Origin of the sequence: Psychromonas saccharinae (assembly GCF_051201515.1) — a bacterium.
GTDB lineage: Bacteria > Pseudomonadota > Gammaproteobacteria > Enterobacterales > Psychromonadaceae > Psychromonas.
Window position 1 is genome coordinate 1,095,759 of the sequence record NZ_CP195153.1, and the last position, 57,671, is coordinate 1,153,429.

The 57,671-nt window shown below is 37.8% G+C and carries 35 protein-coding genes, 1 tRNA gene and 3 rRNA genes (2 of these 39 cut by a window edge); 22 read left to right on the forward strand and 17 right to left on the reverse strand.

Annotated features, from left to right (window positions below; genetic code table 11):
* Together dnaJ and ACR30L_RS04945 are read left to right on the forward strand one after the other, a co-directional pair.
* Positions 1 to 62 carry the 3' portion of a molecular chaperone DnaJ gene (gene dnaJ / locus ACR30L_RS04940; RefSeq protein ID WP_435236925.1) on the forward strand. The gene continues 1,072 nt to the left of window position 1, outside the view, so the window shows 62 of its 1,134 coding nt (coding positions 1,073-1,134); the start codon falls outside the window, past its left edge; the stop codon is at positions 60 to 62.
* 193 nt (positions 63 to 255) lie between these two features.
* Positions 256 to 1,272, forward strand: a complete 1,017-nt coding sequence (locus tag ACR30L_RS04945) for a lipoate--protein ligase (protein WP_435236926.1) — start codon at positions 256 to 258, stop codon at positions 1,270 to 1,272.
* 54 nt (positions 1,273 to 1,326) lie between these two features.
* Here ACR30L_RS04945 and ACR30L_RS04950 read toward each other — a convergent pair whose 3' ends face one another.
* Positions 1,327 to 2,934 (reverse strand): methyl-accepting chemotaxis protein, encoded by a 1,608-nt coding sequence (locus tag ACR30L_RS04950; RefSeq protein WP_435236927.1) that lies wholly within the window; start codon positions 2,932 to 2,934, stop codon positions 1,327 to 1,329.
* Positions 2,935 to 3,249: 315 nt separating this feature from the next.
* Between ACR30L_RS04950 and ACR30L_RS04955 the strand changes: the two genes are divergently transcribed.
* Positions 3,250 to 3,870 (forward strand): FKBP-type peptidyl-prolyl cis-trans isomerase, encoded by a 621-nt coding sequence (locus tag ACR30L_RS04955; RefSeq protein ID WP_435236928.1) that lies wholly within the window; start codon positions 3,250 to 3,252, stop codon positions 3,868 to 3,870.
* Positions 3,871 to 3,939: 69 nt separating this feature from the next.
* Here the strand turns inward: ACR30L_RS04955 and ACR30L_RS04960 are convergent, their stop codons facing one another.
* Both ACR30L_RS04960 and mtnN read right to left on the reverse strand, forming a co-directional pair.
* Complete coding sequence (locus tag ACR30L_RS04960; RefSeq protein ID WP_435236929.1) at positions 3,940 to 4,926, reverse strand: cobalamin biosynthesis protein; 987 nt, start codon at positions 4,924 to 4,926, stop codon at positions 3,940 to 3,942.
* Positions 4,927 to 5,622: a 5'-methylthioadenosine/S-adenosylhomocysteine nucleosidase gene (gene mtnN / locus ACR30L_RS04965; protein ID WP_435236930.1), complete on the reverse strand. Its 696-nt coding sequence runs from the start codon at positions 5,620 to 5,622 to the stop codon at positions 4,927 to 4,929.
* Positions 5,623 to 5,770: 148 nt separating this feature from the next.
* Between mtnN and tyrS the strand changes: the two genes are divergently transcribed.
* From tyrS to arcB, 6 genes are all read left to right on the forward strand, one after another.
* Entirely contained in the window at positions 5,771 to 7,042 is a 1,272-nt protein-coding gene (tyrS, locus tag ACR30L_RS04970; RefSeq protein ID WP_435236931.1) for a tyrosine--tRNA ligase, read from the forward strand.
* 15 nt (positions 7,043 to 7,057) lie between these two features.
* A complete protein-coding gene (locus tag ACR30L_RS04975; RefSeq protein ID WP_435236932.1) occupies positions 7,058 to 7,753 on the forward strand; it encodes a hypothetical protein in 696 nt (231 codons plus the stop codon).
* A 61-nt stretch (positions 7,754 to 7,814) separates the two neighbouring features.
* Positions 7,815 to 8,720, forward strand: a complete 906-nt coding sequence (locus tag ACR30L_RS04980) for a TIGR01212 family radical SAM protein (protein ID WP_435236933.1) — start codon at positions 7,815 to 7,817, stop codon at positions 8,718 to 8,720.
* A 156-nt stretch (positions 8,721 to 8,876) separates the two neighbouring features.
* Complete coding sequence (locus ACR30L_RS04985; RefSeq protein WP_435236934.1) at positions 8,877 to 11,381, forward strand: transporter substrate-binding domain-containing diguanylate cyclase; 2,505 nt, start codon at positions 8,877 to 8,879, stop codon at positions 11,379 to 11,381.
* A 509-nt stretch (positions 11,382 to 11,890) separates the two neighbouring features.
* Entirely contained in the window at positions 11,891 to 13,129 is a 1,239-nt protein-coding gene (locus ACR30L_RS04990; protein WP_435236935.1) for a diguanylate cyclase domain-containing protein, read from the forward strand.
* A gap of 248 nt (positions 13,130 to 13,377) precedes the next feature.
* Positions 13,378 to 15,630 (forward strand): aerobic respiration two-component sensor histidine kinase ArcB, encoded by a 2,253-nt coding sequence (gene arcB, locus ACR30L_RS04995; RefSeq protein ID WP_435236936.1) that lies wholly within the window; start codon positions 13,378 to 13,380, stop codon positions 15,628 to 15,630.
* A gap of 1 nt (position 15,631) precedes the next feature.
* On the opposite strand, the gene ACR30L_RS05000 is transcribed toward arcB, so the two are convergent.
* The gene (locus tag ACR30L_RS05000) at positions 15,632 to 17,077 is read right to left on the reverse strand and encodes a M48 family metalloprotease (protein WP_435236937.1); all 1,446 of its coding nucleotides are present in this window, start codon (positions 17,075 to 17,077) and stop codon (positions 15,632 to 15,634) included.
* 164 nt (positions 17,078 to 17,241) lie between these two features.
* Here ACR30L_RS05000 and ACR30L_RS05005 point away from each other — a divergent pair, with 164 nt between their 5' ends.
* Positions 17,242 to 18,327: an AI-2E family transporter gene (locus ACR30L_RS05005; protein ID WP_435236938.1), complete on the forward strand. Its 1,086-nt coding sequence runs from the start codon at positions 17,242 to 17,244 to the stop codon at positions 18,325 to 18,327.
* 62 nt (positions 18,328 to 18,389) lie between these two features.
* On the opposite strand, the gene bcp is transcribed toward ACR30L_RS05005, so the two are convergent.
* The 7 genes from bcp to rapA form a co-directional block, all read right to left on the reverse strand.
* Positions 18,390 to 18,857, reverse strand: coding sequence for a thioredoxin-dependent thiol peroxidase (gene bcp / locus ACR30L_RS05010; RefSeq protein ID WP_435236939.1), 468 nt, complete (start codon positions 18,855 to 18,857; stop codon positions 18,390 to 18,392).
* Between the two features lie 9 nt (positions 18,858 to 18,866).
* Positions 18,867 to 19,802 carry a universal stress protein UspE gene (gene uspE, locus ACR30L_RS05015; RefSeq protein WP_435236940.1) on the reverse strand — a complete coding sequence of 312 codons (936 nt, stop codon included), beginning with the start codon at positions 19,800 to 19,802 and terminating at the stop codon, positions 18,867 to 18,869.
* Between the two features lie 122 nt (positions 19,803 to 19,924).
* Complete coding sequence (locus ACR30L_RS05020; protein WP_435236941.1) at positions 19,925 to 20,668, reverse strand: FNR family transcription factor; 744 nt, start codon at positions 20,666 to 20,668, stop codon at positions 19,925 to 19,927.
* A gap of 242 nt (positions 20,669 to 20,910) precedes the next feature.
* On the reverse strand, positions 20,911 to 22,284 hold the full coding sequence (gene pntB, locus ACR30L_RS05025; protein WP_435236942.1) for a Re/Si-specific NAD(P)(+) transhydrogenase subunit beta: 1,374 nt from the start codon (positions 22,282 to 22,284) through the stop codon (positions 20,911 to 20,913).
* Between the two features lie 2 nt (positions 22,285 to 22,286).
* The gene (locus ACR30L_RS05030; protein ID WP_435236943.1) at positions 22,287 to 23,831 is read right to left on the reverse strand and encodes a Re/Si-specific NAD(P)(+) transhydrogenase subunit alpha; all 1,545 of its coding nucleotides are present in this window, start codon (positions 23,829 to 23,831) and stop codon (positions 22,287 to 22,289) included.
* A 463-nt stretch (positions 23,832 to 24,294) separates the two neighbouring features.
* Positions 24,295 to 24,963, reverse strand: a complete 669-nt coding sequence (locus ACR30L_RS05035) for an RluA family pseudouridine synthase (protein ID WP_435236944.1) — start codon at positions 24,961 to 24,963, stop codon at positions 24,295 to 24,297.
* Between the two features lie 96 nt (positions 24,964 to 25,059).
* Positions 25,060 to 27,972 (reverse strand): RNA polymerase-associated protein RapA, encoded by a 2,913-nt coding sequence (gene rapA, locus ACR30L_RS05040; RefSeq protein WP_435236945.1) that lies wholly within the window; start codon positions 27,970 to 27,972, stop codon positions 25,060 to 25,062.
* An 834-nt stretch (positions 27,973 to 28,806) separates the two neighbouring features.
* Between rapA and ACR30L_RS05045 the strand changes: the two genes are divergently transcribed.
* From ACR30L_RS05045 to rrf, 4 genes are all read left to right on the forward strand, one after another.
* Positions 28,807 to 30,349 (forward strand): 16S ribosomal RNA (locus ACR30L_RS05045).
* 68 nt (positions 30,350 to 30,417) lie between these two features.
* Positions 30,418 to 30,493 (forward strand) — tRNA-Glu (locus ACR30L_RS05050).
* A 398-nt stretch (positions 30,494 to 30,891) separates the two neighbouring features.
* Positions 30,892 to 33,779, forward strand: a 23S ribosomal RNA gene (locus ACR30L_RS05055).
* A gap of 128 nt (positions 33,780 to 33,907) precedes the next feature.
* Positions 33,908 to 34,023: ribosomal RNA gene (gene rrf / locus ACR30L_RS05060) — 5S ribosomal RNA — on the forward strand.
* The 16S, 23S and 5S rRNA genes sit together here with 1 tRNA gene alongside, the layout of an rRNA operon.
* A gap of 290 nt (positions 34,024 to 34,313) precedes the next feature.
* Here rrf and ACR30L_RS05065 read toward each other — a convergent pair.
* Entirely contained in the window at positions 34,314 to 35,081 is a 768-nt protein-coding gene (locus ACR30L_RS05065) for an AraC family transcriptional regulator (protein ID WP_435236946.1), read from the reverse strand.
* Between the two features lie 703 nt (positions 35,082 to 35,784).
* On the opposite strand from ACR30L_RS05065, the gene putA reads away from it, so the two are divergent.
* Both putA and ACR30L_RS05075 read left to right on the forward strand, forming a co-directional pair.
* Complete coding sequence (gene putA / locus ACR30L_RS05070) at positions 35,785 to 38,946, forward strand: bifunctional proline dehydrogenase/L-glutamate gamma-semialdehyde dehydrogenase PutA (RefSeq protein ID WP_435236947.1); 3,162 nt, start codon at positions 35,785 to 35,787, stop codon at positions 38,944 to 38,946.
* An 11-nt stretch (positions 38,947 to 38,957) separates the two neighbouring features.
* The gene (locus ACR30L_RS05075; RefSeq protein WP_435236948.1) at positions 38,958 to 39,668 is read left to right on the forward strand and encodes a hypothetical protein; all 711 of its coding nucleotides are present in this window, start codon (positions 38,958 to 38,960) and stop codon (positions 39,666 to 39,668) included.
* Positions 39,669 to 39,874: 206 nt separating this feature from the next.
* Here the strand turns inward: ACR30L_RS05075 and ACR30L_RS05080 are convergent, their stop codons facing one another.
* Genes ACR30L_RS05080 through ACR30L_RS05090 form a run of 3 tightly spaced genes read right to left on the reverse strand, consistent with a single transcriptional unit; the run spans position 39,875 to position 42,593 of the window.
* Positions 39,875 to 40,591, reverse strand: a complete 717-nt coding sequence (locus tag ACR30L_RS05080) for a hypothetical protein (RefSeq protein WP_435236949.1) — start codon at positions 40,589 to 40,591, stop codon at positions 39,875 to 39,877.
* 41 nt (positions 40,592 to 40,632) lie between these two features.
* Positions 40,633 to 41,823 (reverse strand): flagellar assembly protein T N-terminal domain-containing protein, encoded by a 1,191-nt coding sequence (locus ACR30L_RS05085; protein ID WP_435236950.1) that lies wholly within the window; start codon positions 41,821 to 41,823, stop codon positions 40,633 to 40,635.
* Positions 41,824 to 41,831: 8 nt separating this feature from the next.
* Complete coding sequence (locus ACR30L_RS05090; RefSeq protein WP_435236951.1) at positions 41,832 to 42,593, reverse strand: flagellar basal body L-ring protein FlgH; 762 nt, start codon at positions 42,591 to 42,593, stop codon at positions 41,832 to 41,834.
* A gap of 440 nt (positions 42,594 to 43,033) precedes the next feature.
* Here ACR30L_RS05090 and ACR30L_RS05095 point away from each other — a divergent pair, with 440 nt between their 5' ends.
* Together ACR30L_RS05095 and ACR30L_RS05100 are read left to right on the forward strand one after the other, a co-directional pair.
* Positions 43,034 to 46,270 carry a mechanosensitive ion channel domain-containing protein gene (locus tag ACR30L_RS05095; RefSeq protein WP_435236952.1) on the forward strand — a complete coding sequence of 1,079 codons (3,237 nt, stop codon included), beginning with the start codon at positions 43,034 to 43,036 and terminating at the stop codon, positions 46,268 to 46,270.
* 195 nt (positions 46,271 to 46,465) lie between these two features.
* Positions 46,466 to 51,250 carry an NAD-glutamate dehydrogenase gene (locus tag ACR30L_RS05100; RefSeq protein WP_435236953.1) on the forward strand — a complete coding sequence of 1,595 codons (4,785 nt, stop codon included), beginning with the start codon at positions 46,466 to 46,468 and terminating at the stop codon, positions 51,248 to 51,250.
* Positions 51,251 to 51,307: 57 nt separating this feature from the next.
* On the opposite strand, the gene tcdA is transcribed toward ACR30L_RS05100, so the two are convergent.
* Positions 51,308 to 52,081 (reverse strand): tRNA cyclic N6-threonylcarbamoyladenosine(37) synthase TcdA, encoded by a 774-nt coding sequence (gene tcdA, locus ACR30L_RS05105; protein WP_435236954.1) that lies wholly within the window; start codon positions 52,079 to 52,081, stop codon positions 51,308 to 51,310.
* Positions 52,082 to 52,240: 159 nt separating this feature from the next.
* On the opposite strand from tcdA, the gene ACR30L_RS05110 reads away from it, so the two are divergent.
* Complete coding sequence (locus ACR30L_RS05110) at positions 52,241 to 52,864, forward strand: MarC family protein (protein WP_435236955.1); 624 nt, start codon at positions 52,241 to 52,243, stop codon at positions 52,862 to 52,864.
* A 294-nt stretch (positions 52,865 to 53,158) separates the two neighbouring features.
* Here the strand turns inward: ACR30L_RS05110 and ilvC are convergent, their stop codons facing one another.
* A complete protein-coding gene (gene ilvC / locus ACR30L_RS05115; RefSeq protein WP_435236956.1) occupies positions 53,159 to 54,640 on the reverse strand; it encodes a ketol-acid reductoisomerase in 1,482 nt (493 codons plus the stop codon).
* Between the two features lie 219 nt (positions 54,641 to 54,859).
* Between ilvC and sseA the strand changes: the two genes are divergently transcribed.
* From sseA to ACR30L_RS05130, 3 genes are all read left to right on the forward strand, one after another.
* The gene (sseA, locus tag ACR30L_RS05120) at positions 54,860 to 55,720 is read left to right on the forward strand and encodes a 3-mercaptopyruvate sulfurtransferase (protein ID WP_435236957.1); all 861 of its coding nucleotides are present in this window, start codon (positions 54,860 to 54,862) and stop codon (positions 55,718 to 55,720) included.
* A 1-nt stretch (position 55,721) separates the two neighbouring features.
* Complete coding sequence (gene ilvY / locus ACR30L_RS05125) at positions 55,722 to 56,603, forward strand: HTH-type transcriptional activator IlvY (RefSeq protein WP_435236958.1); 882 nt, start codon at positions 55,722 to 55,724, stop codon at positions 56,601 to 56,603.
* Positions 56,604 to 56,821: 218 nt separating this feature from the next.
* Positions 56,822 to 57,671, forward strand: partial view of an HD domain-containing phosphohydrolase gene (locus ACR30L_RS05130; protein ID WP_435236959.1) — the 5' portion only. It continues 692 nt past the right edge of the window; 850 of the gene's 1,542 nt are visible here — the first part of the coding sequence; its start codon is at positions 56,822 to 56,824; its stop codon lies beyond the right edge, outside the window.

Consider the following 57,671-nt stretch of genomic DNA (forward strand, 5'->3'; position numbering starts at 1 on the left):
AACCAAAGTCTGAAGGTTTTTTAGACAGTGTTAAAACATTTTTTGGAGATTTAAGTAGCTAAAAAGTTACTTAAAATCGTTCTAAAAAACCACCTTCGGGTGGTTTTTTTATGGTAAAAGTATTATTCAACGTCAATTCTGAATTAGCTAAACGATACAGCACGGTATGATATTAAGTGATTGATACTGAGCTTTACTTCGCTTCCATTATCCAGAACTGAGATTATTTGCGACAAATATTCAATAGGACTTGTGATGAATAAAACAAGAATACTGGTATCGACATCTACTAATCCCTGGTTTAACTTAGCCGTTGAGGAAGTCATATTTCGAAAAATGGATCCTTTTCACCGTGTTTTGTTTGTTTGGCGTAATGCTGAAACGGTCGTGATAGGTCGAGCTCAAAATCCTTGGCGAGAATGTAATATTGAGCGAATGAAAAAAGATAATATTAAATTAGCAAGGAGGCAAAGTGGTGGCGGCGCTGTCTTTCATGATCTTGGGAACACTAATTTTACTTTTATGGCTGGAAAGCCTGAATATGATAAAACAGTCTCAACTCAAGTTGTGATTGATGCCTTAAAACAACTTGATATTAATGCAATTGCAAATGGTCGTAACGATTTAGTAGTTGAAGAGGGAGAGATAATTAGAAAATTCTCTGGATCAGCTTATCGAGAAGCAAAAGATCGTGGTTTTCATCATGGGACTTTGTTACTAAGTGCCGACTTAAGTCGTTTGGCTAATTACTTAACACCCAATCCTAAAAAACTTGCTGCGAAGGGAATTACTTCAGTTAAATCTCGCGTGACAAATCTTAATACGCTTAAACCAGATATTGATCATGATAGAGTAAGCGATGCGTTAATTAATGCTTACTTGGAATATTATCAAGATCAGGTTGATATCGAATATATTTCACCTGAGAGTGTCTCTAATTTACCTAGTTTAGAGGATACATTTAAGCTTTATAGCAGTTGGGAGTGGAATTATGGCTATACGCCTGAATTTACTCATTCGATGGATGAACGATTTGATTGGGGGAGCGTCGAAGTCTGTTTAAATGTGTTAAAAGGTCAAATTGTTGAAGCCAATATTTATACGGATAGCCTTGATCCTGCTCCCTTTGAAAGCTTGGCTTTCTTATTAAATAAATGTGAATATAATCAGCTGGAGATAACAGATAAAATGCAACAAACCATCTCAGAATTTCCTAATAATAGCGATCAATTAGTGGAATTTAGTCATTGGTTTTTAAAAGAAATTGAATAGAAAATAGGAGAGGCTTGATGATTGAGATAGCATCAATCCCTTTGTTTATATTTATTAAAACTTAAATTTAGATAATAATGCATTAAGTTGAATTACATTTTCTTTCATCGATGTTCCCGTTGTATAAACGGTCTCAATATCATGGGAATTCGCATTAGCTGCATCAGACACATTAATAATATTTTGCTCAATTTCAACTGCAACATGACTTTGTTCTTCTGCTGCAGTCGAAATTTGAATATTCATATGATTAACTTCGGTAATGTTTATCAGTACATCTTCAAGCGATTGTTTTACTTGCTCAACGGACTGCATCGAATCGTTTGCAAATTCACTGCTCACTTTAATTACAGATACAGCTTCTCCTACATTTTGACGTAAACGATTAACGATAGTTTGAATGTCCTGCGTTGATTGTTGAGATCGACCTGCTAGTGAACGAACTTCATCGGCAACAACGGCAAAGCCCCTTCCTAACTCGCCCGCTCGTGCGGCTTCTATGGCTGCATTTAGTGCAAGTAGATTGGTTTGTTCTGAAATACTAATAATCACATCGAGCATTTCACCAATACTGGCACTGTCTTCACCTAAACGGTCAATCACATTTTCAGCTGTGTGCATTTTATTGACAAGGTCAGACATATGTTGAGCTGTACTTTCGCTGTCTTTTTTACCGTTTTCAACTAGTTCTGATACGGATTTTGTACTGATTGCTGCATTGGTTGTATATTCTGCCACTTCACGTGAAGAAGCGGCCATTTCACTCATTGCACTTGCCGCTTGATCAGCTTCTCGAAGTTGAACTGACATGCCTTCTTTAGTGGTTGACGCTGATTTTTGCAGTATATCTGCCGTGTTATTTAATTGGTTAATTGAATCATTAACAGTGCTGATCGTATGTTGGGTTTTTTCAATAAAACTATTAATGTAACCTGAAGTGGTACCAAATTCATCCGTTCTTGATTGATCCAATCTTTTGGTTAAGTCACCCTCGCCATGCGCTAGATCTTCCGCTAGCTCTGACATATTGTTAAGGGGTTTAAGTAAGCCTGTTACGACGATAATATAGAGTGCTAAAAAGATCAGTAAAAATAACCCTGAAATAATATAAATGGTTAATTTCATTGTACCAATATAATCACTTTGTTGATTAAATACCTTTTTAGAGTGTTGTGTTGCAAGTGTTAGTATTTCTTCAACTTGTTCTGTGATCGCAGCTGCTGCATCGTCGAATTCAGGCATGATTTTATTACCGCCAGCGGGACCTTCAGAAATGTAGGCATTAGCCATTTTTTTACCTGTATTGAAGTATTGGTCTAAGGTAGATCCCATATTCCTATAAAAATTTGCATTATTGTTATCTAATAATGTTAGTTCACTCAGTAATTTTTTAGCAATAAGGTAGTTTTCTTCGGCAACTTCAATACCGTCATTCAAGCCATCTTGAGCACGCGTTGCACTGATGTCGCTTAACCATTGTTGCACTTGGATAACTGCAATTTTTAATTGATAATTTTTCTCTAAAATAGGCTCATTTACATCTTTTTGGCTTAAAGATAAATCGTTTATACGATTACTTTCATAATTCATCACGAGAGATTGAACAATAATGCCCAAAAGTAGTGTGAATAAAGCAATGTATAGTTTATTTTTTATATTCATTTATTTTAGTCCGATTAATTAATGAGTTTTTAGGGGCGTTTTAATAAATAGTGTAAAATACAGCGCGATGAATTTTTATTATCAATTCAATCATAGTGTTAATTAATAAAAGCTATCGGCTTGATATTAATTAACTTTATAGCAATGTTCTTATATTTGATTAAGATCGCGTTTTTGATAATATTCAAAAAAAACATTATTTACCCTTTAAAATCAAATTAGTCTCCCCATGTATATAGAGTATAATTATAAATTATTGCCTAAAAAGGGTATCCCTGAGAGATACGCTTTCCATTTCTAATATAGAGAATTAATATGTCTGAATTACAACTAACTACACAAGAACAACAAGCAAGCTACGGTATCGGTCTGCAAATGGGTGAACAACTTGCTTCTAATCCTTTTGATGGATTAGATATTACTGCAGTTTCTCAAGGTATCGCAGATGCTTTTGCTGGTGTTGAAAGCAAAGTTGCACATGCAGACTTACAAGCGGCTTTTCAAGTTATTTCTGAGCGTATGCAAGCGACTGCTGCAGAACAAGCAAAAGTTTTAGGTGCTGCAGGTGCGGAGTTTCTTGCTGAAAATGCTAAAAAAGAAGGTGTTGTTGTTACTGAATCTGGTCTTCAGTATGAAGTTATTTCAACGGGTGAAGGTGAAAAACCGACTGCTGAATCAACTGTAAGTGTTCATTACCATGGCATGTTAACTGATGGAAGTGTATTTGACAGTTCTGTTGAACGTGGTCAACCAGCTGAATTCCCAGTGGGTGGCGTTATTGCTGGTTGGACTGAAGCATTACAACTAATGACTGTTGGTTCTAAATATAAACTGACTATCCCATCTGAATTAGCATACGGTGAACGTGGTGCTGGTGCTGCAATCGCTCCGCATTCAGTATTGGTATTTGAAGTTGAATTATTAGCGATTAAATAATTTAAAACGCTAAACTAAAAAGCCCCTAACTTGTTAACGAGTGAGGGGCTTTTTTATATGAATAAATTATTATCTATGTTGTGTTATAAACTCAAAAAGTAATGGAAAAAAAGTATAACTAGAGATACAAATTAACCAAAACCAAGCACTTAAACTTAGGCGTTGAAGAGATTGCTGTACCTGCTCGATACTAGGTGCTCCATCACTGCCTAGCGTAGCATAGGTTATCTTTTGTTCTTGATAAAGACGAATCCCGCCGAGTTCAACTTGCATACTCAATGCAAAACTAGAAAGCATTAAGCCTGAAGAAAAGTGGTGCCAATGAATGCTTTGTTTACAGTTTTTAATAATATTAGCTAAAGGTTTATCGTATAAAGCGAAGGTCATTGTCATTATTAAATGTACTGGAAATAGCATTGCCGCATAAAAAAATGAAGGAATACTTGTTAATGCATTAAACTCTTCTTTTTTAGCATTCCATTGCTGAGCACAAATTTGGACGGTTCGATATAACAATGCCCCATAGATCCCTGTCAATAGATACCAAAATATAACCGCAAACCAGGACGCAGTTAATTGCAATACCATTGATTCAATACATGCTTTATTTACCCCCATTAATGACAGTGGTTTTGTTTCTCGCTGCGTTAATGTCGATAATTTATATTTTGCCTGTGCGAGATTATTGCGCTTTATGGCATTAATCACTTGATCATAAATTAACTTTTTATCATGCCAAGAGAGAATTAAAAAAAGTAGTAACGTTTCTAATAGTGCAGGTTTGAAAACAATATTATAAAGCTGACTAATAATTAAAATGCAAGGGAAATAGACTAGCGAAAGGGAAAGTAGGCTCGCAATTCGTTTGTAGCTATCACTTCGGTTATCTAAATTCACTTTTACCGCAATTTGTTGAAAAATTAATTCAACCACTGATAACGGGTTAAGATCTTTTGGTAAAGAAACTAAAAATGAAAATAAAGCGACAGACAATAAACTAAAGTAGCCGCTATATTGTTCAACAAAGGTGATTATATAATCGAAGTAATTTTCCATTTAGTCCAATTTGCTTATTATGTTTTCAACGAGTATAGATGCATTTTTAGCAGCAATAGGTAAATATTGTTCAAAAGAGAGTTCTGATTTTTTACCGGCAATATCGGATAATGAGCGAATAATCAGAAAGGGGACGTTAAATTGATAACAAACTTGAGCAATTGCAGCGGCTTCCATTTCACAGGCTGCCATTGTTGGGAAGTTATTAAGTGCTATTTCTGCTTTTTTGGGATCTGCCATAAAAGTATCACCGGTGCAGATTAATCCCGTTATTATTTTTAGTGATGACAATGATTGTGCAGCTTGTTGTGCAATCGTGATTAATTCTTTTTGTGCTGGAAAAGCGGCTGGCAACTGTGCCATTTGGCCAATTTCATAACCAAATGCGGTGACATCAACATCGTGAAAACGTACCTCTGTTGAAATAACAATATCACCCACATTGAGTGCATTATTATATCCGCCGGCTGAACCAGTATTAATAATGGTATCTGGGCCGAATTTTTCAAGTAATAAGGTGGTTGCAACTGCTGCGGCTACTTTACCAATGCCCGATTTGGTTAACACTACTTGCTTGTTATTTAATTCCCCTTGATGGAATTCACATCCTGCAATAACCGTTGTTTCTATATTATTCATTTTTTCTTTTAAAATACGGATTTCTTCATCCATCGCACCAATAATGCCAATTTTCATCTGTTTATTTCTCTATTATTCCTATTAAAGTAGTAATGCTAGCATAATCTTGGTCAGATCTTCACACAATGGTTTTTTTGTTTGGTTTATCTGTGTAAAATCGTTGATTATTAAAAATAGTTTAAACAATGATCAGGAATCAAAGCAAATGAATGCCTTACTTGAAGATTTAAAAGCGCGAGGGTTAATTGCGCAAACGACAGCAGATGAAGAATTCCATACACATTTATCAAGTGGGTGCCAAACACTGTATTGTGGTTTTGATCCAACAGCCGACAGTTTGCATATTGGTAGTTTAGTTCCATTATTGACCCTAAAACGTTTTCAATTAGCAGGGCACAAACCGCTTGCATTAGTTGGTGGCGCAACGGGACTAATTGGCGATCCAAGTTTTAAAGCAACAGAACGTAAACTTAATACCGATGATGTTGTCGAAAATTGGGTCTCAAAAATTAAGAAACAGGTCAGTGCGTTTATTGAATTTGGAGACCAAGAAAATTCAGCCGAAGTTGTTAATAATTTAGACTGGATTGGGAAAATGGATAGCATTTCATTTTTGAGAGATGTTGGTAAACATTTTAGTGTTAATGCCATGATTCAAAAAGAATCTGTTAAGCAACGTATTGATCGTGAGGGAGCCGGTATTTCTTTTACCGAGTTTAGCTATATGCTTTTGCAATCCTATGATTTTGCAGCGCTAAATAAATCGACAGGTTGTTCAATTCAGATCGGTGGATCAGACCAATGGGGAAATATTACCGGTGGTATTGAGTTGACGCGTCGTATGAATCAAGAAAAAGTGTTTGGTTTAACTTTGCCTTTAGTCACTAAAGCCGATGGGACTAAGTTTGGTAAAACAGAATCAGGTACTATTTGGCTTGATCCATTGAAGACATCACCCTATGCATTTTATCAATTTTGGATAACCACATTAGATGCCGATGTGTATAAATTCTTACGTTACTTTACTTTCTTATCGTTAGAAGAAATTGATGAAATTGAAGAAAAAGATAAAACAATTCAAGGTCGCCCTGAAGGTCAAGGTATACTAGCGCGTGAAGTGACTCGTATTGTTCATGGGGAAGATGGGCTCGCTTCAGCTGAACGCATTACTCAAGCTTTGTTTTCGGGAGATTTAAGTTTACTTAGTGAATCAGATTTGGCTCAATTGGCACAGGATGGTTTACCAACAACGGAAGTTGAAGGCGAAGAAAAATCGCTGATCGAATTATTAACTAGCTGTGAATTAGCGAAATCCAATAAAATGGCACGTGAATTTACAACTAATGGTGCGGTTAGCATTAATGGTGAAAAACAATCGGATAGTGAAATAATATTGCTAAAATCTGATGCGTTATATGGTAAATATACACTCATCAAACGTGGCAAACGTTTATTTAATCTATTTATTTGGCAATAAAAGTTGAGGTTTATAATGTTTAAATATGACACAGTTAAGTTCGCATTAGTTTCAGTCTTAGCAGCTTCAACATTTCAAGCTGTTGCGGAAGACTTTCCTGTTACAGAAAATAACGCGGTTTATACTGACGAATCACAAAGTAATTGGGTAGATTTTAGTGATCCTACTGCTATTTTTTCCAAGATCGGGCTAGGAACAGGTACTGAAGGTGTTGATGTATATGCTGCTTTAGGCGGTTACTTGGGTGGGCAGTATGAGCAAAAGCTAACCATTGAAGGTAAGCATGACATGGATTTCTTTAATGTTAACTATCTTGCTTTTAACACTGCCAACGATACCGGCTTTACGTTAGATACGCGCTGGGACAGTGATTACAATCAAATCGCAGCCGGTGTAGTTAAAAAGCTGTATTTTGACCAAAATCAGAATATTGTTGTGTATCCTGCAATGAAATTCGGTGGAATGTGGGATTGGGATAATGACTTTGAAAGTACTAGCTTTGTTCAGATTGATTTAACGCTACGCTATGTCTTTAATCGCAATTTCTGGGTAGGGGCTACACCAACTTATAAATATGCATTAGGTGGTGAAGATATTAACGATTGGGATGGCACTATTGATGCTGGTTATCAATTAGCAGAAGAAATTGCCGCTTCAATTCATGCAAATAATGATGATGAAGTATGGGCTGATTTCACTTTCGCTTTTTAAATATCATTGTAATGGCTTCGTTAAGGTCACTTAATTGTGGCCTTTTTTGTTTGAGGTGATAATGCAAATAACAGATTATGTTAATACGCTCGGCTTAGATTTAAAGCAACGTTATGGTGAAAAAGTTCATAAACTGACGTTGCACGGCAATTTTAGTTGTCCTAATCGAGATGGAACATTAGGTCGCGGCGGATGTACCTTTTGTAATGTTGCTGCTTTTGCCGATGAAAGCCAAGCACATCAAAGCATACAAAGCCAATTGGCGCTTCGTGCTCAGGAAGTGTCTCACAAAGCAAAAAAATATCTTGCTTACTTCCAAGCCTATACAACAACCTATGCTGAAATAGAACAATTATCTCATCTCTATAAACAAGCAACTGAGGCGAATAATATTGTTGGAATTTGTGTCGGTACTCGTCCAGACTGTGTTTCAGATGAGGTGTTGAATTTATTGAGTAGTTACCTTTTTCAAGGCTATGAAGTTTGGTTAGAGCTCGGTTTACAATCTGCTAATGATAAAACGCTTAAACGTATTAATCGTGGGCATGGCTTTAATGAATATCATCAAATTTGCATTAAGGCGCGCGCATTGGGGATTAAAGTTTGCACGCACTTGATTCTTGGATTGCCTAAGGAAGATGACCTTGATTATCAGCAGACATTAGAAAAAGTGATTGATACAGGGACAGATGGATTGAAACTTCACCCACTTCATGTTGTACGTGGCGCGACGATGGAAAAATCATGGCGAGCAGGTCGGTTGTGTACTTTATCCTTAGAAGAATATAGTCAAGCCGCTGTTTCTTTAATTCGTCATACTCCGATGGATATTGTATTTCATCGAATCTCAGCGACTGCAAAAGCAGATGAATTACTTTCTCCTTTATGGTGTGAAAAACGTTGGCCGGTGCAAAATAGAATGGGCAAGTTGATGTCTATATTAGGTGGTCAAGAAAGCGCATTATAAGTGTTAATTCAAGGTGAACTGTTGAGAACAATTCAGTTTGGATTAGATAGAAAATAATAATAATCTATAGAAACTCTATTAGAATCATCTAATAATTGTCTTTCAAGTTGCAGTTAGTTTAGAATAGTACTCATAAATTTATTTAATTAGATGTTTATGCTGAAATTATTATTATCTTTGATTTTGTTATTTAGTTTAGGGCCTGCTTATGGCGTACTTAATGAATCAACGAAACCAATTAAAATTAATGTTTATCTTGAGCGAAATCCTCCTTTTTCTGATGTTAATAATAATGAAATAGCAAGTGGTCTTTTAGTCGATTATTGGCATGAATGGGCGAATTTAACTGGGATTGACGTAGCCTTACATTTTTATTCTGAAAACGATTTTTCTTTTTCGAGAAGTGTCATGGATCCTGCTATTTATAATGGATTACAAGCCTCTTCAACATTACGCAAACAATCAGTAAAAGAAAAGTTATTTACAATTTATGGACACTTTTACTTTTTTGATGAGGGCCTACTGGATAAAAATCGACCTTTGCGTGTTGGTGGGTTATTACCAGAAGGACAACAACTTTCTTTTTTATCTGAAGGAAAAGATCGCCAATATTCAGTATACCCTGGCATTTTTGAATTAATTAAAGCGTTATATGAACAAAAAATAGATGCGATAGTATTATTAACGAGTGATCCTGAAAACAAATCTGTTTTACATAAACTTTTAACGCTCTTTTTACATGAAAAGAAACTAGCCGATGATAACCAATCTATTTTTGCTTATGGGGAAAGTCAACACACAAATACATTAGAGTGGGTTAATTGGGGTAGGCAATTTGTTAATGATTCAAATAGTGTCAATCAAGCTTTATTAGACTCGGCTAATTCCATTTTTGCTGCTTCAGATAAAGTTCAAAAGAATGTATTGATTATTGTTATCCTAATTGTTGTCTTTATCCTTTATCAACGGCATAAACGTAAAAAAGATCTTCAATTTAAGAATTTATTAGACGACTCTCCTTATCCCTTAGCTATTTTTTCATTAGATGGTAGTACTATCTATTACCTCAATAATGAAGCATTGACATTACTCCCCACCAAGAAAATAAATGATAGATACGTTTTCAAAGACGTTGGAAACCAGACCGTATTTACAGAGTTTATGAAAACAGCCAATCATAAAGTTGTTATTGAAATGGAAACCATTCAATTACTCATTAATGATGCTTTTTTTGATATAGAAATCTCAGGAAAAAAAGTGTATTTCCGCAAAAAAACAGCTTGGCTATGCCATTTAAAAGATATCAATGCATTATTACAAACTACATCGCAGTTAACTGAAGAACGTGAATTATTAAATACTGTATTGAACTCTATTCCAGAACAAGTTTTATTTACTTCGCCAAAGGGGATTATTCTGAGCTGTAATGAGGCTTGGGCAAATGCTAATGGCACAACGGTTTTAGATGCAACTGGTAATGATATTAGTAATGTTATCTCTCCAGACTTAATCGATAAACAAAAGAAACAAGAAACATCGGTTTGGAATGGTAAGAAACTTAGCTCTCAGGAATGGACTCAGAAAAATAATAATGAATTGAATTTGATTAATTCAACTAAATTACCTTTATATAATAATAATCATGGTGTGTTCGGATTATTAAGTATTGAAAGCGATATTACTGATGTCTATAACTTGAATAGAAAACTGATTGATGAAAATGTTGAACGTAAAAAAGCTGAAATTGCGTTAGCTAAACAAAATACATTACTGACCACTGTTTTTGCCGTTAGTATTGATCCCATTGGCTTATTAGACCAGGAAGGGCGAGTTATTGGGGCCAATGATGCCTTTGCTGTTTTAATGGGATACAGTAATTCGGATGATATTGTTGGTAAATTACAAAGTGAATTTTTATCGGCTGAGCGGAGTGATTGGGTCGATATACAAAATAAAAATGTGCTTGAATCTGAAAAACCATTAATTTTCGATGAATTGATCTTTTTTGAAGGCAAGAAAATTTGGTATGAAGTGTCTAAAATGCCCTTTAAAGACGAAGACAATGACTTTAAAGGTATTGTTATTATGGCGCGTGATATTTCATTACATAAACAAACCGAAGAAAAACTCACTTCTGCTGCTTCTGATTATGAAGTTAAAATGCTGAATGACCAGCTTACCGGTATTGCCAATCGACGCGCCTTTGATATTCAATTTGAAATGCTTTGGAAAGAAGCAAGGGATGAACAAGAGTTATTATCTGTTGTTATGTGTGATATCGACTTCTTTAAACTTTATAATGACAATTATGGCCATCAACAAGGTGATAGAGCCTTAAAGCAAGTGGCTCAGACTTTAGAGAAAACCGCTCATCAATTAGGTGTTTTTGTTGCGCGTTACGGCGGTGAAGAATTTGTTGTTTTAAGTAAAGGCGGTAATGCGACAAAAGCATTAAAACAAGCTGAAGTATTGCGAGAAGCGGTAGCAAATGAACAAATTGAGCATCTTTATTCTGTAACAAGTAAGACCATTACAATGAGTATGGGATTATCGAGTATGCTTCCAAGTAACTTAAATACAATGGCGATGTTATTAGCAGAAGCCGATAGTGCGCTTTATGAATCGAAGAAGCATGGCCGTAATCAAGTTGGTGTTCATTAAGTATTATTATCAAAGGATGTTTATTAATTGTCTTTTAAGTAAATATTAAATCATAGTTTTGACTTTTCTGTGTTTTATTTTCTTATTAATCTCATAAGTAGCTGTTTTTATATTGAATTTTTTAATAAAAAATGGCAAATTGTTTATTCTATAAACAGATTTACTGGTTACTTTTTTTTAAAATAAAAAAGGAAGAAATGAGCACGTAGTTTAAACTGTGAACAATAGCAAATAACTAACCTATAAAAAATAATATTGTGTGAACCTAATATTATTAACGTTTATACTACTTTATGTGAGTTGTATAAAACCAAATACATAATTATTTGATAAATAATCAGCAACGCAGATCGGTTCTTAAGTAATTTCTTCCAGTAAATAAAAGAAAATATCAAACCGTTTATAGCTTGCTGTTGAATTTCTATGAAGCGCTCGCTTTGATTAGAAATGAAAGTGAATCTTTCAAATTAGATGGCCGCTGAGAAATTAAAAATATTAAGGAATGATTTATGGCGCAACATAATAAAACTGAAGAAAATGGCTCGATAAGTACGTCAAATTCTGAACAGGGACGTAAAGATGTTGTCAATATAGCTGAATTTAAACAGCCAGAAGAAAATAAAAGCCTAGCAACGTCAGCTTTTGAGCAAGTGATGTCACAAATGAACATTGCAGACCGCGCCGCTTTTGATGCACGTTATGACCAGATGTGGAAAGAAGCAAGTGACGAAAATGAACTGCTGTCTGTGTTTATGTGTGAAATTGATTTATTTAAAGCTTACCATGATAACTACGGACAACAGGGCGCTTCATTTATGCTGCTCGTTGTTGGCCTTGCATTAAAAAACATGTGTGAAAAATACAATTGTTTCTTAGCGCATTATCAAAAAGAAGAATTTGGTATTTTGATGAAAGGTGGCGATCCAGATAAAGCATTAGAGATTGCTGAAAATCTTCGTCAAGCTGTGGAAGATTCCCGTACTGAACATAAATTCTCTAGTGTGAGTCGTGTCGTTACATTAAGTATTGGTGTTTCTAGTATTTATCCTAATTCGATGCAAGTGCTTATGGCGCAAGTTGATAATGCTCTAGGTAAAGCTAAAGTATTAGGTCGTAATCAAGTTAGTTACGATTTTGTTAAACTTGAAGATCAAGTGGCCTTAACGCAGCCAAAAGTCTCTGATAACGTTGAAATCGCAGAAAGCGTAGCAGAGCCTGAAGTTGTTGAAGAAGAATCACATTTCAAGCAATTCTTAATGGATATGGAAATTGCAGATCGTCAATCTTTCAATACTAATTCAGTGAAACTTTGGCAAGAATGTAAAGCTGAAAATGAATTTTTATCGATGATAATTTGTGAAATTGATTTTCTACAACCTTACATTGAAAATTGTGGTAAACAGGCAGGGGAAGATCTTCTGCTTATTACTGCGTGTGCATTACAACAAACCTGTGAAAAATTTGGTGGATTTGTATACTACATGGGTGAAGATCGATACATCGTCTTACTTAAAGGTGGGAATGCAACAAACGCATTACGTGTTGCTAAGTATTTACATACTTTTGTTGAAGAATCTCAAACAGAACATCCACATTCAGAAGTGTCTGAATATTTAACCGTTAGTGTTGGTTTATCAAGCTTGTTCCCTAATGATACGAACTCTATTCGTATGTTAATGGGAGAAGCAAATAAAGCACTTAACTTAGCGATAAAATCAGGTAGAAATCAAACCAACGTTGTTGGTTAATTTTTATTTCTAAATAAATAAGGAGCTTTGATAGCTCCTTTTTTTATGGCAGAAAAATATATATTGCAGTATAAAATATTATCAATTTCTATTTTGTTTATTTTATTATTTAAACACTACGCTTAACTGATATCGCCTTTTGCTGAATATCTGATTAAAAGGTAATATACTCCATTTATCCTTTTCTAAACGCCCAATCGAATATCAACCAATTTATATTGTAATAATCGCTAAATATTGGAGCCTGCATGAGCATATTTAATCTTAAAACATGGGTGCATTATTATGTTTCTTTACTGAAAAGGTTAGGGGCATTACGTTTTAGCTTAATTCTTGCGGTCGCTATTATTTGTGCTGATTCTGTTTTACAGGTTTTTCTTGCTCATTATTTTGATGAGCCACTTGATATAGTCGATGTAGCCCGTTCATTTATACTTGGTGGGCTTATTACTCCATGGGCCGTTTACTTTTTGACCGTTGTGGTGGGGGATTTAGAAGAGGCGCGTGAAGTACTGGATCATACGGTTAATAAGCTTCAGGTTATTGTTAAAAATGATCAGCAAAAAACCATTGCCCTAGAAAGTGAAATCATTGAACGACAAAATAGCCAACTGCAGGTTGAGCAATCTGCGATATTATTACGCTCCTTTCTTGATACATCGCCCGATTTATTCTTTCACCGAGACTTAGATGGTAATTTTGTTGGTTGTAATAAATCAATGGAATTATTGATAGGTAAAACTGAAAAACAGCTAATTGGTGCAAATTTATTTGAAGTGTTTCCTGAAGGTTATGCAAATGAAGCAAACTTGCGTGATCAACGAGTCAAAGACACGCTACAAGAGCAAATTCAAGAGCATTGGATGCATTATCCTAATGGGCGCAAAGCTTACTTTGAGGTACGTGTACTGCCTTTATTCAACAGTCTTAAAGAGTTTGTTGGTATTATTGGTTTTGGTCGCGATATTACTGAGTATAAGAAAAACCAAGATATTCTTGAAAAGGCGAGTAAAGAAAAAACGACATTTATTTCAACGATTAGTCATGAATTAAGAACGCCTTTAAATGGAATTGTTGGACTCAGTCGTATGTTGTTAGATGAAAAGCTGACACCACAACAAGTGCAATATCTTAAAACAATTCATATTAGTGCAATTACATTAGGCAATATTTTTAACGATATTGTTGACCTTGATAAATTAGATCGCCGTCGGTTTGATTTAGTCCGTGAAAAAGTGGAATTACAAGATTTCTTGAGTGATTTACAAAGCCTCTCCTATATACAAACGCAGCAAAAGGGATTACAGCTTGAATTTATTCAGACTGGGGCCTTTCCTCATGTTATTGAAACAGATGCAACACGCTTGCGTCAGGTGTTATGGAACATAATTAGTAATGCCGTAAAATTTACCGAACAAGGAAGTATTACTATTCGTTGCCGCTATGAGCCGGGAGAAATAAATCAACTTAGTTTTGAAGTTGAAGATTCAGGTATTGGTATTCCTAATGATCAGTTGGATAAGATATTTGCTATGTATTACCAAGTTAAAGGTAATGCAAACGTAATTGGTACCGGCATTGGTTTAGCTATTTCATCTCAGATAGTTAAAATGTTAGGCGGTAAATTATCCGTTGAGAGTGAACCAGATGTTGGTAGTACCTTCCGGTTTTCAATTCCAGTGCAAGTCAATCAAGACAAGGCTTTAGATGAACCATCATTGCCTAGCATTAAGCCCTTAGATATTTTGTTAGTTGAAGATATTGAACTTAATATTTTAGTCGCGAGGGCTTTACTTGAAAAACTTGGTCACCATGTTGATTGTGCTATGGATGGCGCGCAAGCATTACAAAAAGTCTCAGAGCATAGCTATCAACTCATTTTAATGGATATTCAATTACCTGATATGGATGGTTTTGAGATAACACAAAAATTACGTCAGATTTATGGTGGGGGTTTGCCTCCTATTGTTGCTCTTACCGCTAATGTATTCTCCGATAAAGAGTATTTTATTGAAAGGGGAATGGATGACGCATTGAGTAAACCATTGGGTGTGGACGCATTAAATAAAGTGATTAATAAACAGTTTTTATTACAAGATACCTTACCAGAAATACCACAACACCCCGTACTTTTGGCTGAAAAAGTGAGCGATAGTTTATTTGATGAAGAGATGTTAACTGATTTACTGGAATTTATACCAAGTGATGTGATGTTAGATAATATTGCATTGTTTGAAAAACTAATGCCCGACTATTTGCAAATATTAGATTCAAATATGATTGCAAAAGATAAAGAGGGTATTGTTAATGAGTCACATAAAATTAAAGGTGCTGCGGGCTCTATCGGTTTAAAACGGATACAAAAATTAGCGCAACAAGTGCAGTCACCAGATCTTCCTGCATGGTGGGATAATATTGACGATTGGGTTACTTTAATGAAATCAAATTATCAGCAGGATATAGACGATTTAAAAATCTGGGTTACTGAACACAAAAGTTGATTTATTTTTGTAGGGCTTGTAACCGTACATCACTTTTTTTGTAAATCTCAATTTTAGCACTGTAACGGGCTTGGTCTAACCGATTATCGGTATAAGCCAATGCATTTGCCATTTCTTGACTTGCTTCTTTAAAGCGTCCCTGAAGAGCTAAATATTGAGCATGTACATTGTATTCCTTCGCTTTATCTTTTAATTTTTTATAAATATCGATTGCCATGCGGTGCGCTAAAATGTGATTAGGGTGGCTACGAATAAATAATTCAATGATTTTAGCGGCTTCTTGATATTGTTTATTGACCATTAAAGCTTGTGTTAAGTTAAGTACATAAACCGTATTTTCGGGAGATTTATTATAATGTTCTGATAATGCGGGAATAATTTTATTAACCTGATTTAATGCAATAGAAGTATCGGTTAATAAGTCAATGTAAAATAAGTTATTCGGTTTTTCTGCTAATAAATCAGTCGCAATTTTATCAGCTTTTTCGAACTCCTTGTGATTAAAATAACCCAATGCTAACCCATATAAAGCGGCATCTTTGAGTTGATAAGTAGTATTCTTTAGCTCACTTTGATATGCGTTAATCGCACTTTCTGCGGTCATATTACCATAGCGAACGGTTATTCTTGCTTTGCTTAATTGATAATCTAAACTGTTTTCAATTTTTTTTGTTGGATATTGGCTAGCGCGTAAACGTGCTTCTGCTAAACGTGTTTCCGTTAATGGGTGAGTTGATAACATTTCAGGTAATGCACTAGCATATTGATATTTTTGAGCTAATTTACTAAAAAAGGCCGCCATACCATTAGGACTATATCCGGCTTTTGCTAAGGTTTGTATCCCGATTCTATCGGCTTCATATTCATGAGCTCGTGTATAATTGATTTGTGATTGTGTCGTAATGGCTAAGGTAGTACTTAATGCCGCCATGCCTGCTGCGGGGGATACTAAGGATAATAATACAGAGCCTGCTAGTGCAGCTAGGCTAGCTGGGTTACTTAAGGATTGTTGTTCAAGCATTCGTGCTAAATGACGCTGGGTTATATGTGCTATTTCATGGGCAATTACGCTTGCTAATTCACTTTCATTGGTTGCATATAAAAATAAACCACTATTGATTTTTATATTGCCACCTAAAAAAGCGGCCGCATTAATTTCTTTATCTTTGATAAGAAAAAAATGGAAGGGCAATTTAACTGAATCAGCATTAGCGACCAAGTTATCGCCTAGTTCATTAATATAATAATTTAGAACAGGATCTTGAATCACAGGGAGTTTTTGATTAACCATTAATTGAAAAGCCCAACCATATTCTTTTTCTTCTGCAATGGTCAATGCTCCCGCTCCAATTGTCCCTATTTCCGGGAGTTTGTCTTCAGCCTGTATGACTGGCGGTAAAAATAATAATGGTAATAAGAGTGATAAAATTCGATATTTATTTTTCACAAGAGGCTCTTATATATAAAATCAGAGTCGTTAACTTATCACAAAATTGGCCAAATAGTATATTGCACAATAATGGAAATTTTAATAATGATCATTACTGTATATAGCATGAAAGATGCTAAGCTAAGTCCTCTACTAAATACCGTTTAAATGGAAATGTATTAATGCTTAAACAGTTAACAGATTGGTATCAATATCGTTTTAAAGATCCAAATTTGAGTGTGTTATTCTTATTATTAATTATTGCTTTCTTTACGATTTATTTTTTTGGAAATATTCTTGCGCCTTTGTTTGTTGCACTTGTACTCGCTTATTTATTAGATTGGCCGGTGCATTACTTAACGCGTTTTAAAATTAACCGGTCTATTGCTACGTTTATTGTAATGACGTTATTTATCTCCGTCGCTATTTTTGCTTTTCTTGGTGTATTACCAACCGTTTTTAAACAGGGGACTGGGTTAATTCGAGATTTACCCGCCATGTTTAATCAGGTTCAAGATTATGTATTGCGTTTACCAAGCCTTTATCCCGATGCGATTGATCCCGTTACTATTACTCATATTGTTGAAAATTTACGAACCTATCTTCTTGATAGTGGAGGCTTTTTATTATCACGCTCCTTTGCCTCTTTACTTAATATTGCAGCGCTAATTGTTTACGCGATTCTTGTGCCATTAATGATGACATTTATGCTTAAGGATAAAACTGTTTTAATGAATAGCGTTGTTAAATTTTTACCTGAAAATCGTAAATTAGCAAATCAAGTTTGGATTGAAATGAATGGTCAAATCATGAATTATATTCGTGGTAAAGTTGTTGAGATTCTCATTGTTGGGGTGATGACTTATTTTACATTCTTCTTTATGGATTTACGTTATTCTGCCTTGCTAGCAATGTTGGTTGGTTTGTCTGTGTTAATTCCTTATATTGGTGCTGCCGCAGTAACTGTCCCCGTCGCTATTGTTGCTTTCTTTCAATGGGGACCTTCAATTGACTTTGTTTACTTGATGGTTGCTTATTTTATCGTGCAAGCGATAGATGGGAACTTAATCGTGCCTATTTTATTCTCTGAAGCAGTTAATTTACATCCGGTGTTAATTATCATCTCTGTGTTAATATTTGGTGGTCTGTGGGGATTTTGGGGGGTGTTCTTTGCAATACCTCTCGCTACTTTAGTTAAAGCCGTTATTAATGCTTGGCCAAGCCGTGAGCAGTTAGCTAATTTTGGTAAGGATCAAGAAGAGGCTTAAAGGTAAAAGACAAATAAAAAGAGCAATTAAGCTCTTTTTATTGATAATGGTAAAATGGTAGATTAGCTATTTTTTAAGTAATCGAGCACCACTTGGTGATGATCTTTTGTTTTGAATTTATCAAATACCTTTTCAATGTTACCCTGTTCATCGATTAAAAAACTAATACGATGAATACCATCATAAATTTTCCCCATGAACTTTTTTTCACCCCAAACACCAAATGCATCAGCTATCGCATGGTCTTCGTCTGAAAGTAAAGGGAAGTTAAGTTCTTTTTTATTTACGAAATTGGCCAGTTTTTTTACTGGATCAGGGCTAATACCATATATTAGTGTATTGTGTTCAGCCAATTCATCTTTAACATCGCGTAAACCACAGGCTTGTGTAATACAACCAGGCGTTAACGCTTTTGGATAAAAGTAAATTAATACTTTTTTACCAGCAAAATCAGCAGAGGATACGGTATTTCCCTGATCATCTTGCAAGTTGAAAGAAGGGGCTTGATCACCAGCGACTAATCTATTCATAATACTCTCTTATATTGTTATTGGACTTATAAAGCCTTTAGGTTTTAAAGCAAGTAAATTGCAGTTGATGTTATCTATAACTTGTTCCGCAGTATGGCCTAATAATGTAGCACTTAAGCCTGTTCGTCCAACACTACCTAAAATGACTAATTGTGCATCAATTTCATTTGCAACTTCACAAATGACATCTTCTGCTAAACCTTGTTTAAGATGGACTTGGGGAGCTGGAATATTATAGCTTTGCGCATATTCATTTAAAGTTTTCTGATGGAATTTTTGTAAATCATTTTCATAATTAATTGGATCAAATTCTGGTAACTCTAACATGATATTCATTGGTGGCGTTGGATACGCATTCACTAAATGCATATTTGCATTCAGTGTGGTTGCAATGCTTTGTGCTTCTTTTAATATTTCGGCATTAAGTTCATGATGTTCATCATCTTGAATACTTTTACAATCTATTGCACATAAAATATTACTGTTTTCAGGCCATGATGGATGTTTAACTAACAAGACCGGGACAGGACATTTTCGTAATAAATTCCAATCCGTTGGTGTAAAGAGTATTGCACTTAATTTAGGGTGTTGATGTGTTGATTTAATGACTAAATCATACTCATTTTTTAGAATTTCAATAATTGCAGCTTGGAAAGGGCGGTGATGCCAAACCACCTGTGTTGCAATGTGAATACCTTGCTCTTTGTAAGGTGCTGCTAATGTGTTCAGCCATTCTTGATTTTCCTTAACGACAATACTGCGCATAGTTTGCTGCTCTTCACTGGAGCTTAGTGAGGTCATTTCAAAACTTAAATCATAACAGCATACAAATAATGTTAATTTTATTTTGCTATCCTTTTTAGCAAAATCAACGGCGCGTTCCAGTGCTGGTTGGGATTCTTTAGTTGGGTCAATGTAGACTAAAATATTATGAAAATTAAACATAGTCGCTCCCTAGTGGAGAATAATAAGGTACTTATAATTTAGATCATATATTTTAAAATCGGTAGCCTTTTCATGATGAAAAGGCTATTTCTTTGAGGAAGGTTTCAGAACGAAGTTATTTATTAGCCTTTTTTGTTTTCACCTGCTAATTCAGCTAACATCGTTTCATTCAATATACTGATATATTTTCCTTTTACTGCGATCATTTCATTTTTTTGGAAGCGCCCAAGAAGACGACTAATTGTTTCTACCGTTAGGCCTAAATAATTACCAATATCGCCACGGGTCATAGACAGACGAAATTCTCGAGGAGAAAAACCGCGCTTTGCAAAACGTGTTGATAAATTATAAATAAACGAAGCAAGACGTTCTTCCGCATTCTTTTTCGATAACAACAAAATCATGTTTTGATCGCCAACAATTTCATTACTCATTAGACGTAAAATTTGTTGTCTGAGTTTCGGCATGGTTGTTGAAAGTTCATCAAGTGTGTCATACGGGATTTCACAAATCATCGCGGTTTCAAGCGCTTGTGAAAAACTTGGATGTGTACCTGTACTAATTCCATCAAATCCCACTAAATCACCGGCAAGATGAAATGCTGTAATTTGTTCATCACCTTGTTCAGTTATTGTGTAAGATTTTAATGTGCCAGAACGTATCGCGTAGAGACACTTCATTTCCTGACCAGCTTTAAAGATTTCTTGGCCTTTTTGAATTGGTTTTTTACGTTCAATGATTTCATCCAAACGATCCAGTTCTGTCTCGTTTAATGAGTAAGGAATACATAATTGGTTTATGCTGCAATCTTGGCAACGAATTGCACAGCTACCATTCTGAATACGATTTGTATTGCTTTTATCCATAGTTCTTCATGTTCCAATTTTGATTTAAATCAATATTATCATTATTTCGCGTTGCTTTGAATAGTTTCGGTTCATTTGTGTCATGATCCCTACATTTATTATTTATATTTATGGTTAATGTAAAAATAAGAGGGGGTAACGTTGCGTCATTTTAGTGAATAAGCTAATTGAAAAGCATAATAAAAAAGACAGTAAAAAAATAAAGGCGCTTTGAAGCGCCTTTATTTTAATTGAGGGATAAACTAAATGTTTTGTAAGATAGCACTTACAGATTCTTTAGCATCACCAAGTAACATGTCTGAATTTTCTTTAAAGAATAATGGGTTTTGAACGCCAGCATAACCAGCCCCCATTGAACGTTTAAATACGATTACTTTTTCAGATTCCCATACATGTAGAACAGGCATTCCTGAAATAGGTGTACCAGGCTCGTTTGCTGCTGGGTTAACGGTATCGTTTGCACCAATAACAAGTACCATATCAGTTTCAGGGAAGTCTTCGTTGATTTCATCCATTTCTAATACAATATCGTAAGGGACTTTAGATTCTGCAAGTAATACGTTCATGTGACCAGGTAAACGGCCCGCTACAGGGTGAATACCAAAACGTACGTTTTTACCTTTCTCACGTAGTTTTTTAGTTAATTCAGCAACAGGATATTGCGCTTGAGCAACAGCCATACCGTATCCAGGTACGATAATAATGTTTTTAGCTGCAAGTAATCCTTCAGCTACTTCCTGTGCAGATGTTTCTGTGTGTTCGCCTTGTTCATCATCACCTGATTGAGCGAATTCTTCATTCCCAAAGCCACCTAGAATAACACTGGCAAATGAACGGTTCATTGCTTTACACATAATGTAAGAAAGGATTGCACCACTTGAACCAACTAACGCACCTGTAATGATAAGTAAGTCATTTGCAAGCATGAAACCAGTTGCTGCAGCAGCCCAACCAGAATATGAATTAAGCATAGAAACAACAACAGGCATATCAGCACCACCGATTGATGCAACTAAATGCCAACCAAATGCTAATGCAATAAGTGTCATGATGATTAATGCTGGTAAGCCTAAGTCACCTGATACAAAGCTAACGAGTAACAATGCAGCAGCAGTAACAGCAGCAATATTGATCCAGTTTTTACCTGGTAAAGATAATGCTGAGCTGTTTACTTTACCGCTGAGTTTACCATAAGCCACTAATGAACCCGTGAAGGTCACTGCACCAATAAAGATGCCTAAAAATATTTCTACATCGTGGATAGTTTTTGCAGCGCCGATTAAAACATGGTGATCAAAATAGGTGTTGAAACCAATAACTGTAGCTGCAAGACCGACAAAACTATGTAGGATAGCAATAAGCTCAGGCATTGATGTCATTTCAACTTTTAATGCTAAACGCACACCAATACCAGCACCAACTGCCATTGCGATAGTAATATAACCTAAACCAGATACCTGTGAACTCGCAATCGTTGCAAATACAGCGATGATCATACCGATAATACCGAATAGGTTACCGCGGCGAGCACTTTCTTGGCTGCTTAAGCCATTAAGACTACCAATAAATAGGATGGCTGCAACAACATATGAAGCAGTAATTAATCCTTGAGACATAATTATTTATCCTTCTGGAACATTTTCAACATACGGTGTGTAACGGTAAAGCCACCCACAATGTTGATGGTCGCGATCAGAATCGCAATCGTAGATAACAAAGTGACAACTGCACTGTCACTACCAACCTGTAAGAGTGCACCGATGATAATGATGCCACTAATTGCATTGGTTACACTCATTAGTGGTGTATGGAGTGAATGAGCAACATTCCAAACAACGCCATAACCAACAATACAGGCAAGCATAAATACGGTGAAGTGAGCTAGGAAGTCCGTTGGCGCTGAGTCTGCTAGCCAACCGAATAAACCAACTGCAACGACTGCAAGTGCGGGTTTAATCCATTTATTAATTGCTTTTTCTTCTTCAACAACTTCTTCAACAGTTTCTGCTGCTTTAGGGGCTGGTGCTGCACTCACTTTGATTGCTGGAGGCGGCCAAGATATTTCGCCTTCTTTAACAACCGTTGCGCCACGTACAACTTCATCTTCAAAGTCAATATTGATAGTGCCATCTTTGTCTTTACAAAGTAACTTCATCAAATTAACAAGATTGGTTGCGTATAATTGGCTTGACTGTGTTGGTAGACGGCTTGGAAGATCCGTATAACCAATTATTTTTACACCATTTTCAGTTTCAAATACTTCATCTTTAACTGTTAATGCTGCATTACCACCGGCGGCAGCGGCTAGGTCAACAATCACACTACCTGACTTCATTGACGCTATCATTTCTTCAGTGATAAGCAGTGGAGCAGGTTTGCCAGGAATAAGCGCTGTTGTAATGATGATATCAACATCTTTCGCTTGTTCAGCCATCATTTCTGCTTGCGCTTGTTGATAACCTTCACTCATGGCTTTTGCATAACCCGTCGTGCTGACTTCTTCTTCTTCCTCATAATCAACGACAAGGAATTCAGCACCCATACTTTCAACTTGTTCTTTTACTTCAGGACGCGTATCAAAAGCACGTACAATTGCACCTAAACTACCCGCTGCACCAAGTGCGGCTAAGCCCGCAACACCTGCGCCAATAATAAGTACTTTTGCTGGTGGTACTTTACCTGCTGCTGTAATTTGTCCAGTAAAGAAACGACCAAATTGGTTTGCAGCTTCAATGACAGCTCGGTAACCTGCAATGTTTGCCATTGAACTTAGTGCATCAAGTGCTTGAGCACGAGATGTACGAGGAACTGAATCCATTGCAATAACGTTGATGTTTTTCGCTTCTAATTGTTTTAATAATTCAGGATTCTGTGCAGGCCAAATGAAACTAACTAAGGTTGCACCTTCTTTGATTAATTCAATTTCTGCATCAGTTGGCGCATTAACTTTAAAGATAATGTCCGATTGCCATACTGCTGAATTATCAGTTGCAATGTCAGCGCCTGAGTCTTGGTAAGCTTGATCAGAAAAGCTAGCTGCTATTCCGGCGTTTGTTTCGACAAGAAAAGTAAAACCTTGTTTGATCAGCAACTCAACGGTTTTCGGCGTTGCTGAAACGCGATTTTCACTCTCTTGGATCTCTCTAGGTATACCTATTTGCATAGTAAGTCCATGATCGGTTGTTATTTTGGTGAATCGATTTTACGTACAATAAATACAGAAAAGTTAGATCTAGATCATTTTCCGTTTGTATTTATACGTATTTGCATTTAATTATTTATATACCATTGTTAGGCGTTGTCACTCTTTTTACATCTTGGTTTGTCTTTGCAGTAAGTCCGACAAAAAAGAACGTTTGACAGTGTTATAGGCAAACTACTTGGAAATGACTAATAACGTTTCTCCATATTCAAGTAGTTTGCTTATAATCACGAAATATCGGATTTAATTCTGCATTATCCAAAAGATTAACTGACCTGAACAATGACTGCTTTAAAAAGTCAGATATAAATATTAGAGAATAATGGTGACTAAGGCTACTATTTTCAACGTTAAATCTTGATTTTTCTTAACAATATTGTTACTTCATATAACAATTGATTATATAAAAAGCAGAATCAATGAATTAATCTTTGATAAAAGGAGGGGGGCAATCAAACGTTATTCTTTCATTAGTTGAAGGGTGCGTTAACGTAATACTACCTGCATGCAATGCAAGCCGCCCTGGAGAAAGTTTAATGCCAAAATCAGTGGCATAAAACTCATCCCCGACAATTGCATGACCTATCGCTTGCATATGAACGCGCAATTGATGAGTTCTTCCCGTTAAGGGGGTTAAACAAACTAAGGTTGAATGTTCTTCACGTTTTATGACTTGCCATTTAGTTTGAGACTGTTTGCCTTGTTCATGGTCGACAATTTGTCGCGGGCGATTATCCCAATCACAGCGGATAGGCAAATCCACGAGTCCGGAATCTTCTTTGATAATGCCCTCAACGCGTGCGTAATAAGTTTTATTAATAACTTTTTGTTGAAATTGACGGCCCATATGGCTTTGGGCTGATTTTCGCATTGCTAAAATGATAATGCCAGATGTGGCTAAATCAAGGCGATGAACAACACAGGCTTCAGGCCAAACACGCAACACACGTAATGCGAGGCTATCCTTATGTTTTATTTCTCTACCTGGGACGCTTAATAATCCTGCTGGTTTATTTAAAACCACAATATCGTCATCTTGATAAATAATATCGAGGTAAGGCGATTGTGGTGGGTAGTAAACAAAATTGGGCATATAAAGTACCAGTTATAAAGAGGGATAGTTACGAGCTTCTAGCGACGACATTTTCCATTCGTTGCTAGAAACTCGTGACTCGTCGCTGAGGTTATATCAAGATTGTGTCGAAACAATAAATCGAATTGCATCAAGTTTCAATTGCGTTTGATTCAATATTTGTTCAAATTCAGCTTGTTGATCACGCACATATTGAATTTCTTCTTCTCGTATATTCGGATTTACTGCTTGAAGTGCCTGTAGTCGATCGCGTTCTTGTTGTAAGGTTTGTTGCATCTCTTGCTTAGCTTGATCAATCACTTCTTGCATTAATGATTGTGCTCTTGGCAGGGAATCTTTAATTAATTGATGAATCAAAGGTTGTGACGTATTGGTTATTTTACGACTAATGTGACGATTCACAGGGCTTAGTTGACGGTTAAAGCTATCAAATGTCACATTTTGTCCCAGATCCTTTGCATTTTTATCAAGCAATAAACGAATTGGTGTTGTGGGTAAAAAACGACTTAATTGCGCATTATCTGTATTTAAAGCTTCCACAACATAAATAAGCTCGAGGAATGTTGAAGCGGGAGGCAATGAGTTATTTTTTAATAGTGCGACAGATGTTGTTCCAGTATCGGAACTCAGTATCATCTCCATACCACCGGTGATCATTGGATGTTCCCAAGTAAGGTATTGAACATCGTCACGGCTTAGTGCTGTTCGACGATTAAACGTGACGGTTGCACCATCTTCATTTAATCCAGGGAAATCAGATGTCAGCATATGTTCTGTCGGGCGAATCACTAAACAATGCTCACTTTGATCTTCTTGCTGAACACCAACAACATCAAATAGCTCAAGTGCATATTGAGTAAAATCAGGTTTTTGATCTAGTTCTGTTAAATCATCGATTAATTCACTAGGGTGTAAAATACCGCTAGAATTAATTTCAAGTAAACGATCACGGCCTTGTTCAAGTTGCTTCTTAAGCTGTTCATTAAGGTTACGGCTAGTATTAATTATTTTTTCTAGTTGGTTATCGTCATTATCACCCGTTGCCAATAACTCAATTAAATCACCTTTAATTGTTTCGTATATAGTCAAACCAGTGGGTGTTGTTTGAGTAAAGGCTGATAATCCCTGTTCATACCAATTTTGTAGATACTCTTGAGAAGTGCCTTTTAAGTAAGGAGTGTAAATTTGAATATCACAGCGCTGCCCGATTCTATCTAAGCGTCCAATACGTTGCTCTAGTAGGTCGGGATTAGTCGGAAGATCAAATAAAACCAATTGGTGAGAAAATTGAAAATTACGGCCTTCAGAACCAATTTCTGAACACACCATTATTTGCGCACCATCTTCGGGATCTGCAAAGTAAGCGGCTGCTTTATCACGTTCGATAAGGGATAAGCCCTCATGAAAAACAGCAACCTTAACTGCTTCGCGTGTACGTAATGCTTCTTCAATCGCCAATGCGGTTTTAGCCTGAGCTGCAATAATGAGTATTTTTTCATTTTTTAATTGACTTGTAAGGTCAATAAGCCAATTGATACGCGGATCAAATTGACACCATGAATTACTTTCTTCACCTTCAAACTTTTGGTAAATTTGTTCTGGGTAAAGTGCCGTAAATGCTTGTTCTTCAATGGTGCCGGATGGCAGCATTTTTGATACTTTTAAGGCTGTTTTATATTGTTCTGGTAGCGGCAATGCAATGGATTTTAAGCAACGTTTAGGGAAGCCTTGAATAGCTGAACGTGTATTACGGAACAATAAGCGACCTGTGCCATGGCGATCAAGTAAATTAGAAATTAACTCGTATTGTGCTTTCTGTCTTTCCGTTTGATCTAGGTCTATATCATCAATAATATTAAAAAGTGGCTGAACATCTTGTTCACTAAGCAATTCAGTAATACTATTTTTAGACATATCAGTTAGTCGTTGATTATCAAGTAATTGATTAACTGCATCGACAACGGGTTTATATCCTGTTTCTTCATTAGCGAATTTTTGATAATCGAAGAAACGATTTGGGTCTAATAAACGAAGACGTGCAAAGTGACTTTGATGACCTAATTGCTCAGGTGTTGCTGTGAGTAGTAGAACACCCGGTATGATATTAGCTAAAGCTTCAACAACTTGATATTCACGGCTTGGTTTTAATTCATCCCAAATCAGGTGATGTGCTTCATCAACGATTAATAAATCCCATTCTGCTTCAAGCGCATGTTCAAAATGTTTTTTCTTACGTAAAAGATTAATACTGCACAGTACCAATTGTTCTGTTTCAAAGGGATTTATTTCATCCAAATAGGCTTCGTTACAGCGTTCATCATCAAAAATGCTAAAATGCAAATTAAAACGGCGAACCATTTCAACTAACCATTGGTGCTGAAGGTTTTCCGGTAAAACAATCAAAACACGTTTTGCGCGGCCAGTAAGTAATTGCTGATGAATAATTAAACCCGCTTCAATGGTTTTCCCAAGACCCACTTCATCGGCCAATAAAATTCGAGGGGCATGACGGCGACCGACTTCTTCTGCAATGTAAAGTTGGTGGGGAATTAGATCTACACGCGCACCAATTAATCCACGTAAACTAGATTTTTGTTGAGCATGTTGTTCTACTAAGCTGTGATAACGTAAAACATAACGGCTAAATTTATCAATTTGTCCTGCAAAAAGTTTATCCTGCGGTTTATTGAATTTAATAAAATTATTTAAAAAAGTCTCTTTTAGTTTGCAAGGTTCACCGGTATCCACACGTCTGCCACTGTAGATAATTAAATTTTCAGTTTCATCAATCTCACTAACTAATAGTTTCCATTCATCGTGGCTGAGTATTTCGTCTCCAATATTAAAACGTACACGGGTAATCGGAGCCTCTTCGATAGAGTAAAGGCGTTGTTCTCCAGATGCAGAAAATAATAGGGTTAACATGCGGCCTTCAATCGCGACGATTGTACCTAATCCCAACTCAGATTCAGCATCACTGATCCAACGTTGGCCCAAAGAAAATGTCATAAAATATCACTCAAAATAAAACGGAAAAAGAAAGGGCGCTATGTTACCTAAATCTCAATGCAAGGTGCTAGTCATAAAACAATAAAATTTGTATTTTATTTATCGTTAAATCATTAATGAATAAGATTGGTTGTTTTTAAACGCTTTTATTAAATAATAGCCCAAGGTAGATAGTCAGCAAGAAAACTAAATTAGCAAATGGTAGATACACGATTAATTGCTATGTTGATATTTATATAATGAATGGTAATTGGGATAGAGATTTAAATAAGTGTCAGTTAATAGGATGGTTATATTAACCAATATATTGAATTTATCTGAATAGGATCAGACAGTGGCCAAATAAATGAAGAAATAGCTGATTTGGTTGTAAAGTAATCAGTTGAAATTTAAATGTAAATAAACGCTTGCCAATGTGATTCGGATCTCTATAATGCGCATCCACGGAAACGGGAACGACGCAAGTCAAACCGGTTACTGAGAGCATCACAAACGCATAAGCGCTTCAAATTTCGATTTGAAATTAAGTTTGCCGATAGGCTTTTTTCATGTTTTAAAAGATTTAGTATCTTTTATAAAACATTAAATATAAGACCTTGACATTGTTCGAAAGGCGCGTAATATACGCCGCCTAGCCGAAAGGCTTGCTCTTTAACAATTTAATCAAACAATCTGTGTGCGCATTGATAGTCGATTTCAAAATAGTCCTTCGGGACAAAAATCAATATCAGTGACACACGAATTAATTCATTAATTCAGAATAACAAAAGAACGTAAGTTCTTTAGTTTTAGTCAGTAATATTGAGTCGCAGCGAAAGCTGCAAATTAAACTTTAAATTGAAGAGTTTGATCATGGCTCAGATTGAACGCTGGCGGCAGGCTTAACACATGCAAGTCGAACGGTAACATAACTAGCTTGCTAGTTGATGACGAGTGGCGGACGGGTGAGTAATGCTTGGGTATATGCCAATAGGTGGGGGACAACAGTTGGAAACGACTGCTAATACCGCATAATCTCTTCGGAGCAAAGTAGGGGACCTTCGGGCCTTACGCCTATTGATTAGCCCAAGTGGGATTAGCTAGTTGGTAAGGTAATGGCTTACCAAGGCGACGATCCCTAGCTGGTCTTAGAGGATGACCAGCCACACTGGAACTGAGACACGGTCCAGACTCCTACGGGAGGCAGCAGTGGGGAATATTGCACAATGGGGGAAACCCTGATGCAGCCATGCCGCGTGTGTGAAGAAGGCTTTCGGGTTGTAAAGCACTTTCAGCGAGGAGGAAAGGGTAGTAGTCAATAACTGCTATCTGTGACGTTACTCGCAGAAGAAGCACCGGCTAACTCCGTGCCAGCAGCCGCGGTAATACGGAGGGTGCGAGCGTTAATCGGAATTACTGGGCGTAAAGCGCGTGTAGGTGGTTAATTAAGTCAGATGTGAAAGCCCAGGGCTCAACCCTGGAACTGCATTTGAAACTGGTTAACTAGAGTTTTGTAGAGGGTGGTAGAATTTCAGGTGTAGCGGTGAAATGCGTAGAGATCTGAAGGAATACCAGTGGCGAAGGCGGCCACCTGGACAGTAACTGACACTGAGACGCGAAGGCGTGGGGAGCAAACGGGATTAGATACCCCGGTAGTCCACGCAGTAAACGATGTCTATTAGAAGTTTGTGGCTATATGCCGTGGGTTTCAAAGCTAACGCATTAAATAGACCGCCTGGGGAGTACGGCCGCAAGGTTAAAACTCAAATGAATTGACGGGGGCCCGCACAAGCGGTGGAGCATGTGGTTTAATTCGATGCAACGCGAAGAACCTTACCATCCCTTGACATCCAGAGAATCTGTTAGAGATAGTAGAGTGCCTTCGGGAACTCTGAGACAGGTGCTGCATGGCTGTCGTCAGCTCGTGTTGTGAAATGTTGGGTTAAGTCCCGCAACGAGCGCAACCCTTATCCTTAGTTGCCAGCACGTAATGGTGGGAACTCTAGGGAGACTGCCGGTGATAAACCGGAGGAAGGTGGGGACGACGTCAAGTCATCATGGCCCTTACGGGATGGGCTACACACGTGCTACAATGGCAAATACAAAGGGTTGCTAACCTGCGAGGGTATGCGAATCTCATAAAGTTTGTCGTAGTCCGGATCGGAGTCTGCAACTCGACTCCGTGAAGTTGGAATCGCTAGTAATCGTGGATCAGAATGCCACGGTGAATACGTTCCCGGGCCTTGTACACACCGCCCGTCACACCATGGGAGTGGGCTGCACCAGAAGTCATTAGCTTAACCTTTCGGGGATGGCGATGACCACGGTGTGGTTCATGACTGGGGTGAAGTCGTAACAAGGTAGCCCTAGGGGAACCTGGGGCTGGATCACCTCCTTACGTATCGAGACGGCTATTAGTGCCCACACAGATTGTTTGATTAGAATGATAAAGTGCAAAAGTTCCGGGTCCCCATCGTCTAGAGGCCTAGGACACCGCCCTTTCACGGCGGTAACAGGGGTTCAAATCCCCTTGGGGATACCACTACCATACGAAAAGATACTTAATCTTTTCTTATATTCTTTGTAAACCCAATGAAAAGTACTCTACAAGCAGAAAAGCTTATAAAGTGTTTTTTAACACTGCTCTTTAACAATTAGGAAAGCTGATAAAGTTCTTATTTATCAACCACATTACAATTTATTGTGATGTATAGATAAATATAAACGAAATTGTTCTCAATTATTAAAACCAAGGTTTTAGTAATTGTAATCAAGCAAAAATAAATGTTATTCAAATTGATACTTTGAATAACGTACGTATCTACGAGTTAATTTAATTAACTCTAGGTGCACGAAAAGCGCAAATGCGTTTTTCATATGTAAAATATGAGAAATCGCAAGCGTCTTGGAAACAACATGCAATGTCTTTAGATATTGTATGGTTAAGTGAATAAGCGTGCACGGTGGATGCCTAGGCAATTAGAGGCGATGAAGGACGTGGTAATCTGCGATAAGTCCAGGGGAGTTGATAACAAACGTTATATCCTGGAATCTCCGAATGGGGCAACCCGGCACTTCGGTGTCATCGCTTAGTGAATACATAGCTAAGCGAAGCGAACGAGGGGAACTGAAACATCTAAGTACCCTTAGGAAAAGAAATCAACCGAGATCCCGAAAGTAGCGGCGAGCGAAATTGGGTCAGCCCTTAAGCTTATTAAAAGTTAGTGGAATGCTCTGGAAAGTGCAACGGTACAAGGTGATAGTCCTGTACACCAAAACTTCTTCTAAGTGAAATCGAGTAGGTCGGAGCACGAGAAATTCTGACTGAATATGGGGGGACCATCCTCCAAGGCTAAATACTCCTAATTGACCGATAGTGAACCAGTACCGTGAGGGAAAGGCGAAAAGAACCCCTGTGAGGGGAGTGAAATAGAACCTGAAACCGTGTACGTACAAGCAGTAGGAGCGGATTTATTCCGTGACTGCGTACCTTTTGTATAATGGGTCAACGACTTAATTTCAGTAGCAAGGTTAACCATCTAGGGTAGCCGTAGGGAAACCGAGTCTTAACTGGGCGATTAGTTGCTGGGATTAGACCCGAAACTTGGTGATCTAGCCATGAGCAGGTTGAAGGTTGAGTAACATCAACTGGAGGACCGAACCCACTAATGTTGAAAAATTAGGGGATGACTTGTGGCTGGGGGTGAAAGGCCAATCAAACCAAGAGATAGCTGGTTCTCCTCGAAAGCTATTTAGGTAGCGCCTCGTGTATCACTGTTGGGGGTAGAGCACTGTTTGGGCTAGGGGGTCATCCCGACTTACCAACCCCATGCAAACTCCGAATACCAACAAGTGCAATCACGGGAGACACACGGCGGGTGCTAACGTCCGTCGTGGAAAGGGAAACAACCCAGACCGCCAGCTAAGGTCCCAAAGTATATGTTAAGTGGGAAACGATGTGGAAAGGCTCAGACAGCCAGGAGGTTGGCTTAGAAGCAGCCATCCTTTAAAGAAAGCGTAATAGCTCACTGGTCGAGTCGGTCTGCGCGGAAGATTTAACGGGGCTAAACATATCACCGAAGCTGCGGACGCGTATTTATATGCGTGGTAGAGGAGCGTTCTGTAAGCCGTCGAAGGGAAAGGTGTAAACCATCCTGGAGGTATCAGAAGTGCGAATGTTGACATGAGTAACGATAAGGGGGGTGAAAAACCTCCCCGCCGGAAGACCAAGGGTTCCTGTCCAACGTTAATCGGGGCAGGGTGAGTCGACCCCTAAGGCGAGGCCGAAAGGCGTAGTCGATGGGAAACGGGTTAATATTCCCGTACCCTTATATTTTGCGATGGGAGGACGGAGAAGGCTAGGTGGGCCTGGCGATGGTTGTCCAGGTTCAAGTGCGTAGGCAGGTGTTTTAGGTAAATCCGGAACACTATATGCTGAGACACGATGTCGAGTCACTACGGTGATGAAGTCATTGATGCCATACTTCCAGGAAAAGTCTCTAAGCTTCAGGAATATAAGGATCGTACCCCAAACCGACACAGGTGGTCAGGTAGAGAATACCAAGGCGCTTGAGAGAACTCGGGTGAAGGAACTAGGCAAAATGGTACCGTAACTTCGGGAGAAGGTACGCCGATGGAGGTGATGAGATTTACTCTCTAAGCCCCTGTCGGCCGAAGATACCAGATGGCTGCAACTGTTTATTAAAAACACAGCACTGTGCAAAATCGCAAGATGACGTATACGGTGTGACGCCTGCCCGGTGCCGGAAGGTTAATTGATGGGGTTAGACTTAGGTCGAAGCTCTTGATCGAAGCCCCGGTAAACGGCGGCCGTAACTATAACGGTCCTAAGGTAGCGAAATTCCTTGTCGGGTAAGTTCCGACCTGCACGAATGGCGTAATGATGGCCATGCTGTCTCCACCCGAGACTCAGTGAAGTTGAAATCGCTGTGAAGATGCAGTGTACCCGCGGCTAGACGGAAAGACCCCGTGAACCTTTACTACAGCTTAGCAGTGAACTTAGAGCCTACATGTGTAGGATAGGTGGGAGGCTTTGAAACGTTGTCGCCAGATGACGTGGAGCCAACCTTGAAATACCACCCTTGTATGTTTTGAGTTCTAACCATGGCCCCTGAATCGGGGTTTGGGACACTGTTTGGTGGGTAGTTTGACTGGGGCGGTCTCCTCCCAAAGAGTAACGGAGGAGTACGAAGGTTGGCTAATCACGGTCGGACATCGTGAGGTTAGTACAATGGTATAAGCCAGCTTAACTGCGAGACAGACACGTCGAGCAGGTACGAAAGTAGGTCATAGTGATCCGGTGGTTCTGAATGGAAGGGCCATCGCTCAACGGATAAAAGGTACTCCGGGGATAACAGGCTGATACCGCCCAAGAGTTCATATCGACGGCGGTGTTTGGCACCTCGATGTCGGCTCATCACATCCTGGGGCTGAAGTCGGTCCCAAGGGTATGGCTGTTCGCCATTTAAAGTGGTACGCGAGCTGGGTTTAGAACGTCGTGAGACAGTTCGGTCCCTATCTGCCGTGGGCGTTTGAGAATTGAGAGGAGCTGCTCCTAGTACGAGAGGACCGGAGTGGACGAACCGCTGGTGTTTGGGTTGTCATGCCAATGGCATTGCCCAGTAGCTACGTTCGGAATCGATAACCGCTGAAAGCATCTAAGCGGGAAGCGAGCCTCAAGATGAGTTCTCACTGGAGATTTAATCTCCCTAAAGGGCCGTTGAAGACTACAACGTTGATAGGCAAGGTGTGTAAGTACGGTAACGTATTGAGCTAACTTGTACTAATTACCCGTGAGGCTTAACCATACAATGTCTAAGTACATTGGTTGGACCAAGTCAACTTAAGAAATAAGCTTGCGAAGCGTATTTTACGAATGCAAAGATTAGATAAATAAAGAACAAGAATCAAACAGCTTTTCTAATTACTTTTTATGCTTGGCGACACTAGCGCTGTGGTCCCACCTGATTCCATGCCGAACTCAGAAGTGAAACGCAGTTGCGCCGATGGTAGTGTGGGGTTTCCCCATGTGAGAGTAGGGCATCGCCAAGCGCCTAATTAAACAAACCCAGTAGGTCTTTTCTTACTGGGTTTTTTTAATTCTGATGATTTACAGATAACCTACGGAGAGTAGGGGCGAGTATCGCGACAGCGATGTTTCACGAGCGGAGGAGCTCCGCGACGACTGTTATCGCCAAGCGCCTAATAAACGATAAATCCCTGTTGACTAACGTCAGCAGGGATTTTTTCGTTTAAGCGTTTGAAGAGAAGATCACTAGAGAGTAGAGCGAGTTTGCCGATAGATAAAATGCATGATCGCAAGGTTCTTCTTTTTTGTTTTTTTAACGCCGATATTTAGAGGGAGATATGCCCTGCAATTTTGTGAAGATATGCGTAAAACTACTTTGGTTAGTAAATCCAACGGTATCGGATATTTGACTTAATGATAATTTTCCATTTTCCAGTAGTTCTTTTGCTAAATTAAAGCGTTTTTGTAAAATATATTGATGTGGTGTCGTGCCGGTTTGTTTCTTGAAAATTGCATAAAATTGGCTTTCGCAGAGAAATGCACAACCCGCTAATTGTGCGATACTTATTTTTCGCCTGATATTTTTCATTATGTATGCATCGATTCTATCCATATCCAGTCTCTGTTTTGTACACCGAGTCGTGTTGATGTGGCGTTGTAGTAAGGCAATTAGCGTATTGTTACATGCCAGCCCTAGCTCAATATCATCGGGATTAGTTTGTATTTCTAATGCAAGTAGGTGAGTTAATTGCTGTAAGCGATGATCTAACTGAAAAAATGTATTACCTGTAAAAAGCTGGTTCATTCTATCACAGTCATGCCTTTCCAATGACGTTTCACAGGGAAGGTTGAGAATCATTAATTGGGATGCATCAATACCGCTAAAGGCATGTTCAGAACTTGCCACAATCGCACAACCTTGTCCTGGTATGATTAAATCTTCGCTACCTTCAATATTGAATTCAGCACGACCTTGTAAACCAATAACTAGCTGATTATGACTATGATCATGATGTTTGAGTTCATGTGGTAGTCCGATAACCTCTGTTGGTTTGAATGCGTTGGCAAATTGATTGTTCAATAATTATCTCCATCCTTCGACTTATCGAATATTCTGTAATAGTTATACCAATCGTAATAATTAGCTGATCTATTTTGCTGGTTAAAATAGTTTATTTCTTTGTTGAAAGTTTCGTTAAGGGAACAACCATTAAAGAATTAATGTCTTTATATTAATTCTCACGTTAGAGGATTCACTTGTTAATCTCTCGGTAGTGGCAACTTTCGCCTCAAACTAAACCATTTTCCAGTGCAAAATTTAGATAACATATTTAATACAATTGGTACTAATAATAGGATATTGGTAAATCTAGCAAAATTTAAACCATTTATTTTGGTTCAATTTTTTATTTAATAAATCAAAAAAGTGTAATAATTTATCCGTCTAAAAAATTGTTAGAGTTTCTAACGTATTGTATTATCGATATATTGTTTGTGTTTATTAATATAAATCATAATTTACTATATTGATGTCCACTACTTTGATTATTTCTATCTGTGCACCAAAAGCGTCTAGGAGTGCACAAAAATATACTTTCTTCATTATTTCTTTCCAAGTTTGCTAATGAGATTGTTTGTTATTTTCTATTCTTAATTATTTATCTTCAGAGTTTTTTACTTATTTTACGTAGTTTTTAATAATTTTTTTACGTCGTTAATAAATATGATGTATCCATATTTATTGGATTAGGTTTTATTTGCTCGCTTTTTAATGGGGAATAACGATGACTAAATTTACTGCTCGACATACATTACAACCCTCTTTTATTGAAAAATCATTAAATGAGTTATGGTCATTTATTTCACCTTTATATCGTGTTGATGAAGGCGAATGGTTAACTCAACTTATTCCAATGGCAAGTGCTTCAAATCAAGAGAAAACCATTATTACGGAGCATTCTTCGGCGCTTATTGCGCGGATACGAAAAGATAAAAAAGCAATTCAGATGATTGATGCTTTGTTGCTTGAGTATAGCCTAGACACACGAGAAGGGATTTTACTGATGTGCTTGGCCGAAGCATTGATGCGTATTCCAGACAAAGCGACAGCAGATGCATTGATTCGTGATAAATTAAGCATTGCAGATTGGAAATCACATTTAAAAAAATCAGACTCATTATTTGTTAATGCATCTACCTGGGGGTTATTACTAACGGGGAAGGTGATTAATCTGGATAGTAGTAAAAATCACGAATCTTCCAAAATACTTAACCGTTTAGTAAACAAATTTTCTGAGCCCGTGATTAGAGAAGTAATGAATCAAGCAATGAAAATTATGGGGTTTCAATTTGTATTGGGGCGTAATATTGCAGAAGCACAAAAAAAAGGGAGTCCTTATACAGGCAAGGGATATACCTATTCTTTTGATATGCTTGGTGAATCGGCACTAACGACGGAAGATGCTCAAAAATATTTTTCTGATTATATGATGGCCGTTGAATCCGTCGGTACGAATCAGCATCCTGGCACGCGCAATCCAATTCCTACTAGTGTGTCTATTAAGTTATCTGCATTACATCCGCGTTATGATGTGGCCAATAGCGAGCGTGTTTTATCGGAAATGTATGCGTCTTTGTTGGTATTAATCAAACGAGCTCGACAGCTTGATGTGAGTTTGACCATTGATGCCGAAGAAGCGGATCGTCTTGAGCTTTCTTTACATTTATTTGAAAAAGTCTATCGTGATCCTGTCACACAAGGGTGGGGAAAATTAGGTATTGTCGTGCAAGCTTATTCTAAACGCGCATTACCGGTATTGACTTGGTTAGCGGGTTTAGCAAAAGATCAAGGTGATTGCATCCCATTACGATTAGTAAAAGGTGCCTATTGGGATTCAGAGCTTAAAATTTCTCAGCAAAATGGTTATGACAATTATTGTGTTTATACACGTAAAGAATCGACTGATGTTTCTTACTTAGCCTGTGCACGCTTTCTTTTATCCGACCATTTGCAGGGACTTATCTATCCTCAATTTGCAACTCATAATGCGCATACTGTTGCGTCGATTGCTGCAATGGCAACACATAATGGCTATGAATTTCAACGTTTGCACGGAATGGCCGATGCTTTATATGAGCATGCGATTGATATTTTTAATTGTAATGTCCGTATTTATGCTCCCGTCGGAAGTCATAAGGATCTACTGCCTTATTTAGTGCGCCGTTTACTTGAGAATGGTGCTAATAGCTCTTTTGTGCATCGTATTGTTGATGCAAGTTGTCCTATTGAGTCATTAATTGAACATCCCGTTGATACATTATTGCGGCGACCTACATTGCATAATGGATTATTGCCTTTACCGCTTGATATTTTTGCAGATAGAAAGAATTCACGCGGGCTTAATGTTGATATTGAATATGAATCAACACCATTTTATGAATCGATTAATAGTGAAATGGAAAAGCACTGGCACTTCGGCCCAATTATATCAGGTCAAAAATATTATCCTCAACAAGACTCTTTGGCAACACTAACGCACTGTATCAGCGCTCCTTATGATTATCGTGTCTTAGTGGGATCGGTTCTTTTTTCCGATCAACAACAAATAGATAATGCAATAAAATCCGCATTTGATTTTTTTCCAAGCTGGTCAAAAACCGATGTGAATGAACGGGCAAAGTCAATTCAAATCTTAGCGGATCTGCTTGAAGATAATCGCCTAGAACTCATTGCTTTATGCCATAAAGAAGCTGGTAAAACTATTCACGATTGTATCGATGAGATCCGTGAAGCCGTTGATTTTTGCCGATACTATGCCCAGCAAGCGACGGAGCATTATTCATCGCCTAGAGCAATCACTGGATTCGATGAAATCACGCGTCAGGTCGAACGACAAGGCAAAGGTGTTTTTGTCTGTATTAGTCCTTGGAATTTTCCTCTGGCTATTTTTCTTGGGCAAATTACAGCGGCTTTAGTCAGTGGTAATACTGTTATTGCAAAACCAGCCGAACAAACGTCGTTAATTGCAGTCCGAGCCATTGAACTGATGATTGAGGCCGGTATTCCCGTTGAAGCTATTCATATTTTGCCGGGGACAGGGAGCGAAGTCGGGAGTGCCTTGATAGCGGACCATCGAGTTTCAGGTGTCGTGTTTACGGGTTCAACGGAAACGGCTCAACGGATTAATCGTAGTTTAGCGGAAAGGCAAATCGAACCAGCCACATTGATTGCAGAAACAGGCGGTCAGAATGCAATGATTGTTGATAGTACGGCATTACCTGAGCAAGTTGTTCGGGATGTACTTCGTTCTGCATTTGCTTCTGCTGGGCAACGTTGTTCAGCCTTACGTGTTTTATTTATTCAAGAGGATATTGCCGATAAAGTGATACATCTTATCAGTGGAGCAATGCAAGAATTGAAGGTCGGTTTACCTTACTTACACCAGAGTGATGTTGGACCAATTATCGATTTACCCGCAAAACAGAAATTACAACATTACATTGATGATATGCTGAAAACCCATCAACTTGTCGGTCAGGCTAAATTAGATGAAACTTGTCAGCATGGCTATTTTATCGCACCAACTGCCATAGAAATCAACGAAATTAGTGCATTAGAAAATGAACAGTTTGGGCCAATTTTACATATTATTCGTTATAAAGCGGCACAAATCGATAGCATTATTGATCAAATTAATCATACCGGTTTTGGTTTGACGATGGGAGTCCATAGTCGAAATGAAGTAAGTTATTTACATATTGCTCAGCGAAGTCGGGTGGGGAACTGTTATATCAATCGCGATCAGGTTGGAGCGGTTGTTGGTGTTCAGGCATTCGGTGGACAAGGTTTATCAGGAACAGGACCAAAGGCTGGCGGCCCGAATTATCTATTGCGTTTTAGCCAGCAAGTTGATGTGACTGCTATGCCTACTTCTGAGTATTTATAAGGATTGTTATTATGAAAAATAAAATTAATCAGATTCTTAAACAAGCCGATGCACAATGGGAGTCATGGAATGAATTAGGAGTAACAGTCCGATCTCAATTATTGCTTAGCTGGGCCGATGAAATTGCACAGCATGCTACTTTTGCAACCATGCCCGCTAAGATGGTTCGCTATCAGGTTAATCAAGGTTTACCTGTTATTGAAGAAGTGCGAATGATGCCGGGACCAACGGGGGAAAGCAATGAATTATATAGTGCAGGACGCGGTACTTTTATCCTCTGTGGTAATCATGATGCTTCTTCTAGTGCATTCGTTGGCATGATGACGTCTGCATTATTGGCGGGGAATTGTGTCGTGATATCATTACCTGAGGCCCTAAGTGACATAGCCGACAAACTCCTTTCGACATTGCTTTCGGTTGGGATCCCTGAATATGTTATTCAAATTGCACCGGTGGGCTCAACGAGGTTATTGATAAGCGAACCTGCTACAGCTGGTGTTATTTATGCGGGAGATAGGACCGAGGTGATTGAAATGAATCAACTATTGGCAGAACGTGAGGGATTATTAGCACAATTCATTACTGAAACAGAGCTAACCTTACTTTCTACAATTACGGACACGTATTATATATTACGATTTATTACTGAAAAAACACGGACGATTAATATTACGGCGATAGGAGGAAATGCTGCATTATTGGCGTTAGGTAGTGGGGATTAATTTGTATTAATGTATTGTTTTCATTGTTTGTTAGATGAGACAAAAGTCACTTACCAACCCGCATGAAACTAGAATAAGCCTTGGATAGCGAGTTGTCTTGGTAACGGGTATATACAGGGGATGTCTAGTTTTGTGATGGGGTGAGGTAAGCGCTTCACCCTACTTGATACCATATTTTTGATGATAATCCGTTAGTTAATGTGGGGTTAACTCGCCACTTGCTCATTGGTAGTGACTTCATCGCTGATTTCAGTCACTTGTTCTGTGTCATTTTCATCATTATCACTTTGAACATCGGTTAATTCCGTTGTATTTTGAGTTTTGAAAATAGATAAATCTGCAAATAAGTTTTGAATAAATTCGGGGAAAATACTAGAAGATGCGTCAGTTTCTTCTGCGTCTGCTGTTTTCGCCGCATCAACGATTTCTTTATCCGTGGCAATAGTTTCATCGGTTTCTGTTGCTTCGCTCTCAGAGGTGGCGCTGTTCGTTGTTGCCGCTGCTTGAGTTGTATCTAAACTGGCGTCTGCATCATTGTCTGTGGCGGCATCAGTACTACTGTCCGTTTCACTATCCGTTGATATGGTATTATTTTGTCCAGTAAATGCGTCAATTAAGCTACTTGCAATATCATTTCCTAAATTCGTGAATTGAGATTGCACACCTGTTTTTAAACTTTGACTTAATAGTTCGTTGTTATTTAGTCCTGTTGCGCTGCTTAAATTTAATCCTGACTGTGCTGCATTGATGAGATTATTCGCTGCACTGGAAACCCCTGAAGCATTGACGTTTGAACTAGCCGTTGCAAGTTGCTGAGCAAAAGAAGATGCCATTGCTTCAGCCTGTTGGGTCTTCTCGATATTATTTTTTAGTACACTTGCACTGCTAGTTTGTAGTGCTTCAGCTGAATTGATGGTTGTCATTATGGCCTACCTTAGTTTTTTATTAACTGTATTCGTTATATTTAAAAATCATCGTCGGTGACGGGGGTGAGAATATCGCGTATTTGGATATTCGCCATATCAGCGATATTGGTTGCTTTTAATAGTGCATGCTGTGGTTGTACTGATACCACTTGTAAAACAGTATCATCTTCATTGAAGAGTGAACCATGTGTTCCAGAGTCTTGAAATGAGATAAATTGGTTTCTGAGTACTTTGAAACGATCGCCTTTTCGTACACCATTTTCCTGACCAAGGTTGATCACCAGGTTTTCGTTGTTATAAATTGAGACAACTGATGCTAGCGTTGTTTCGCAGGAGAAAGCACCTTCAATATCTTCAATCGATTGTTCAATATAGAAGTTGACTAGTTTTCCATAATCGGAGTACCAAAAAACACTGCCAGATGTGTCTAAACGCATGGTGACATCAAAGGGCCATTCACGGCTTGCTTGGTATTTTTTCTGGAAAACTGTTTTATTATTTATTGCATCGATAACATAAAGTTGCATTTGAAAATTGCGATATTTAGTCGTTGATGTTGGTACACCTAAAATGGTTGTGCTTTCATTGTAGTCAGATAGATCTGTTATTTTCCCAAAGAGAATATACTGAACATCGTATTGTGCATAAATATCCTGTGCAACGGACAGCATTTGTCTTTCTATATCATTGCTATTGTTATTATTAAACGCGATAGGTTGCGTGCGTAGTTGGCGCGCATCAATTTGTCTACTGCTGGTTTGTAATTGTGAATATAAACGTTGTCCAATTTCTTCTGGAATTTTATAAATCCCACCAAGCTGTGCCTGAGATGGCGTCACTAATTCAAGAGGGCCTACAAACAGTGGTTTTGCATAATTATCTTTTTTGCAGCTATCGAAGGGATAAATATCTGCAGAGACTGTTACCTGAATGCTGTCATTGATAATATTTTCGGTTAACAAATGCATATCGACAATTTCACCGTTAGTGCGGACGGTTAGTTTATCAATCTCTAATACGCCTGATTTCACTACTTGCAGCGCATTAACACTTGCGCCACCGTGATACATTAAGGTTAATAGAGCATTTTGAATGGCTTTTTCCCTTGCTGCTGCAATGTCTCCATTAATAATTAGCGACTCACCATCACCTTCAAACCACAGCGCGTTAGCTGAAAATGAATAACTAACTATTAATAAAAATATGAATGTTTTATAGAGTCTTATCATGTTAAATCCTAAAGTGCATTACCCAGTAGCGATGATAACCAACCTTTCTTTTGTGCGTCCTGATGATCGCCCGTTGCGCTAAATTCAATACGTGTATTCGCAACTTGTGCTGATTCAACGGTATTATCTTCGCTGACATCTAAGGGTCTAACGGTACCGGTGAAACGCATGTATTCATTACCATTATTAATAACCAACCATTTTTCACCGCGTACTTGTAAATTGCCGTTATTTAAAATATTAACGATAGAAACGGTAATTCTTGCCGATATGCTGTGCTTTTGGTCTGCGCCCGATGAACCATCAAATCCAGATTCTTTGTTTAAACCTAATTCCACGACATTGTCATTTATTTTTAATTCGCCACCGGGGATAGTGATTGGGTCGAGTGTGTAACTGTCTGTATTGGCTAGGGTGGAACTGGCTGATTTAGAAGCAGAAGCATCTTCTTGCAGTATTACCGTAATGGAATCGCCTACTTGATAAGGGGCGCTATAGCTATAAAGGCTCTGTGCTTGTTCACTATTAAATAAAGACCCCGTTACTGCAATTGAAGTCGGTCTTTGAGCTGGTTCGATTGGCGCGTAATAGGGATCGTCTGCAATAGGGGCTCTATTATCTTTTACTGTGACAGGTTGAACTTCTTCTTGTTTTTGTTGTTGTTCTTCTTGAATTGCTTTTTCATTGAGCGCTTCTTTTTTCGCTTCTGGAATACTTGTGCAGCCAGCCAGTAATATCAGAGCAGTAGATAAGACTATTAATTTGATCATTGTTCAACCTTAGAGCCTAGTGAGCGCAGTATCTCTGTCATCTTTAAAAAGTACGTTATGCGCTGTTCTTGCCACAGGAAGACTGTATTTAAGTCTTCGATGAATTTTTCGTTTAATTAAACGGTTAATAGGAGTTAAGCAAAAGAAGTGCCAATTAGAGTAATTACGGAATAGAACAATAAAATACATCGTATAGACAGCAAATATCATGCCTTTTAGAGTTAGGGGAGCCCTGTGATTTTTTTTATATCTATAATTAAAACAGTTATTTACTTGGAGAACTTGACCAAAGGGGGCTGTGTGTTTTTGATAAATGTTTAGCGTGCTATTATTTTGGGTTCTATGTTATTTTAACCCTATGACAATTTGTTTGTTGCCGTCATTAATCTGACTCTTAAATAAATTATTGAGTTCGACGGTATAACGTATTAGGTGATTATTTGAAATTTTTATCGTATTTTTTGGTGATAATAGCATTGGTTATTAGTCAGTCTGTCTTGGCTGAATTGCCGACTTTGAACATGGTTAATCAACGGATCGAGCTTTTAAATAAAGAAAGCGATGCTGCTGATATTGATACGCTACAAAAGATCAAGGACGAATTACGTCAAATAGAGGAAATTAAGCAACAAAATGCCGACTTACAGACTCTGCTAAAACAAGCTCCACAACGGAAAATTGCACTTAATAAAAAACGCGAAGAATCTGCAGTAGCCGAACAAGAGGTGATTTCTGACACGGCTTCGGCTAATTATTTGGAATTACGTTTAGCTACCGAAACCGCAAGAAATCAAGAATGGCGAGAGCAAATTAGTCAGCTGGAAACACAGCAACAAGAGATGCTTGATTCACAGGAAACATTACCCGTTGATATTGCAGAGCAAGAACAAAAAATAGCGTTGGTGGCGAAGGATAATTCGATTATTGAAGCACAGTCTGATTCTGTTATTGATAAATGGGCAATAGAAACGCAAGCTGCATTATTAGAAATTCAATTAGAAGCGCTAACACTGCAACAGGAAACATTGAGTCAACGTCGCGAGCTCGCGAAAATAAATCAACAAATTCTAGAGAATGAATTATCAATCAGCGATAAAAAAATAGAGTTGTTGCAAGTTAGCCTTATTGAGGTCAGTACAAAGTCAAGTTTAGAAGTGATCGAGCAAGCAAAACAGCTCTCCAATACCTTGGTTAATGTGCCTACGTATATTAAGCAATGGAACAATAAAAATGAACAATTAGCCACTGAATTTGAAGCGCTCAATCGTCAATTAATTTCATCGCAACGAGAAAGTAAACAGCTTCAAGATCAACGCCAACGTGTTACCCAAAATTTATCTCAGATTAAAGGTAACATCAAGTGGTTGAAAAATAGCCCCGAGTTCAGTGATGCAATTGGCGCGCAATTGCGTTCATTGCCAGATCTCTCCGACAAAACTGATTTGGCAAATACCATTACTGAAGCGCATTTAAAACATTTCAAATTATCGACGGAATTAGCGCAATTAAAAGATATTCCCGAATTAGTTACTCGTGTTACTGAGAGTGAACAATTGAGTAGGCTGCATGCTAAAGTGCTCGAGAGTATTCTTACATTTCGTTTGCAAGTGTTAAATGATGCGATTGATAAAACCGATCAATTTATTGCAGAAGTGACGCGTCTTGATGCTTTACAGGATCAGTTTTATCAAGAAATTCAAGATGAACGTAATTTCTTACGTGAGCAACGTTTGTTTATACGTGATAGAAGCAGTTTGTGGTCATTATCTTTGATTGATTCAACTGTTTTGTTAGGTACTGGCGATTTACTTGGCAGAGTTTCAACATTAGTACAAAAAGTGGCAAGTTATCCAGGTGATCTATTTTTGTTAGGGCTGCTTTTTACTTTTATTGGTGTGCTAATCATGCAATTGCGGATCGTCGCTAAAAAATACCGTTTAGAATCGGCTAAATTAATTGGGAAAGTGCGCAAAGATACTTTTTTATCTTCTTTTATTTTGTTTCTTTCAGCTATCGGCAATGGTGCGTTGATTGCATCGTGCTTGTTGATCGTCGATTACGGGATTGAATCGCGATTATCTGACTATTATTCCTATGATTTGAATAAAATATTTATTAGTTTCAGTACGCTTATTTTTGTTTGGGAGTCAGTTGGCAGGATGGCGATGCCCGATGGTTTATTTGAAGCACATCTAGGGTATTCGAAAAGCTTTATACAATGGTTAAAATCGAGTTTATCTAAAAACCGTTGGCTTCTCTATGGCTTTTTAATTACTATTTTAGTCAGTGAAATGTTAGCCGAATCAAGCAATGGATTAATATTACGTATTTTATTTATAGTGTTAATGAGTTGGTTAATTGCTTTCACTATTATTTTACTAAAACGCAATCATTTACCGATTGTTTTACCACGCATATTTCAATCGCCTGCTGCATTACAATTATTAAGAATCGCATTGGTGCTACCTCTTTTAACCATTTCTATTTTAGCCATTTGGGGCTATTTTTATACGTCTTGGGTTATTTTATTCTATTATTATGCGGTTTTATTGTGTGTACTATCAACCACCTTATTTCAGCAGTTAGGTGTGCGCTGGCTTTCCATTGAACAGCGAAGAATTAGTTTGCAGCGCGCATTGGAAAAAAGAGAAGAATTATTACAACGTGAAAATGATAACTTACCCGTTGAAGATATCGATGAATCTATTATTCCACTTGAATCCATTGGCCAACAATCATTAACATTACTTAACCTTGCCGCATTAGTTGCTCTTTTCATTATGTTATCGGCGTTACTCTCTGGTGGATTATTGGGCTTTCATTGGATGGATGAGGTGACTATTTGGGATGTAATGACGGTCACCGAAACAGGGAATATTGTTGAAGCTATTTCTCTTAAATCTTTACTCAGTGCGATAATCAGTTTTGGGATGTCACTTTATCTTGCCAAAAATATTCCAGGGTTACTCGAATTATTGATTTTGCACCGATTAAATATTTCATCTGGTGCTACTTATGCTACTAATACTCTATTACGCTATGCCATCGTACTTGGTGGCTTTTTAATTGCCGTGTCAACACTTGGCTTTCATTGGTCAAGATTACAATGGTTAGTGGCTGCGCTTGGTGTCGGTTTAGGCTTTGGTTTACAAGAAATTTTTGCCAACTTAGTTTCTGGCATTATTTTATTATTTGAGCGTCCTGTTCGGGTTGGCGATACGATTACTATTCAAGATTTAACTGGGCAGGTAACGAGAATTAATACCCGTGCGACAACCATTTTGGATTGGGATCAAAAAGAGATTATTGTACCGAATAAATCGTTAATTACAGAACAGCTCATTAACTGGTCACTTTCAGATTCAACGACGCGGGTTATTTTACCTATCGGGGTTGCTTACGGAAGCGATGTGGCTTTGGTTAAAAAATTACTGATACAAGCGGCAAAGGAATGTGAAGAAGTCTGTCATGTTCCCGAACCCTCTGCATTATTTTTGGCTTTTGGCGCAAGTAGTTTAGATTTTGAATTACGTATTTATTTACCAAAAATCGAAGGCCGTTCGATTATTAAGGATAAGCTTAATAGTCGTATTGATCAGCTGTTTAGGGATAATAATATTGAGATACCTTTCCCGCAAATGGATGTTCATGTACGTGATTTACCAGTAAAAGTGTAATCAAATGAGAAAAGATAATCATTATTGTTCATTGGGTTGGATTTTTATACTAAGAAGCAGTTTATGCTAAGTACATTATTTAGAAATACTATGATTTATTAATCAAGGGGGCTTTGTGCTTTCTGGTTTGCCTTTTAACGGATGCAAATGAAAAAGTACAACAGGCCTTTATACTTTATCGGGAAGAGGTGAACGATGGTTTCAACGCTCAATCAAAAAAGTGATATTTTAGAACAGATTTTCTCCCAGCTTAAAAATGATGTTTCAGATCGTGCTCAAAAATCATTACAGCAGTTTATTTCAATCGCCTATCGTAATGTAGCCGTCGGTGATTTAACCAGCATGACACCCGCTGATTTGGTGGGGCTCACCGTGTGCTTATGGCGTGAAGTGCAACAATGGAAATCTATACAAGCAAAGGTGGAAGTATTTAATCCGGATGTTGAACAAGATGAATGGCAATCTCCCCATACACTGATCAGTGTTGTATGTCGCAATACACCCTTTGTTATTGATACGTTACAACTTATTATTAATGCTCAAAACATCAAAATACATCGTATTTTTTATAGCGAAATGTCAATAGAGCGAACAAAAGCCGGTAAATTAAGCTCTTTTGATGCAAATAGTGCCGATGAATTATTACTTTATTTTGAAATAGATAAAACGACATCGAAGGTGGATTGTGAAGAGATAAAAATAAAAATACAGCAAGCACTTGAGAACGTAAGCTTGGTTGTTGATGATTATTTACCTATTACTAAAAAGCTAAAGGATGGGGTGAAATACAGTAAAAGTGATAAATTTAATCAACATATTTCCGATTTGGCTGCTCAACAAGGGTATTTAACATGGTTATTGGATTCAAACTTTATTTTTATTGGTTGTGAACAATTCACCATTGAAAACAATCAAATTAAAACCGTTGAAAATAGTCGTTTAGGGTTGTTAAAACAGCCTGACTTTATTACTCCTGAATGGCAATTTGAAGATATTGCCGTACTTCAAGAAACCTCTCTTATTCACTTCAGTAAATCCTATAAGCGCGCCATGGTACATCGTTTGGCGCACCCTGATGTTGTTTATGTTAAACGTTTTAATGAAAAAGGAGAGTTGGTTTCTGGGTTCCGTTTCATTGGTTTATATACGGCCGCTGTTTACGGTGGATCTCCTGCCAATGTGCCGATTGTGGCTGATAAGTTGACAAATGTATTAGCACAATCGGGCTATAGTCATGATAGTCATTATTACAAAGAGTTGGCACAGATTCTTTACACCTATCCACTTGAAGATTTATTACTATGCGATGAGCAAACATTACTAAATGATGTCATTGAGGTGTTGTACGCTCAGGAACGTAAAAATTTAAAATTATTCTTACGTAATGAAGCGAATAAACAATTTGTAATTGCAAGTTTATATGTCCCTCGTGATGTTTATAACACTCGGGTAAGATTAAGTTTTGAAGAATTAATTTGCCGTACTTTAGATGTAAATGATCGTGATTTTCAAGTATTTCTTAGTGAATCAAACCTCGCGCGTCTACGTATTGTTTTTCGATTACAACAATCTGCTGAAAATAAATTAGAAGTGCAGGCAATTGAAGCACGAATGAATCAATTAATTCGTCGATGGGATGATGATTTACAGGCGTCTTTAGTCGATCATTGTGGTGAAGAAAAAGGTAACCAACTCAGTAAAAAATATTGCAGTGCTTTTCCAATTAATTATCAAGATACGTTTAGTGCTCGCGTTGCCGTTGCAGATATTGAACGCATTGAATGTTTGTATGCGAAAACAGAACATTCAATGGCATTACATTTTTATCGTTCCAATGAAGTCAATAACAGTGAGTTGAAGTTAAAACTATTCCATCAAGATGGGGCATTATTGTTATCGGATATTATTCCTATTTTAGAAAATATGGGATTAAAAGTTGCTGAAGAATATCCCTACAAAATAGCATTATCGGGTAAAAGCATATTCTGGTTGTACGACTTTACGTTATTGTACGGGAATATGAATAATATCGATCCCAACGATTACCGTGAACGTTTTAGCGATGCTTTTTTATCTATCTGGTATGGCTGTGCAGCGAACGATTCCTTTAATAAATTAATTCTTGGGGCAGGATTAGCGTGGCGCGATATTAGTATGTTACGTGCCTATGCTAAATACCTAAAACAATTACGCTTTGGTTTTGGTGAAAAAGGAATTGCAAATACATTATTAAATCATAGTGAATTAACCCAAGATATCGTTGCATTATTTAAATTACGTTTTGATCCGAAGCAAGATCAAAATGTATCTAAGCAAGAAAAACTCCAAGAAAGTATTTTAGAGACTTTAAATCAAGTCACTAATCTTAATGAAGACAGGGTACTTCGTAAGTACATTGAACTTATAATGGCAACACAACGGAGTAACTACTTTCAGCAAGTTGATGGTAAAAACAAACCCTTTATTAGCTTCAAAGTGGCACATGACAAAATCACAGAGATGCCGCTACCGAGGTTAATGTATGAAATATTTGTTTATTCGCCTCGACTTGAAGGAACGCACTTACGAGGAGGAAAAGTCGCCCGAGGTGGCTTACGTTGGTCAGATCGTGGTGAAGATTTCCGTACTGAAATATTGGGGTTAGTGAAAGCACAGCAAGTTAAAAATGCGGTTATCGTACCGGTTGGTGCGAAGGGCGGATTTGTTGCGAAAAATATAGTCCCGACAATGGATCGCGAAGCTATGATGAAGGAAGGGATTAGCTGCTATAAAATTTTCATTAGCGCATTGTTAGATATTACCGATAATCTTTCTCATGGCAAAATAGTACCTCCTGTTGATGTTGTGCGCTATGACGGAGACGATCCTTATTTTGTTGTCGCTGCAGATAAAGGGACGGCGACTTTTTCTGATATCGCCAATGAGTTAGCAATACAAAGAGATTTCTGGTTAAACGACGCCTTTGCTTCTGGTGGTGGTAACGGTTATGACCATAAAAAAATGGGCATTACGGCTCGTGGTGCTTGGATGAGTGTACAGCGCCATTTCCGTGAGCTAGCGATTGATGTTCAGAAACAGTCATTTACTGTTGTTGGTATCGGCGATATGGCCGGTGATGTATTTGGTAATGGCATGTTGCGTTCTGAGCATATAGTATTAGTCGGGGCATTTAATCATCGTCATATCTTTATCGATCCTACACCGCTTGATTTACACGCTAATTATCAAGAACGCTTACGTTTATTTGAAACACCACGAACGGGGTGGGATGATTATGATAAATCATTAATTTCTAAAGGCGGTGGTGTGTTTGATCGCGCCTTGAAGTCCATAACGGTGACGCCTGAAATGGCGCAACGTTTTGATATTGTAGATAAGAAAGTTACCCCAAATGAGTTAATTAGCCTGTTATTGAAGGCGAAAGTTGATTTGTTATGGAATGGTGGGATTGGTACTTACGTTAAAGCGAGTACAGAGACCGATGCCGATGCAGGTGATAAAAGCAATGATAGCGTACGAATCAATGCAAATGCGTTGCGTTGCTCTGTAATTGGAGAAGGGGGGAACCTTGGTTTTACGCAGCGTTCTCGGATTGAATTTTCACAGAATAATGGATTGTGTTTTACCGATGCACTTGATAATGCTGCTGGTGTCAACTGTTCAGATTTAGAAGTGAATATTAAGATCTTGCTTGATAAGTTGGTGGCGAAGGGCGATTTAACCGTCAAGCAACGTAATCAATGGTTAGGTAAAATGACTGACCAAGTAGGAGATTTAGTGTTAAAAAATAATTACCGCCAAGCACAATCGGTGAGTAATTCATTTATTGAAAGTTATCAACGCATTGAAGAATACCGTCGATTAATTAATACACTTGAATCAAAAGGCAAACTGAATCGTGCCTTAGAATTTGTCCCTACGGATGAGCAATTAAGTAAACGGAAAAACTACGAAAAAGGGTTAAGTCGTCCAACTATTTCAGTTTTACTTTCCTATGCGAAAATAGAACTTAAACAAGCCTTAGTGGATGCTAACGTGACCGAGGACCCGTACTTACTTGGTGAAGCCAATAAAATATTCCCAAGTATGTTGGTGAAAAGCTATAAAAGTGAAATAGAGGCGCATTCTTTAATCAATGAAATAGTCGCGACCCAAATAAGTAATGATTTATTTAATATTATGGGAACGACTTTTGCGCATCAAATAATGGATAGTTCAGGTTGTTCCTTCCTAGAGTTGAGTCAGGCTTGGGTTGCAGCACGTGATATTTTTGAATTAGATGACATACTCGAGCAAATTGAGTCATTAGATAATCAAGTCGATTATCAGATACAAAGTGACTTGGTCTTTAAGTTACAAAGTACCATTGCTAATGCAACGCGTTGGCTAATTCGTAACCATCGAGAAGATTTATCGGCTGGTGGACTCATTACGAAATATCAAGGTGCGGTACAAGTCTTTGTTAAAAATATCGAAACCATACTTGTTGGCAAAGTATTTGATTATAGAGATAAACGTATTCATTCATTAACCGACGCAAATGTCCCGCAGGTGACTGCCGATAGAGTGACGAGTATTGATGCTATTTATTCTTTGTTGGGTATTATTTCAGTTGCGCATAAATTGGATGTTGATACACAGGTAGCTGCGAAGGTACATTTCTTAGTTGCCGATAAATTGAAGTTATTCAAAACCTCGCAACAATTAAATATGTTACCCGTTGACACACATTGGCAATCATTAGCAAAAGAGTCCATGTTTGACGATTTAGAATGGCAGCATAAACGCATTACCCAAGTTGTGTTACAAACAATGAACGGTGATGATATTAATCAAGCTTATGCCGATTGGGAAGCACAGCATTTCAGCTTGGTTGAGCGTTGGGTACGAATGGCTGATTCATTATCTGCAGTAGTCAGTCCTGAATTTAGTATGTGTCAGGTAGCACTACGAGAACTATTGGATCTATCTAGTAGTTAATCAATAAGCAACGATCAGAAGCGGCGAAGCACAATCTTCGTCGCGATATGGTTTAAGTTATTTGATAAGCTTATTCAAAATAAATGCAACACCCACAAAGGCAAAGCTCGCTGTTACCATTGTTGATGCACCAAAACCACTGGCACAATCCATTTTCATATTACCATCGGATTGTGCTTTTTCAGAACAAACCTCTCCATTCAAGTCCGGATAACGCAATTGCTCTGTTGAATAAACACAGTCAATTCGGAATTTACGTTTTGGATTTTTAGAGAAATTATAGGAACGGCGAAGTTCTGAACGTACTTTTGCAGCAAGTGGATCTTGTATGGTACGCGATAAATCTGCTACTTGGATTTGGGTCGGATCAATTTGCCCGCCTGCGCCACCACTGGTTAGTAATGGATATTTATTGCGTTTGCAATGGGCAATTAATGCAACCTTTGCTTTGATGCTGTCAATGGCATCAAATATATAATCGAATTGATCCGATAAATAATCAAAACAATTTTCTTTATCGATAAAGTCATCGATGATGTTCACGTTAATTTCAGGATTAATTTGACGGCAACGATTGGCCATTGCTTCAATTTTCATCTCCCCAACGGTATCACTTAAGGCATGCACCTGACGATTGGTATTGGTAACACAGATATCGTCCATATCTATTAATGTCAATTCACCAATACCTGAACGTGCTAGTGCCTCAGCAACCCATGAGCCTACACCGCCTATACCAATTACACAGACATGACTATCTTTAAACTTTGCAACTGCATTGCTGCCATACAAGCGTTTAATACCGCCAAAGCGATTTTCATAATTTGACATAGTGTGCTCCTAAATTAAGCGCGGAATTATACCGAATATGAATGAAAATACGAGTGTACTAAACTGGATTATTTAATTCTTTAGTGTGAAAGGCATTGCCCTTTAAGTTTAAAAACTTACAATGCCGGCTATATTCTTTTACCTGAGAGGGCTTTTTAGATGGAAACTACATTCCCAATATTTTCAACTGCGATACTTATCTTTTTTATTCTTGATCCTCTTGGCAATATTCCATTGTTATTAAGTATTTTAAAAAATATTGATAAAAGTAGACGATCAAAAATTATTATTCGCGAGATGGTGATTGGATTATTGATTCTTATTGTGTTCTTGTTTTTTGGTGAGCAATTTCTTAGTTTATTCCATTTAAAAGCACCATCGATTACGATTGCGGGGGGAATTATCTTTTTTGCTATTTCCTTAAAAATGATATTTCCCGATCCGAATGGTGGTGATGTGTTTGTGACTAAAAAAGGCGATGAACCTTTAGTTGTGCCTATCGCAGTACCTATGATTGCAGGCCCTGCTGCGTTAGCAACATTGCTTGTATTAGCAAAAACCAATGCCGAACATACGGGGAGTTTATTTCTCTCATTATTACTCGCTTGGGTATTGGCAGCGGCGGTATTACTCTTTTCTCCCTATTTATATAGTGTTCTAAAAGAAAAAGGGTTAACGGCCCTCGAGCGTTTAATGGGGATGCTACTGCTTATAATGTCTGTACAGATGTTTATCGATGGACTGGTTGCATTAGTGCCAACCTTTCTTGAAGCAAGTCATTAGATTCTTTATTGACCGCTGATTGTTGTTAGATTTGAGCTTCGAGTGGCGAGCCTCGAAGTTCGCCGCTAATCACTTATGTTTTTGCAGCCCGAGACTCGTGGCTCGATGCTAATCACTTTATGTTTTCGTAGCCCGAGACTCACAACTCGACGCTAATCATTTATGTTTTCGCCGCTCGAAACTCGCAGCCCAAAGCTAATCGCAGATACAAAAAAGCCAAGGTGTAAACCTTGGCTCAATTCAGCATATTGCTTTTATCTGACAGCTGATCGCTGACAGCTAAAAACTGCTTTCTTAGTTTGCTTCAACGATAGTTTTCATATCAGTCATGTAGCCACGTAGTTTTTTACCTACTATTTCTACTGGGTGAGAACGTAGCGCTTCATTAACTTCAATTAAACGTGCGTTATCAACAGAGTTAGAAGCAACTGTTAGTGGTTTACCTAACATTTCAGGACTCATTGCTTTAACGTAATCTGCAAGTAGTGGTTTTGCTGCGTGGTCAAATAAGTAACAACCATATTCTGCAGTATCAGAGATAACAACATTCATTTCGTAAAGTTTTTTACGTGCGATAGTATTCGCGATTAATGGTGTTTCATGTAGTGATTCGTAGTATGCAGATTCAGCAATAATACCCGATGCAGTCATTGCTTCAAATGCTAATTCAACACCGGCTTTAATCATTGCTACAAGGAAGATACCATTGTCGTAGAATTCTTGTTCATGGATTTCCATGTCGCCAGCCGGTTGTTTTTCAAAACCAGTTTCAGATGTTGCTGCACGCCATTTAAGTAGGTTTTTATCGCCGTTTGCCCAATCTTCCATCATTGTTTTAGAGAATTCACCTTCAATGATGTCATCCATGTGTTTGTTAAATAATGGACGTAGAATTTCTTTAAGTTCTAAAGACATATCGTAAGCTTTGATTTTAGCAGGGTTAGATAGACGATCCATCATGTTAGTGATACCGCCGTATTTAAGACCTTCTGTTACTGTTTCCCAACCGTATTGGATTAGTTTAGATGCATAACCTGGTTCTAAACCATCGGCTACCATTTTTTCGTAACCTAGGATTGCACCCGTTTGTAACATACCACAAAGGATAGTTTGCTCACCCATAAGGTCTGATTTTACTTCAGCAACGAAAGAAGACATTAATACACCTGCACGATCACCACCGGTTGCACTTGCGTAAGCTTTAGCAATAGCAAGACCTTGGCCTTTAGGGTCGTTTTCAGGGTGAACAGCGATCAGTGTTGGTACACCGAATCCACGTTTGTATTCTTCACGTACTTCAGTACCAGGACATTTAGGAGCAACCATGATAACAGTGATATCTTCACGGATTTGTGTGCCTTCTTCAACGATATTAAAGCCATGTGAGTAAGACAGTGTTGCGCCTTCTTTCATCATTGGCATTACGGTGTTAACAACGTTAGTGTGTTGTTTATCAGGCGTTAGGTTAAGAATTAGGTCTGCAGTTGGGATAAGATTTTCGTAAGTATCAACAACAAAACCGTTATCTTTTGCATTGTGGTAAGACTGACGTTTTTCTGCAATCGCAGCATCACGTAATGCGTAAGAGATATCTAAACCTGAATCACGCATATTTAAACCTTGGTTAAGACCTTGAGCACCACAACCAATGACAACAATTTTCCAACCTTTAATAAATTCACAACCGTCTAAAAATTCGCTGCGATCCATAAAACGACACTGACCTAGTTGATGTAATTTCTCACGTAGAGGAAGGGTATTAAAGTAGTTAGCCATTGAGTGACACTCCAAATATAGTTATAGGGTTAGTAATAAAATCGTTAAAATAAAACCGAGTTAACGAAATTACTATAAAGCAAGTAAATTGCTTTTAATTTTCGCTGAATACTATAACGTATAATCAATATTGCGCAAAATGATATATTGGCAATGTCACATTGCAAAAAACGCAAGCTTATATTCAATATTAAATGCTTAACTTTTTAAGGAAATAACATGACTTCATTAACATTACCTAGTGAATTAGTGTCGGTTGATTGGTTGTATGAAAATCTAAATCATCCAGACTTAGTATTATTAGATGCTAGTTTTTTTATGCCTGGTGTTGATCGTGATGGTCATGCTGAATGGCTTGATGTACGTATTCCTGGGGCTGTTTTTTTCGATTTTCATCGTGAAATATGCCTGCATAACACTGATCTACCACATATGATGCCCTGTAGTGATGATTTTCAAACATCGGCACAGGAGTTAGGTATTAATAACGACAGTATTATAGTGGTTTACGATAGCCTTGGTATATTCTCTAGTCCACGTGTTTGGTGGATGTTGAAGGCGATGGGCGCAGAAAATGTTGCTGTACTTGATGGTGGATTACCCACATGGAAATCAAAATCACTGCCTATAGAAAGCGGGCCGTTGGCTAAGCCGATTATTAAAGGTGATTTTATTGCGAATCAAAAGCAAACGTTATTTTGTGATTCAAAAGAAGTACTTAAGGCAACTCAAGATGATGAACGAATCATTATTGATGCGCGATCACCAGGGCGTTTTTTAGCGCAGGAGCCTGAACCGCGAGAAGGTATGCGTTCAGGGCATATGCCAAGTGCTAAAAATTTACCTTTCTCTGATTTATTGTCCGAGCAAAAAATGAATGAAGCTTATCAATTGGCCGCTATTTTTGAAACGATTGCGCCTAAAGATAAAAATAATGGGCTTGTATTTAGTTGTGGATCGGGCGTTACTGCTTGTATTTTAGCCTTAGGTGCTACTTTGGCCGGTTATAAAGATATTTCAGTTTATGATGGTTCATGGACTGAATGGGGTGCTTCTGATGAGCTACCCGTTGTGAGTTAATATGGATATAAAATCGCTTGATCTATTTTTACATTTAGCAAATAGCCTGCACTTTTCTAAAACGGCGCAGGCCAAACATGTTAGTCCGTCAACATTAAGTCGTTGTATCCAACGAATTGAAGAAGAGATGGATGTGTGTTTATTAAATCGTGATAATCGATCTGTTATGCTGACCGATGCTGGTGTTATGTTTAAATTATTTGCCCAACAGCAGCTTGAACAGTGGCAATTATTAAAGAATGCGGTAAAACAAAATAAAAGTGAATTGCAGGGGAAAATTAATTTATATTGTTCCGTTACTGCTGCTTATAGTCATTTACCACCGATTCTTGAACGTTTTCGTCAATTACACCCTCAGGTTGAAATAAAACTGATTACCGGAGATAGTGCAGTAGCCGTCGAGCAAGTGTTAGAGCATCAGGTTGATTTTGCAATTACAGCTTATCCGGAAGCATTCCCTGCGCGTTTACGTTTTATTCAATTGGCTGAAATACCCTTATCATTAATTGGGCCTGTGATACCTTGCTCTGTAACACAGCAGATTAAACAACCAAAAGTTGATTGGAAAAAAGTACCTTTTATTTTGCCTGAGCATGGCGCTGTGCGTCATCGTTTTGATATTTGGTATCGTCAACTAAAAGTCGGTAAACCTTTTATTTATGGCATTGTTGCTGGGCACGAAGCGTTAATCAGCATGGTGGCATTAGGATGCGGTGTTGGCATTACACCCGATGTTGTGATGGAAAATAGTCCAGTAAGAGATAGAGTGCGGAAATTAAAAACACCAACGGCATTGCAATCATTTGATTTAGGAATATGTTGTTATAAAACCCGTGCAAACGAACCTTTAATCAGTGCATTTATTAGTTGTGTTAAAAATTAAGCATTTGGTTTGATTCGCATTGCGCGGCATTCAGGCAGATAAATCATGTTTTTATGATGTTAATGTGTTTTTGTGAAATATAACTTAAATTACCAACTATAATTTCTACAATTATTTTACATTTACCCTATGCTGTGTTGATCTTTATAAAAAGCATTTTTATCCGCTATGCTTGCAATACAAACAATGTGTGAATCTGACTGTTGACAAGGAATATTATGGATTGGCTTATAGAAGATGATAACGATAAAAATATAGATGCTAATTTAATTGAAAACGAAGATTACACTAATATATTGATTGTTGACGATGAAGAAGATATTCATACGGTAACAAAATTAGCGATGAAAGACTTTGTCTTTGAGCGAAAAAAAATGTGTTTTTTTAGTGCATATTCAGCTCTCGAAGCAAAGAAAATTTTACAGGGGAGTAACCATTTTTCTTTGATTTTGCTCGATGTTGTTATGGAGACTGATTATGCCGGATTAGATCTTGCCAAGTATATTCGTCAAGATTTAAAAAATAGTTATACCCGTATTATTCTTAGAACCGGACAACCTGGGCTTGCCCCTGAACATAGTGTGATTCGTGATTTTGATATTGATGGTTATCGTAATAAAACTGAATTACGTAAAGAGCATTTAGAATCCACATTTTTTACTTCCTTGCGCGCCTACCGAGACATTTGTCAATTACAGAAACACCGTGAAATTTTAGAGCAAGTCATTGAGTCAATCGCGAATGTAAGTAGCATAGGTGATTTATTTGACTTTGCAGGGGCTGTATTAGCGCAAATAAAGTTAGTGTTAAATATAACAACATCAAAAATGTTAGTTGAATCTTCTGAGGCCTTTGCTATTTCAAAAATGGAAGATAAGTTGAATATGTTTTCTGCTAAAGCTTCCGATGTACAAATTTTAGTTCATAGTGAATTAGATGATTTGCCGGACTATGAACGCAAACTTTTTAAACACGCTATTGAAGTAAAAGAGAATTTTCATGAAGATTTATACTATGTTTATTTTCATCATTCAGAACGTGGGTATGAAACAATTTTCGCGTTTAAAA

Coding starts and splice junctions, on each gene's coding strand:
- ACR30L_RS04945 (WP_435236926.1), top strand. CDS start 256: ATGAATAAAACAAGAATACTGGTATCGACATCTACTAATCCCTGGTTT.
- ACR30L_RS04950 (WP_435236927.1), bottom strand. CDS start 2,934: ATGAATATAAAAAATAAACTATACATTGCTTTATTCACACTACTTTTG.
- ACR30L_RS04955 (WP_435236928.1), top strand. CDS start 3,250: ATGTCTGAATTACAACTAACTACACAAGAACAACAAGCAAGCTACGGT.
- ACR30L_RS04960 (WP_435236929.1), bottom strand. CDS start 4,926: ATGGAAAATTACTTCGATTATATAATCACCTTTGTTGAACAATATAGC.
- mtnN (WP_435236930.1), bottom strand. CDS start 5,622: ATGAAAATTGGCATTATTGGTGCGATGGATGAAGAAATCCGTATTTTA.
- tyrS (WP_435236931.1), top strand. CDS start 5,771: ATGAATGCCTTACTTGAAGATTTAAAAGCGCGAGGGTTAATTGCGCAA.
- ACR30L_RS04975 (WP_435236932.1), top strand. CDS start 7,058: ATGTTTAAATATGACACAGTTAAGTTCGCATTAGTTTCAGTCTTAGCA.
- ACR30L_RS04980 (WP_435236933.1), top strand. CDS start 7,815: ATGCAAATAACAGATTATGTTAATACGCTCGGCTTAGATTTAAAGCAA.
- ACR30L_RS04985 (WP_435236934.1), top strand. CDS start 8,877: ATGCTGAAATTATTATTATCTTTGATTTTGTTATTTAGTTTAGGGCCT.
- ACR30L_RS04990 (WP_435236935.1), top strand. CDS start 11,891: ATGGCGCAACATAATAAAACTGAAGAAAATGGCTCGATAAGTACGTCA.
- arcB (WP_435236936.1), top strand. CDS start 13,378: ATGAGCATATTTAATCTTAAAACATGGGTGCATTATTATGTTTCTTTA.
- ACR30L_RS05005 (WP_435236938.1), top strand. CDS start 17,242: ATGCTTAAACAGTTAACAGATTGGTATCAATATCGTTTTAAAGATCCA.
- bcp (WP_435236939.1), bottom strand. CDS start 18,857: ATGAATAGATTAGTCGCTGGTGATCAAGCCCCTTCTTTCAACTTGCAA.
- uspE (WP_435236940.1), bottom strand. CDS start 19,802: ATGTTTAATTTTCATAATATTTTAGTCTACATTGACCCAACTAAAGAA.
- ACR30L_RS05020 (WP_435236941.1), bottom strand. CDS start 20,668: ATGGATAAAAGCAATACAAATCGTATTCAGAATGGTAGCTGTGCAATT.
- pntB (WP_435236942.1), bottom strand. CDS start 22,284: ATGTCTCAAGGATTAATTACTGCTTCATATGTTGTTGCAGCCATCCTA.
- ACR30L_RS05030 (WP_435236943.1), bottom strand. CDS start 23,831: ATGCAAATAGGTATACCTAGAGAGATCCAAGAGAGTGAAAATCGCGTT.
- ACR30L_RS05035 (WP_435236944.1), bottom strand. CDS start 24,963: ATGCCCAATTTTGTTTACTACCCACCACAATCGCCTTACCTCGATATT.
- rapA (WP_435236945.1), bottom strand. CDS start 27,972: ATGACATTTTCTTTGGGCCAACGTTGGATCAGTGATGCTGAATCTGAG.
- putA (WP_435236947.1), top strand. CDS start 35,785: ATGACTAAATTTACTGCTCGACATACATTACAACCCTCTTTTATTGAA.
- ACR30L_RS05075 (WP_435236948.1), top strand. CDS start 38,958: ATGAAAAATAAAATTAATCAGATTCTTAAACAAGCCGATGCACAATGG.
- ACR30L_RS05080 (WP_435236949.1), bottom strand. CDS start 40,591: ATGACAACCATCAATTCAGCTGAAGCACTACAAACTAGCAGTGCAAGT.
- ACR30L_RS05085 (WP_435236950.1), bottom strand. CDS start 41,823: ATGATAAGACTCTATAAAACATTCATATTTTTATTAATAGTTAGTTAT.
- ACR30L_RS05090 (WP_435236951.1), bottom strand. CDS start 42,593: ATGATCAAATTAATAGTCTTATCTACTGCTCTGATATTACTGGCTGGC.
- ACR30L_RS05100 (WP_435236953.1), top strand. CDS start 46,466: ATGGTTTCAACGCTCAATCAAAAAAGTGATATTTTAGAACAGATTTTC.
- tcdA (WP_435236954.1), bottom strand. CDS start 52,081: ATGTCAAATTATGAAAATCGCTTTGGCGGTATTAAACGCTTGTATGGC.
- ACR30L_RS05110 (WP_435236955.1), top strand. CDS start 52,241: ATGGAAACTACATTCCCAATATTTTCAACTGCGATACTTATCTTTTTT.
- ilvC (WP_435236956.1), bottom strand. CDS start 54,640: ATGGCTAACTACTTTAATACCCTTCCTCTACGTGAGAAATTACATCAA.
- sseA (WP_435236957.1), top strand. CDS start 54,860: ATGACTTCATTAACATTACCTAGTGAATTAGTGTCGGTTGATTGGTTG.
- ilvY (WP_435236958.1), top strand. CDS start 55,722: ATGGATATAAAATCGCTTGATCTATTTTTACATTTAGCAAATAGCCTG.